We start from the raw sequence: 56,397 nt of genomic DNA on the forward strand, positions 1-56,397 counted from the left end.
CCGGGGCGTTGCGGGCCGGTGGTGTGGAGGGTGGGGTTTCTGGGTCGCGCCCCGGTTTCGGCGATTCGGCGGAGGCGGGGGCGTTGCGAGCGGGTGGTGTGGAGGGTGGGGTTCCTGGGCCGCGTCCGGGTCTTGTTGGTCCGGTGGAGGACGGGGCGTTGCGGGCCGGTGGTGTGGAGGGTGGGGTTTCTGGGTCGCGCCCCGGTTTCGGCGATTCGGCGGAGGCGGGGGCGTTGCGAGCGGGTGCCGTGGAGGGTGAGGTTCCTGGGCCGCGCCCCGGTCTCGGCGACATCGCGGAGGCCGGAGCGTCGCGAGGCGGTGGCGTCGAGGCGGTGGGCGCCTCGCGTCGGCCGGAGCCAGGACGGCAGCGTGCCCCCTGGGAGCCGCCGCCCGACCTGCCCCCGCCCCCGGCGACCTTCCCGCCCGGGCCGAAGCCGCCGGGATTCGCCGAGCGGACGCCCTTGGACCGTACGGTCCCAACGACTGGCGGTCGCACCTCCACGGAGACACCAGCCACGACGACCTTCCCCGCCTCGCGCAAGCCACCAGACGCAGACGCGCTTCCGCCCCCTCCGCCCCCGTTCGCACCGCTGCCGCCACCTCGGGAAGACACCGAGGCGGCCCTCGACTCAGCCTCGGCAGACGCACGGGGCGCCGACGTCGAGCCCGAGCGCGACGGACTCGCACTGCGAGGCCCCGCCGCGGGAGGCATCACCGATGCCCCGCCCCCGAACGATGCCGGCCCCGCCCCCCGACCGGACCGCGCCGGAGACACCGCCGACGCGGCGAAGCCCACGCGCCCCGCTGGCCTTGCGCCGCAACGCGCCCCCTGGGAACCACCCCCAGCCAACCCCCGGCCCACCACGGACCCCCGGCCCACCACGGACCCCCGGCCCACCACGGACCCCTGGCCCACCACGGACCCCTGGCCCACCACGGACCCCCTCCCTGCTCAGGACACCCCCCGGCCCCCCTCCACCCCCAACGTCACCGATCCCCCGCCCCTCCCGACGCGCACCGTAACCGGCCCCGCCTGCGTCGCCCCGCCCGATGCACCTCCCCGCCCCGCCATGGGCCCCGTTCTCCCGCCCGAGCCCGTCGACCACGTCGGATCCGGGCCGCCCACCTATGAAGCCGAACCCACCGCGCTGCCCCCGGCCGACCCGGACGAGCTCGACGATCTGGTCGCGGACACCGTGCTCGACGGGGCCCGGTACGGGTGCTGCACGCTGCGGGCGGCTTCCATGCGCGGGGACTCCGCGCGGTTCCGGGGGGAGCCGCGGCGGGACTCGCTGCTCACCGCCCGCTTCGGGGTCGGCGAGCACGCGCTGGTGCTTGTGGCGATGGCGACCGGTGCCCGCGCCACGCCAGGGGCGCACCGTGCGGCCGCCGAGGCCTGTCACTGGATCGGCCGGGCCGTGGGCCGCAGCCACGCACGGCTCGCCGAGGACATCAGGGCCGGCCGCCGCGGGGACCTCAAGTCCGGCCTGCACCGCCTCACCGACCGCAGCCTCGGCAAACTCCGCGCCAGCGCAACCGAACAGGGCGTCGACCCGGAGGAGTACGCCGCCACCCTGCGCTGCCTCCTCCTCCCCGCCGACCCCGAGTGCCGTACGCGCGTCTTCTTCGGCGTCGGCGCGGGTGGACTGTTCCGGCTGCGCGACGGCGAGTGGCAGGACATCGAGCCGCGCGCCGTCGACTCCCCCGGCGAGCCGGTCGTCGGCTTCGGCGCACTGCCGTCCGAGACGCCCGAGGGCGACCGGCTCACCATGGACCTGGGCATCCCGACCCCACCCAGCCCGTACGAGCCCGCCCTCGAGCCGCCCCGCGAACCCTTCCGTTTCCGCGCCTCCGTCGCCCGGCCGGGCGACACGCTCCTGATGTGCACCGGAGGCCTGGCCGAACCGCTGCGCGGCGAACCCGAACTCTGTCAGTACCTGACCGGCCGTTGGTCCGGCCCCACCGCGCCCGGCCTCGCCGCGTTCCTCGCCGACACGCAGGTCCGGGTCAAGGGATACGCGGACGACCGTACGGCTGCCGCCATTTGGGAGGCGTGACGGCCGCCGCCGCGGGCCTCAGACGTACGGCGCCCACTGGCGCGCGGAGGTGTCGTACCCGTACCGGGGCAGTCCCTTGATGCTGCTGGTGCGGAACGGGCTGCCCTGGTCGTCGATGCGGATCGTGCCGGTGCGGCCCTGGGAGGACCAGTCCAGTTCCAGGTACCAACCGCAGTCGCAGGTCTCGGTCCGGGCGGTGACCAGCAGCACCTCCGGGTCCTCGGCGGAGACGCGGTAGGGCATCTGCACGGCCGGGATGGGTCCCTCGCTGTCACCGCCGGGGAGCGAGCGGGCGATGGGCCGGTCGGCATCCAGATTGACGGAGAAGTAGCGGGGCGTGAGCGCTCCGCCACAGCCCTGGTCCATGGCGTAGGCACTGCCCTGGGCCGGGGCGGCGCGCGCGACGACGCGGACCCGCAGCGCCTCCAGGACGACGGCCGTGGAGTTCCGCCCCTGCACCGAGATCTGCACATTGGTCTCGCGGCCGTGCAGGGCGCTCTGCGTCGCCGCCCACGGTGCGGCGTCCTGCGCGGTCGGGGGCGGCGGGACCTGGGCCGGCGGCTTGTCGATGACGTAGTCGTGGCCACAGCCCTGCGCCCAGACCTGGGAGTTGACGGTCCAGGTGAGGGGAGTGGTGGCAGTGCCGGCCGGGTTCTGCTTGCCTGCTCCTGACGGGCTGCTGCCTTTTCCGGCGGGCGTCTTGGACGGCTCGGTCGTGGTACCTCGCGTCGGCGACGAGGCCGAGGGGGACGGGGAGGCGGAACGGGTGCCGGGGGAGGAGCTCGCGGGTGTGCCCGAAGGGCGGTGCGGTGTGCCCGGGGCCGTCGTACCGGACGGGCCGCCCGGGAATCGCGCGGTGTCGTCCCCCGAAGGGCGGTCGGACGGCAGGGCCGAAAGGCTCCCCAGGGTGGCGAGGAGCGCCGCCGCGACGGCCGCGGTCACCATGACACGTCGGCGGCGGAACCAGGGGCGGAGCGCGAGAGCGGGAGCGGGAGTGGGAGTGGGAGGAGGAGAAGGAGCGGGAGCGGGTGCCGAGTTCGCCTCGCCACCAGTCGGCTCGTCGTCCCCGGCCGGTTCGACTTCCGTATCCGTAGCCGAACTTGATTCGCTGTCCGTGCCCGCATCCTCGGGTACGCCCCCGGGACCCGCCGTACGCGGACGCTGCCGGGCCGCCACCGCCAGGAGCCATAACCGGTGCAGTTCCAGTCGCTCCCGCGCCGACGCCCCGCACAGCGCGGCGAACCGCTCCACGGGCGCGAAGTCCAGGGGGACCGCCTCACCCGCGCAGTAGCGGTGCAGCGTGGAGGTGTTCATGTTCAGGCGGCGGGCCAGCGAACCGTAGCTGCGGTCCGTCCGCTCCTTGAGCCGTCGCAGCTGGGCCGCGAACTCCTCGACGTCGTCGTCCTGTGCCGTCACCGTTTCCCCCGCATCTCCCGGATCCGTATCCCAGGCACCCCATATACCTGCACGTCAGACGGGCTGGGATGGTTCCACCGTGGTGGATCCCGCGTCCCGTGTTGCGCCCGCCCGCTGTGACCGCTGATGCTCTTGGTGTCGCACCGAGCAGGACCGGACCGACCATCCGGCGCCGTGGCGGCAATCCGTGCACAAGCACTCAACTTCCGCACACATGCGATCGATCCACGGGGGACAGCCATGCCCAAGCGCATCCGAGCAGGAACGCTCACCGTACTCGCCGTCACGGGCCTCACGCTCGGCGCCGTACTCGCCGCCCCGGCGAACGCCGCCACGAAGGCGCCCGGCTTCCTCTCGGCCGGGGACCTTCCGCCGCACCCCACCTCGGCCTGGACGGCCGGCTCCGTCACCGAGGGCGTACCGCAGGAGGTGGAACAGGACCGCTGCCTGGGCATGGCGCTCGGCGGCGGCCAGGACTCCTGGTACCGCGACTTCCGGACCGACCTCGACACCAGCGCCCGCCAGGTCACCGTCGTCCTGCCGGACATCCGCTCGGCCCAGGGCCGGTTCTCGCGGCTCAACCAGGACATCCAGTCCTGCCCGGCGTGGATCGAGCAGGCCGACCCGGATATCGAGGCCACGCTCAAGGATTACGGCAAGCTGCCCGTAGAGGAGGGCGCCCACCTCTACGGTCTGCACACCGAGACCTCCTGGGGCGCGACCGACATCCGCCTCCTCTCGGTCGGCCGGGACGGCCGGACCGTGACGGTCGTGGACTGGGGCCAGTTGGGCGACTTCGACGACGCGCCGGTGAGGGCCTTCAAGAAGACGACCACCCAGGCCGTGAACAACCTCCACTGACCGCACGACCACCCGAAACTGGGGCCGCCCTCCCGCACGGGGGTCGGGCGGGCGGCCCCGCTCCACAACCACCGGATTCCGGCCAGTTTCGCGAGCTGCCGGAAGTCCCGCGCGGTGGCCACGGCCCTGCCGGGTCGATGTGGGTATGGCCGAACATCTGGTCGTTGACGATTCGACATGACTGTCGCGTGTGCCACGGGGCATTGATTCCCGTGAACGTGTTCGAGCTGGAGGGGAACCGACATCGGCACGCGGGCGGGGGACATGAAGAGGCAGGCACGAGGAGGCGGTCCCATGGCAAGAGGGGCCCTCTCGGTCAAGACAGTGGTGGACGAGGACGAGGCCGACAGCGCCATGGAAGAGGCGCCGATGCCGCAGCTCAGGCGCAGACTCGGACGCGCGGACCTGGGCGCGGTGCCCGACACGCGCAGGGCGCTGCGCGAGTTGTTACGGCACTGGGGCAGGCCCGGGCGATCGGAGGTGGCGGAACTGCTGACCAGCGAACTCGTCACGAACGCGCTCGTCCACACGGACCACGACGCGGTCGTGACGGCCACCGTCGGACCCCGTGGCCTGAGGGTGGAGGTGCGGGACTTCGTGGCCCGCAGGCCCCGACTGCGCGTACCGAACGCCGACGACGGTACGCACGGGCGGGGCCTGTTCCTGGTGCAGTCCCTCGCGGACGCGTGGGGCGTGCGGGCGCACGGGGTGGGGAAGGCGGTGTGGTTCGAGCTGGACGCCGGAGTGGCGTGAACGGCGAGGAGCGCACGGGAAGGGGGCGTGACCTTGTCGGTCACGCCCCCTTCCCGTGGTGCTCGTCCTAGCCGAACTGCTGCTCGAGGTCCTTGAGCTTGCGCTCCAGGGAGTCGAGGCGCGGGAGGGCCATGGTGTCGTCCTCCGCGGTGAGATCGACGGTGAAGGGGTCAGAACCGCTGCGGACGGGCTCGAGGGAGGGCCGCTGGCGTACGGGCAGTTGCTCCGGCGTCGACGCCGATATGGCAGGCTCCGCGGAGACCCGGTCCGAGGCACGCTCCAGGCTCGCCTGCGCCGCCGGGGCCTCCAACTGCCGTCCGCGGCCGGCGAAACCGCGGTGGCCCCGGCTGATCGCCTTGAGCTGCGCGCGCTCGACCCGCTCCTTGTCGCGCCGACGCAGTCGGGCCGTCTCCTTCTGGCGCTTGTCCTCGCGGACCTCGTCGACCGCCTCGTCCAGGCTGCGCACGCCCTCCAGGAGCATCAGCGACCACGCCTTGTACGTTTCGCGGGGGGCCCGCAGCCAGCGGACCATGCGGATCTGCGGCAGCGGACGCGGCACCAGACCCTGCTCGCGCAGGGCGGCCCGGCGGGTCTGCTTCAGCGCGCGGTCGAACAGTACGGCCGCGGACATGGACATGCCCGCGAAGAACTGGGGGGCACCCGCGTGGTCGATGCCCCTGGGCGCGTGCACCCAGTTGAACCAGGCCGCCGCGCCGGCGAACGTCCATACGAGTATCCGGGAGCCGAGCGCCGCGTCACCGTGGCTGGCCTCGCGCACCGCGAGCACGGAGCAGAACATCGCGGCGCCGTCCAGGCCGAACGGCACCAGGTACTCCCAGCCGTCGGTGAGGCCGAGGTTCTGTTGACCGAAGCCGACCAGACCGTGGAAGGAGAGTGCGGCGGCGACCGCCGCACAGCAGAACAGAAGGACGTAGGAGGCGGTGCCGTATACGGCCTCCTTGCGCCTGCGGCGCTCTTCGCTGCGCTCCCACGAGTCGTCCGCGCTCGCGTCCTTCCCCGAGGAGCGCTTGCCGCGCGCGAGCACCGCCACCGCCGCCAGCATGCCCAGGAGCAGTACGGCGCCCGGAAGCAACCAGTTCAGCGATATGTCGGTCAGTCTCATCTGGGGTCCCTTGCATTGGGATAGGGCGTAACGCCCGCCATAGTGGCCCAATCCCATCGCCCCTCAGGGGGTTTCGGGGCAAGAGGCCGCCAAGGAAGTGCAAGGGGTTGCCCAGGGCGGCGTTCTGCTCGAACTGCCGCTTGAGGGGCGGGAGTTGAGTTCGAATAAGACTACCCGTACGGGTGGTTCGACGGAAAGTTCCTGCGGCCGGTGAGGAAATTGTGAATTGCCTGTAACCCGGCGGATGTCTTGAACGCGATGCTCGTGATGCTCGCGGTGATCCTACGGGACGCCGTGCCGTGGTCGTGACTGAGGGTGGCTCAACTGGCTGCGGCCGCCGTCAGCTTGGCGATCCGGTCCGCGTCGCAGGTGCGCGGGCAGGTGGCGCAGGTGTCCTCCGGGGCCAGCGTGTAGAACATGCAGCAGCTCACGCGGTCCCGGGTGGTCAGTGGCGTGCCGTTCGGTCCGGTCAGTTCGCGGAAGGCCGCGGAGCCCACGTACGGCTTGGTCGCGCCCGGCAGGAGCAGTTCCAGTTCGCGTTCGGCTCGTTTCTTCTCGCCGAGCAGGTCGGCGACGTACCAGAGCCCCTCGACGACCTCGTCGGTCACCATGCCCCACAGGGCGCGGCCGCGGCGGCGCATGCGCGGGCCGAAGCCGGCGAGGACGGGCTCCATGTGCTCGGCGACCGCGGTGCGGACCTCGGCCCGCAGGGCCTCCTCGTCGGGGACGACGCGGGCGCCGGGCAGGGTCGCCGCCGGGTCGTCCGGGAGGCAGGTGAAGGGGCCGGGGTGTACGGCGAAGGTCATGGGGCCGTGGGTGCGGTCGTAGGAGACGTGCGTCATGGGGTAGCGGGGGACGCGGCGGTGCAGGAACCAGGGGACGGTGATCAGGAGGCAGGCGGGCCAGGCGTAGCGGTGCAGGCCGAAGCTCGCGATCACGTCGGGGCGGGCGGGGCGGCCGTGGTCGCGGAGGACTTGGGCGTGGTCCCAGGCGAGGAATGTGTCCAGGGCGGGGCCGGCGGTGGCGAGTTCGGTGGCGGTTACCCAGCCGGGGGTTTGTGGGGGTTGTCGGTCGGGGGGTAGCTCGGTGACGGTCAGGCCTGGGAAGGCCTTGGTCATGTGGGCGTAGGCGGCTGCGACGGGGGAGTGGTGTGCGGGTTCCTGTGCGGGCATGGGGCCACCGATTCGCAGGCGTTTTAAGGTAAGGCTTACCTTATCGAATATCGTCGGGATTTGAACTGGTGGCTTCTGCGCTTAAGGTGCTTGACGGGCGAGTAACAACCCGCCGTAATGACCTCAAGTACCGACACGTCCGGAGGGGGACCCCTTGAAGCAGGGTGCGCGGGGCTCCGCCGAGGCAGGGGACCGCTCTCCGGTGGCTGCGGTGCGGGTGCCGGCACAGCCCAGGGCCGTGGACGTGGACCGGGAGCGGGGGATCGTGTCCGGGGCCGTTCGGGGTGAGCACACCCACAGTGAGCAGCCGCTTCCCCGGCCTCGGTCTGCCGTGCAGCGGTCCTCTGTGCGGGGGCAGATCCTCGACGCGTTGCGTACCGCGCTGGTGACGGGGGAGCTGAGGCCCGGTGAGGTGTACTCGGGGCCCGGGCTCGGCGAGCGGTTCGGGGTCTCCGCGACGCCCGTCCGGGAGGCGATGCAGCAGCTTGCGCTGGAGGGCGCGGTCGAGGTCGTTCCCAATCGTGGCTTCCGGGTGGTGGAGCGGGGGACGCGGGAGTTGGCGGAGCTGGCCGAGGTGCGTGCGCTGATCGAGGTGCCGGTGATGCTGCGGCTCGCCCGTTCGGTGCCCGCCGAGCGCTGGGCCGAGCTGTGGCCGCTCGCCGAGGCGACTGTCCGGGCCGCGGCTTCCGGTTGCCGGGCCACGTATGCGGAGTCGGACCGGGCCTTTCATCGTGCGTTGCTGGCGTTGGCGGGAAACGAGCAGTTGGTGCAGATCGCGGAGGACCTTCACCGCCGCGCGCAGTGGCCGCTCGTGGGGCGGGCCGCGGGGCGGGGGCGGGGACGGGGTGAGCTGGTCGCGGATGCGGCGGAGCATATGGCGCTGTTGGAGGCGTTGATCGCGCGGGATGTGGATGTGGTGCGGGTGTTGGTGGGGGAGCACTTCGCCGGGGCGGTCTGAGGGGGTGCCTGCGGCGGCCTGTGCGGGGTCGGTGGGGGTGCGCGTTTGCGCCTGCGGGTGCGTTGTGGGTCGGGGCCGCGTCGGGGGGTGTCCGTCCTCGGAACGTCGCGGAATCGGTCGGCTGTCAACGTGCCCGGGTTGACGCGACAACCGCTGCGGGCGGACACCCCCCGACACGTCCCCTTCGCGCCGTGGGCGGGTGCGGGCCTCGCCTCTTGGCGCCGGTCCGGGTGAGTGTCTTCAGCCCGGTCCGGCGTTTGAGGACGAGGCCCGTTCAGGGCCGATGGCGGGGGTCTGGGGGCGGAGCCCCCAGCAACCCCCGCAGCAGCACCGGGTGCCTACGCTGTCGCCGCCGGTGGAGCCAGTTGGCGGGACAGCCAGGTTGGTACGCCGCCCAGTAGGCGGAACAGTCGCCGGGCTTCCTCGCGGAGTTGGGTCGCCTCCGGTTCTGATTCCGCGTCGGCCAGGGATGCCAGCGCGGGGGCCGTGCCGACCAGGTAGCCCAACTCCTCGCGGATTCGGAGGGATTCGGTGAATCCGTGCCGGGCCTCCGCCAACTCGCCCTCGCGCAGGGCGAGTCCGGCGAGGTGGCGCCAGGTGAAGGACAGCAGGAGCAGGTCGGAGTGGGCCGTGGCGCCCGCGTGGGCGCGGCGGTAGGCCGCTCGGGCCGACTGGGGGGAGTGCGCCAGGTTCTCCGCGAGGAGACCTCGTCGGAAGTCCAGGAGGGCCCGCTGGGGAGATCCGGGAGGGATCAGGGCCGCCGCCCGGCCCAGCGCGGCCCGTGCCTCGTCGGCTCGGTCCCGTACGGCGTGCAGCGTGGCCGCGTAGGCAAGCTGCCCGCGTTCACAAGCCGCCGCGCCCCGTTCGTCGTCGCTGTGGGCCAGCGCCTCGGCCGTACGCAGCGCGTCCTCGGCCTCCTCCCAGCCCTGCTCCGTGTACAGACACCGCTCCACCAGCAGCGCCGCCCGCTGGAGCGAGGCCGCCGCGGTGACCGGTTGGAGCAGTGCGGCCGCGTCCGCCCAGCAAGCGCGTGAGCGCAGCCGCCATACCGCGGTCTGGAGTGGATCGTCACCGGCGGTCGTTCCGTTACCAGACATGGCGGTTTGCGCCACGTTGCCCTCCCCGAGCACGCCATCGAGCTTTGAGTGGTGGGCGCATCTCAGCACGAATCGACGCCCCTGGCCAAGGGGGTGGGTGAAGGATTTCACAAAGTCGTGGGATCCGGGGGTGCCGAGGTTTCAGCTCATGCGCAGTGCCAGGAAGAAGTCCAGCTTGTCTTCGAGGCGTGACAGGTCGCGGCTCGTCAACTGCTCGATCCGGCCGACGCGGTAGCGCAGCGTGTTGACGTGCAGGTGGAGACGGGTCGCGCAGCGGGTCCAGGAGCCGTCGCAGTCGAGGAACGCCTCGAGGGTGGGGATGAGTTCGGCCCGGTGGCGGCGGTCGTAGTCGCGCAGCGGGTCCAGGAGGCGGGCGGTGAACGCTCGGCGGACGTCGTCCGGGACGAAGGGGAGCAGCAGGACGTGGGAGGCCAGTTCCTGGTGACCGGCCGCGCAGACCCGGCCGGGGCGGGCCGCGGCGACCCGTCGGGCATGGCGGGCTTCTTCCAGCGCGCCGCGCAGGCCCTCCGCCGAGTGGACCGACGCGCTGACGCCGAGGGTCACGCGGCCGTCGTCGTCGAGGCCGGCCGACAGGGGGCCCCGTACGGATTCCAGGAGCAGGTCGGCGAGGATGCCTGTCTCGGGTTCTGAGGAGACCGCGGGGAGCGGGACCAGTGCGATCGCCTCGTCGCCCGTGTGCGCCACCGCGATGCGGTCGGAGGGCTCCGGGCCGGTGGCGAGCGGGTCCACCAGGATCTCCTCCAGGAGCGACTGGGCGATCGGGCCGCCATCGAGGCCGCCGTCCGCCCATTCGACGCGGGCCACGACCACCTGCCAGAGCGGGGCCGCGCCGAGGCCGGGCAGGAGCACGGGGGCCGCCACCCGGAGACGGGCCGCGATCTCCGCGGGGGCCGCGCCCGTCTGCACCAGTTCCAGGACCTCCTGGGCCAGGCGCCTGCGGACCGTGCGGGCCGCGTCCCGGCGGTCCCGTTCGACCGCGATCAGCTGGGTGACGCCCTGGAGGAGGTCCAGGCGCTCCGCGGGCCAGTCCCCGGCGTCCGCCTCCACGGCCAGCAGCCAGTCCGACAGGACCGTCTCGCGCACGTCCCGGGAGCCCTGCGGGGAGGGGCCGCCGCTGTGGATCGGGAAGAGGGAGTAGGTCGGGGAGCCGAGGGTCACGCGGTGCGGGCCGCGTCTGCCCGTGCGGACGGCCGCCAGGTGTTCGGCCGCGAGCTTCGCGCAGACGTCGGCGGGCAGGCCGGGGGCGGTGTCCTTCGGGCCCGCGATCAGGCGGCCCGCGGGGGAGAGCACCCAGGCGCGCAGGTCCAGGTCCGAGCCGAGCAGATCCAGGACCACGTCCGGGCCGCCGCCCGCGGGGCCCGAGGTCATCATCCGGCGGTGGCGGTCGACCACGGCCGCGAGGTCGCCGGCCCGCTCGCCGGAGACCTGCCGTACGACGTGCTCGGTGATCGTCGCGAAGGCCACCGACTCGTGCACCGCGAACAGGGGGAGACGGTGGCGGGCGCAGGCGATGACCAGGTCGTCGGGGACGGCTCCCAGCTCCGCCTCGCCGGCCGCCAGCGCGGCCACCTGGGCCTGCACCAGGATCCGTACGAACGGCTCGGAGTCCGCGGCGTTCCGGCGCCAGGCCAGACCCGTGAGCACCAGTTCCCCGCCCGAGAGGTAGCGGCTGGGGTCCCGGAGATCGGTGGTCATCACACCCCGTACGCCGCGATCCAGCTCGTCCTCGCCGCCGAGCAGCCGCAGGCCCAGCGCGTCGGTGTCCAGCAGTGCGCGCAGCCGCATTCTCGTCGCCGCCGTTTCTTTTCTTTGTCTTGGAATCCGAAGCTGTTGGTGGTGTCGGCTGTGATCCTGGTCACGCGGGGTGTGTCTCGCGTTTCCGGACGAAAACGAGGACGTAACGGATGGCCTCCGTTTCATACGAATCTACAAGATGATGGTCCTGGCCAGCCAACTCCTTCATGGTTTCCGTGACTGACCCGGTCGGCGCACGGCGCGGTGTACTGATTCCAACCGCATGGACATACGAAGAAGAGAGCCGGTCATGGACTTCCTTCGCCCCGCCAGCTGGGAGGAGGCGCTCGCCGCGAAGGCGGAGCACCCCACCGCTGTGCCGATTGCGGGTGGCACCGATGTGATGGTCGAGATCAACTTCGACCATCGCCGGCCCGAGTACCTCCTCGACCTCAACCGCGTCGGCGACCTCGAGGAGTGGGAGGTCGGCGAGGGCAGTGTGCGGCTCGGGGCCTCGGTCCCCTACACGAAGATCATGGAGAACCTGCGCGGCGAACTGCCGGGTCTCGCTCTCGCCTCGCACACCGTCGCCTCACCGCAGATCCGCAACCGCGGCGGCGTCGGCGGCAACCTCGGCACCGCCTCCCCGGCCGGCGACGCCCACCCCGCCCTGCTGGCGGCGGGTGCGGAGGTCGAAGTCGAGTCGGTGCGGGGGTCCAGGCTGATTCCGATCGACGACTTCTACACCGGCGTGAAGCGCAACGCGCTGGCGTCCGATGAGCTGATTCGGGCCGTGCACATCAAGAAGGCCGACGGGCCGCAGCAGTTCTCGAAGGTCGGTACGCGGAACGCGATGGTGATCGCCGTGTGCGCCTTCGGGCTCGCGCTCCATCCCGGGACGCGGACCGTGCGTACGGGCATCGGTTCCGCGGCGCCCACGCCTGTGCGTGCCAAGGCCGCTGAGGAGTTCCTGAACGCCGCGCTCGACGAGGGCGGCTTCTGGGACAACGGGAAGATCATCACCCCGTCGGTCGCCAAGCAGTTCGCGGACCTGTGCGCCGCCGCCTGCAACCCGATCGACGACGTACGGGGCACGGCGAGCTACCGCCGCCACGCGGTCGGCGTCATGGCCCGCCGGACCCTTACCTGGACCTGGGAGTCGTATCGCGGCACCGCCGCCACGGAGGGAGTCGCGTAATGCGCGTCAATTTCACGGTCAACGGACGTCCGCAGGAAGCCGACGACGTGTGGGAGGGCGAGTCCCTGCTGTACGTGCTGCGGGAGCGGATGGGGCTGCCGGGGTCGAAGAACGCCTGTGAGCAGGGGGAGTGCGGGTCCTGCACGGTTCGGCTGGACGGAGTGCCCGTGTGTTCCTGTCTGGTGGCGGCGGGGCAGGTCGAGGGCCGTGAGGTCGTCACCGTGGAGGGGCTCGCGGACTACGCCGAGCAGCGGTCGTGCGGGACGGGCGCCCGCGGTACGTCTCTCGACGAGGCTCGGCGGTGGCAGGCGAAAGGCACCGACTCGCACACCGGCGAGGGCACCGAACTCGCCCCGATCCAGCAGGCCTTCATCGACGCCGGCGCCGTCCAGTGCGGCTTCTGCACCCCGGGTCTGCTCGTCGCCGCCGACGAGATGCTGGAGCGCAACCCGACCCCGACCGACGCGGACATCCGCGAGGCGCTGTCGGGCAACCTGTGCCGCTGCACCGGCTACGAGAAGATCATGGACGCGGTCCGCCTGGCGGCCGCCCGGCAGGGAGAGGCGGTCTGAGGATGCCCACCGACAGCGCTCCCCTCGGCACTCCCACGAAGATCACCCAGGGTTCCCGGACCAGGGGTGGCGTCGGCGAGTCCACGCTGCGTCCGGACGGCACCCTCAAGGTCACCGGCGAGTTCGCGTACGCGTCCGACATGTGGCACGAGGACATGCTCTGGGGGCAGATCCTGCGTTCGACGGTCGCTCACGCCGAGATCGTGTCCATCGACACGAGCGAGGCGCTCGCCCTGCCCGGCGTCCACGCCGTCATGACGTACGACGATCTGCCGACCGACGTGCGGAACTACGGCCTGGAGATACAGGACACCCCGGTCCTCGCCCACGGCAAGGTCCGCCACCACGGCGAGCCCGTCGCCATCGTCGCCGCCGACCATCCGGAGACCGCGCGGCGCGCCGCCGCCAAGATCAAGGTCGAGTACCGGGAACTTCCGGTCATCACCGATGAGGCCGCCGCCACCGCGCCGGACGCGATCCTGATCCACGAAGTCCGCGACGACCACTACATCGGTCATGTGCCGCATCCGAACATCCTGCACCGGCAGCCGGTCATCCGCGGCGATGTCGCGGCTGCCCGGGAGCGCGCCGACGTCGTCGTCCAGGGCGAGTACACCTTCGGCATGCAGGACCAGGCGTTCCTGGGCCCTGAGTCCGGTCTCGCGGTCCCGGCCGAGGACGGCGGCGTCGACCTCTACATCGCCACCCAGTGGCTGCACGCCGATCTCCGCCAGATCGCGCCCGTCCTGGGCCTGCGGGAGGACAAGGTCCGCATGACGCTGTCCGGCGTCGGCGGCGCCTTCGGCGGCCGTGAGGATCTGTCGATGCAGATCTACGCGTGCCTGCTGGCGCTGCGCACCAGGAAGCCGGTGAAGATCGTCTACAACCGCTTCGAGTCCTTCTTCGGCCATGTCCATCGCCACCCGGCGAAGCTGTACTACGAGCACGGGGCCACCCGCGAGGGCAGGCTGACCCACGTCAAGTGCCGCATCGTGCTCGACGGCGGTGCGTACGCGTCCTCGTCCCCGGCGGTCGTGGGCAACGCCGCGTCCCTGAGCGTCGGCCCGTACGTCGTCGACGACGTCGAGATCGAGGCCCTCGCCCTCTACACCAACAACCCGCCCTGCGGCGCCATGCGCGGCTTCGGCGCGGTCCAGGCGTGCTTCGCCTACGAGGCCCAGATGGACAAGCTGGCCGAACGCCTCGGCATGGACCCGGTGGAGTTCCGGCGGCTGAACGCCATGGAGCAGGGGACCGTCATGCCGACCGGGCAGCCGGTCGACTCACCGGCCCCGGTCGCCGAACTCCTGCGCCGCGTCAAGGCGATGCCGATGCCGCCGGAGCGCCAGTGGGAGAGCAGCGAGGGCGCGGACGTACGGCAGCTGCCGGGCGGGCTGTCCAACACCACGCACGGCGAAGGCGTCGTACGGGGTGTGGGCTACGCGGTCGGCATCAAGAACGTCGGCTTCTCCGAGGGGTTCGACGACTACTCGACCGCTCGCGTGCGCATGGAGGTGGTCGGCGGCGAGCCCGTCGCGACCGTGCACACCGCGATGGCGGAGGTCGGGCAGGGCGGGGTCACCGTCCACGCGCAGATCGCCCGCACCGAGCTGGGCGTCACCCAGGTGACCATCCGCCCGGCGGACACACAGGTGGGCAGCGCCGGTTCGACATCGGCCTCGCGGCAGACGTACGTCACCGGGGGCGCCGTCAAGAACTCCTGCGAGCTCGTCCGGGAGAAGGTCCTGGAGCTCGGGCGCCGCAAGTTCGGCTCCTACCACCCCGCCTGGGCCACCGCCGAACTGCTCCTGGAGGGCGGCAAGGTCGTCACCGACGGGGGTGAGGTGCTGGCCGATCTGGTGGACGTACTCGAGGACGAGGCCGTCGAGGTCGAGGCCGAGTGGCGGCACCGGCCGACCGAGCCCTTCGACCTGCGCACCGGCCAGGGCAATGGGCATGTGCAGTACAGCTTCGCGGCCCACCGTGCCGTCGTCGAGGTCGACACCGAGCTCGGCCTGGTGAAGGTGATCGAGCTGGCCTGCGCGCAGGACGTCGGCAAGGCCCTCAATCCGCTGTCCGTCCTCGGCCAGATCCAGGGCGGTACGACCCAGGGTCTGGGCGTGGCGGTCATGGAGGAGATCATCGTCGACCCGAAGACGGCGAAAGTGAGGAACCCCTCCTTCACGGACTACCTGATCCCCACCATCCTCGACACGCCGACCATCCCGGTCGACATGCTCGAACTCGCCGACGACCACGCCCCGTACGGGCTGCGCGGCGTCGGCGAGGCACCCACCCTGTCGTCGACTCCGGCCGTGCTCGCGGCGATCCGCGCCGCGACGGGGCTGGAGCTCAACAGGACACCGGTACGTCCCGAACACCTGACGGGAACCTGAGTTCTCCGGGGGTACCCATCCCCCGGATCCCCGTTGTTCGTCTCGGGCCGTCCCCCGGGTCGTGCACATCCCCCAACACCCTGTGAAACTTGGGAGACGGCACCATGACCCAGCAGTCCGTGGAGCCCAGGACCACGGCCGAAGACGCGGGCGAAGGAACCCGCGTCCCGGCCGGACGGTCCTGGCTCGATGGGTACTTCCACATATCCCGGCGAGGCAGCTCCCTCGCGCGCGAAGTGCGCGGCGGCGTCACCACCTTCATGGCGATGGCGTACATCCTCCTGCTCAACCCGCTGATCCTGTCCGGCAAGGACGCGGCGGGCAACACGCTCGGCCAACAGGCGCTGATCACCGCGACCGCGAGCGCGGCGGCCCTCACCACGCTGCTGATGGGCTTCGTCGGCAAGGTGCCCCTCGCCCTCGCCGCCGGCCTCTCCGTCTCCGGGGTGCTGTCCTCGCAGGTGGCCCCGCAGCTGACCTGGCCGCAGGCGATGGGCATGTGCGTGCTGTACGGCGTGGTCATCATGCTGCTGGTCGTCACCGGCCTGCGCGAGATGATCATGAACGCGATCCCGCTCGCGCTCAAGCACGCGATCACGATGGGCATCGGCCTGTTCATCGCCCTGATCGGCTTCTTCAAGGCCGGTTTCGTGCACCAGGGCGAGGCGACCCCGGTCAGTCTCGGCCCGGCCGGTGAACTCGCCGGCTGGCCGGTGCTGCTCTTCGCCCTGACCCTCCTCGCGATCTTCATGCTCCAGGCCCGAGGCGTCCCCGGCGCGATCCTGATCGGGATCCTGGGCGGGACCGTACTCGCCGTGCTCCTCAACGCGACTGACGTCATCGACCCGAAGCAATGGGCCAGTGGCGCTCCCGAACTGCACGGCAGCGCGGTCTCGATGCCGGACTTCTCGCTCTTCGGGGACGTCGAGTTCGGCGGCTGGGGCGAGGTCGGCGCGATGACGGTCGGCATGATCGTGTTCACGCTCGTCCTGGCCGGCTTCTTCGACGCGATGGCCACCATCATCGGCGTCGGCACCGAGGCCGGGCTCGCGGACGGCAAGGGCCGGATGCCGGGCTTGTCCAAGGCGCTGTTCATCGACGGCGCGGGCGGCGCGATCGGCGGCGTCTCGGGCGCCTCGGGCCAGACGGTGTTCGTCGAGTCGGCGACCGGTGTCGGCGAGGGCGCCCGTACCGGCCTGTCGTCCGTGGTCACCGGGCTCTTCTTCGCGGCCTGTCTGTTCTTCACCCCGCTGACGGCGATCGTGCCGGGCGAGGTCGCCGCCGCGGCGCTGGTGGTCATCGGTGCCATGATGATGATGAACGCACGGCACGTGGACTGGGCCGACCGGGCCACTGCGATCCCGGTGTTCCTGACCGTCGTGATCATGCCGTTCACGTACTCCATCACCGCGGGCGTCGCGGCCGGAGTCATCTCCTACGTCGCCATCAAGACCGCCCAGGGCAGGACCCGGGAGATCGGCGCCTTCATGTGGGGCCTGACGGTGATCTTCCTGGTCTACTTCGCCCTGAACCCGATCGAGAGTTGGCTGGGCGTCCACTGACACCCACGTCCACCGACACCCGCTCACGCACCCGTTAGGAGACCGAGATGCTGGACATCGCCGAGGAGCTGAACCGGTGGGTCGAGCAGGGACGCGACTTCGCCGTGGCCACCGTGGTGGCCGTCGGCGGCAGCGCGCCCCGAGAGCCCGGCGCGGCCCTCGCGGTCGACGCCGACGGCACGGTGATCGGCTCGGTCTCCGGCGGCTGTGTGGAGGGCGCCGTCTACGAGTTGTGCGGGCAGGTGCTGGAGGACGGGGAGCCGGTCCTGGAGCGCTTCGGCTACAGCGATGACGACGCCTTCGCCGTCGGCCTGTCCTGCGGCGGCGTCATCGACATCCTCGTGGCGCCGGTGCGGGCCGGTGACCCGGTCCGGCCGGTGGTCACGGCCGCGCTCGCCGCCGCCGCGGGCGGGCAGACGGCGGCGCTGGCCCGGATCGTGTCCGGCCCGGCGGAGCTCGTGGGCCGGGCGCTCGTGGTCCGGCCCGAGGGGGCGTACGACGGCGGGAGCGAGGGGGCGCACGACGGCGGGTACGAGGGCGGGTACGACGGAGGCTTCGGCGCCCACCCCGAACTGGACCGCACGGTCGCCGCGGAGGCCGGCGCCTTCCTGGACGCGGGCCGCACCGGCACGCTGGAGATCTCAGAGCAGGGCTCTCGTTGCGGAGCACCGCTCACCGTGCTGGTGGAGTCGTCCGTTCCGCCGCCCCGGATGATCGTCTTCGGGGCGATCGACTTCTCGTCGGCGCTGGTGCGGGTCGGCAAGTTCCTGAACTACCACGTGACGCTGTGCGACGCGCGGCCCGTCTTCGCGACGAAGGCCCGCTTCCCGGAGGCCGACGAGATCGTCGTCGAGTGGCCGCACCGGTACCTGGAGCGCACCGAGGTCGACGCCCGCACCGTGCTGTGCGTGCTCACCCACGACGCCAAGTTCGACGTACCCCTGCTGGAGCTCGCCCTGCGGCTCCCGGTGGCGTACGTCGGCGCGATGGGCTCCCGGCGCACCCACCTCGAACGCATGGAGCGGCTGCGTGAAGTGGGCGTCGCCGAGCTGGAGTTGGCGCGGCTCAGGTCCCCGATCGGGCTGGACCTCGGCGCCCGGACACCGGAGGAGACGGCCCTGTCGATCGCCGCCGAGATCGTTGCCGACCGGCGGGGCGGCAGCGGGGTCTCACTGACCGGCGCGCACACGCCGATCCATCACGACGGGACGTCGGTGCCGACGGGGCGGATCGGGTCGGTGGCCTGAACGTCGGTGGCCTGAACGGGGCTTCGGCGTACCGCCGGCTGGTCCGGCCAGGCGAAGGCGTAGTCCGGGGCGCCGCCCCGGCTCAGCCGTACGAAGCGCAGCAGTTCGCGTGCGATGCCCGCGTTGCCCATCGCCCACCCGGTGCAGGGTTCGAGGTCGCTCGGGGTGACCTTGTGCTCGACGTTCGACCAACGCGCCCCGTCGCCGTCCCGGACCGCCCGGGCGGCGATGTCCGCGACGAGGACGCAGGCGAAGTCGTGGGCGCCCCCCTTCTCGGGCATACCGTCCTTCTCGGGCATACCGTCCTGTTCGGCCATCCGGCCCTGCTCGGCCATCCGGTCGCAGGCCAGGGCCAGCACGCCCGCCGTGCCGCAGCAGCGGCCGTTGTTGTCCCAGAAGCCGGGGCGCGGCCGGCTCGGCAGGCCGGAGTGGGTCACGGTGTGCCAGCAGCGGTCGGCCAGGGCCGACCAGGCGGCCGGGGCGGCGAGCACGTCCCGGAGTTGACGGAAGACTTGGGCGTCGCCGGCCGGGCCGTGGCACCAGCCGTAGCTGTAGCGTTCGATCCGGTCGGGAAGGTGCTGCGGATCGGAGTGCGGGACCAGGAAACCGGCCGGGCCCGCCTCGTCGCGGGCCACGACGTCCGCGGCGCCGGCCAGCGCCAGGTCGACCAGGTCCGCGCGGCCCGTCGCCGCTGCGACGGAGGCCAGCGCGTACACGATGCCGAGCGTGCCGTGCGAGATGTGGTGCATGCGACCGTACCTGCCGATGCGGCCCTCCCAGCGGACGCCCGTCGGCGTCGGCTCGGTCGTGCGCAGGTAGGGCTCCACCGCGCGTACGGCCAGGTCGGCGTCGCCGGCCAGCAGCGCGCCGAGGCCGATGCCGGCGTTGCCGCCCATCAGGTCGAACTGTTCGCCCCAGCGCGTCCCGTCGAAGCGTGCCCGCACGTGCCCCAGGGCGCGGTCCGCGGCGGCGTCGGCGGCGGGGTCGCCCAGTTCGGCGTGGACGGTGCGCAGGGCGAGGGCCATGCCGGTCAGGCCGAAGTACAGGGAGCTGTCCTCCTCTTCGTCGACGGCGGCCACGAGACCGCGGGCGGCGCGCAGGGCGGTGTCGGCGTAGGTGTCGTCGCCGAAGTGCCGCCATGCCTCCAGGAGTACGGGGACGATTCCGGCCGTACCGCTGTAGAGCATGGGGTTGAGCTTGTCGTCGGACGGCCGCGTGGTCCAGGCGAGGCCGCCGTCCCCCGTGTCCCGCGCCTGCCCGAGCAGCCACCCCAAGGCGTCCACCGCCAGGGCCTCAACCTCGTCCACCGCCACGGTCGTTGCTTCCGTCTCCGTCATGGCGCTCACTCTGGCATCCGGGCGGGGGCGCGCTCGGACGGCCCCCACTCGCGGGTGCCGCGTGCGGAGGACCGCGGGTGTCAGGGTCGTCTGAGCAGGTCGTTGACCGCCCGTCCGAACACCGACCGCGCACCGGCCCGCAGTACGGGGTCGAAGAAGCCGGGCAGCAGGCGCACCCGCAGCTCCTCGCGCCAGAGCACGCGCGTACGGCCGCCCGGGCCCGACCGCACCTCGATCTCGGCCCACCCCGTGACGACCCGGCCCCGCTTTTCCAGACGGCACAGACCGGGCAGGCCGTCCGTGGGCGGGCGCCACACCGTGACCTCCATCCGGTCGTCGAAGGCGAGCGGGCCGATGCCCGAACGGGCCACGAAGACCGTGCCCGCTCCCGTCGGCGGGGACGTGACCACGGTGACGCGGGTCAGCGGGACGGTATCGCCATGGCGGGGCCACTGAGTGAGGCGGCGCCACGCCTCGTCGAGGGAGAGCGGTGCCGTACGTTCGAGGATGAAGTCGACCACGGGACGATCGTAGGGTGCGGGGCGGTGAGCAGCGCGTTCGTACAGTGGTCGACTCGCGTCCCTGTCCGAAACCGGGCGTGACCGGTGACAGAGCGGTACCCGAGTAGGACGTAGAGCGAAAATTCAGGGTATTTCGTGCCGAGTTGTCGCCAAGTGTTTGAGGCAGCCCTTACTACGGCACCCGCGAAGCTCGGAGTCCTCGTCTGCAGGAGGGCGTACGGATGAACCGGCCCGCCTACGCCGTCGTCGTGCCCACCCTCGTGCGCGACACCCTCGCCGACTGCCTCGCCGCGCTCGTCGCCGCGACCGGGCCCAAGCCGCAGGAGATCGTCCTCGTCGACGACCGGCCCGACCCCGACCCCGGCCCGCTGGAACACCCGCTCAGCGTCCTGGGCGACCTGCGCGACCGTACGACGGTGATACCGGGCTGCGGGCGCGGACCCGCCGCCGCCCGCAACACCGGTCTGCGCGTGGTCACCTCGGCCTGGGTCGCCTTCCTCGACGACGACGTCCAGGTGGGCCCGCACTGGTGCGAACAGCTGGTGCAGGACCTGGCCGACACGACCCCCGACACCGCGGGCATCCAGGGCGTGATCGCCGTACCGCTGCCCGGCGAGCGCCGTCCCACCGACTGGGAACGCGACACGGCCGCACTCGCGCAGGCCCGCTGGATCACCGCCGACATGGCCTACCGCACCGACGCCCTCAAACAGGTCGGCGGCTTCGACGAACGCTTCCGGCGTGCCTTCCGCGAGGACGCCGACCTCGCCCTGCGCGTCCTCGACGCCGGCTGGCGTATCCGGCAGGGCCGCCGCACCACCCGCCACCCCGTGCGCCCCGCCTCCCGCTGGGTGTCCCTGCGCGCCCAGCGCGGCAACGCCGACGACGCCCTCATGCGGTATCTGCACGGCCCCGACTGGTGGCACAAGGCGGTGGCACCGCGCGGCCGGCTGCGCCGCCACCTCGCGATCACCGCGGCCGGCACCGCCGCCTGCGCCCTCGCGGTCGCCGGACGCCGCCGGGCCGCCGCGGCCTGCGCGCTCGGCTGGGCCGTCGGCACCGGCGAGTTCGCCTGGACGCGGATCGCCCCCGGGCCGCGCACCCGGTACGAGGTGACCACCATGCTCGTGACCAGCGCGCTCATCCCGCCCACGGCTACCTGGCACTGGCTCAGCGGCCTGTGGCGGTACCGTGACGCCCCCGCTTGGCGGGAGGTCGCGCTGTGAGCTGTGTGTCAGGGCCGTGCCGGCCGGGGTTCTGCCGGGCTGCCCGTTCCCAGCCGATGAGGCTGGACAGCAGCAGGGCGAGCCCGAGTTCGGCCAGCTGATGCAGCTCCTGCCCGTTGCTCATGTCCCACAGGGGAACCGCGTACGTCAGCATGGCCGGCCTTCCGTGCCGTCACTTCTCCCGCTGCCCCTGCCCGTACCCGTTCCGGGCCGGCTCAGAGGCTGGGGTGTCGCGCGTCACTGGCCGTAGAACGTGGCGTCCGCCCGGTCGGTGGCCGTGCTCAGGGCTTGGACGTACAGCAGATTGCCGTAGTGGCGGATGTAGCGGCCGGGATAGTTGTACGACTCGTAGGAGACGCCTGCCGAGTCCGACAGCCCGGCGCGCTGGGAGAAGCTCGCGTCGGAGGCGAACTGGGCCGTGCCGTCGTTCTTCTCCACCCAGACCTCGAAGTTGTCGTGCCGCAGGTAGTAGCCGGGGAAGTTCGCCGACTCCAGGGACACGGCTCCGCTGCCGGTCAGGCCGGGGACCACCCGGAACTGCGAGTCCGCGAGCGGGGAGACGTTCGTGTCGGTCCGGGCGCGGAAGTCGTAGTGGCGGACGAAGCGGTCCGGGAAGTTGTACGACGACAGGCGCTGCGGGGTGACCCCGTCGGCCACCGGGATGCCGAAGTCGGGCGTGCCGTCGGCCTTCCAGTACAGCTTCTGGACGCGCGTGCGGCGGTTGGGGTCGTTGAGCGGATCGCCGCTGATGTCCTTGTAGTCGCGGTCGTGGTAGACGAGGACGTCGCTCTTGCCGTCCTCGGAGACGGTGAAGGAGTTGTGGCCCGGACCGTACTGGCCGGTGGCCGCGTTGCTGGTGAAGACCGGCGTCGGAGTCTTCGTCCAGGAAGCCGGGTTGAGCAGGTCGGCGCCCGCGGAGGCGGACAGCAGCCCCAGGCAGTAGTTGCTGTCGGTGGCGCTGGCGGAGTACGACATGAAGACCTTGCCGCCGTGCTGGATGACCGCCGGGCCCTCGTTCACCTTGTAACCGACCGTCTCCCAGGCGTAGGTGGGTCGGGACAGCCGGACCGGAGTGCCGGTGATGGCCCAGGGGCTGGACATCTTCGCAAGGTAGATGTCGGTGTTGTTGTCGACCGACGGGTCGCGCTGCGCCCAGGACAGATAGCGCACGCCGTTCACGACGAAGGTGGTGGCGTCCAGGGAGAAGCTCTCCCACCGGGTCTTGATCTGCCCCTTCTCGCTCCAGGCGGCGGTGAGCGGGTTGGCGCCGGTGCCCTCCAGGACGTACATCCGGATCGCCCACACGTCACTGGTGGAGCCGGCGGCGAAGTACACGTACCACTTGCCGTCGATGTAGTGGATCTCCGGCGCCCAGATGTGGGCGCCCATCACGCCACTGGCGTGCTTGGTCCAGATCGTCGTCTCGGGCGCCGTCCTGAGGCCCTGGATGGTGGTCGCCCGGCGCAGCACTATGCGGTCGTACTCGGGCACGGTCGCGGTGAAGTAGTAGTAGCCGTCGGTGTGTTTGAAGATGTGCGGGTCCGCCCGCTTCTCCGCGATCGGGTTGGTGTAGGTCACGGCGGGGGAGGCGGGCACCGCGGCCTGGGCGGTGGTGCCGGGGCCGGTCAGGCAGGCCGCCAGGGCGACCAGGACGGCCAGGAGGAGCCGTCCGGCGTTGCGTCTCACACCGACGAGCAGTCCACGCATAGGAGACCATCCTGTTCGTAATGTCGAACGCAGTTCGTGAATTCGATCAGAAGATAGGTGGGAGCCATGTTCGGGTCAACAGTTTCGTCACCTGTGCTTTACACGGGCGACGCTCAGCGTGTTCGCGGCGACGAACAACCCGAAGGCCTGCGCAACGTGAAGAGGTCCGCGAGGTACGGCACCGCCGAGGAGGGCACGCCCGCCGCGACCGCGTATCCGACGGCCTCCGCGCCCGGCGGCTGCCGCAGCACGAGGACGACACCCACCGGCAGGAGCATCAGGGCGGACAGCCCGGCCGCCGCCGCGATCAGCGCACAGCGCAGGCCCACGCGGCGGCGCGTGGCGGCCAGAGCGACGGTGTCGACGACTGGCTCACCGAGACCTCCACGGGCCGCGGCGTCGGCGTGACCGCCGAGTCCACCGCCCACCAGTACCCGCGTCCCGGCCTCGTCTACCGGCAGGTGCTGGAGCCCCACCACGGCGGCCTCCAGGACGGCGGGGTGCTCGTACAGGACCCGTTCCCCCTCGGGGGTGGCGATGTTCTCTCCGCCCGAGGCGATCATGTCCTTCTTGCGGTCGTCGATGTAGAGGAAGCCGTCCTCGTCGACGTGCCCGATGTCCCCGGTGTGGAGCCAGCCGCCTCGCAGGGCGGCGGGCTGCGCCAGTTCCTGTCCGTCCTCGAAAAGGGCCGGATCAGCGTCGCCGCCCTTGGCCTGTCGCTGGCCAAGGCGGCACTCGCGCTGGCGTCAAACACGCCACGGGGCGGCACCAGTTCGGCCGCCCGCTGTCCGACTTCCAGGCGATCGCGCACAAGATCGCCGACATGGGTCCTCCGTCAGCCGTGTCAGCTCGCCAGCGAGGCAGGCTCCCAGACCGCCTCGGGGTCGAGCGGCAGGTCGGTCCGGTCGTGCTTGAACCGCGCGGCCTGCGCCTCGACGTCCGGCAGGGCCGTGACGCGGGCCGCGAGCCCGCGGAACAGGGTCGAGCAGTACTCCCGCGACAGGTCCGCGGCGTCCCAGCGGCCGTCCGGCTTGACCCACTGGTAGGTGTGGTTGTGCAGATTGAGGAACTGCAGGGTGGCCAGGCGCGGTTCGACCGCGCGGAAGGTCCCGTCCTCGATGGCCTCCGTGAGCAGACCCATGACCAGGTGCTCGAAGTCGGAGCGCTGGCGCAGCAGGGTCTGGAGATAGTCGCCGGTGAGGCTGCGGTAGTCGTGCTCGTAGACCCAGATGTGGTCGAGCCTGCGGTAGATGATCGTCAGCAGCGACTCCGACAGCAGGCGCAGCCTGACCAGCGGCTCCTCGTCGAGGGCCGCGATCTGCCGGGCGCGGGCGAGCAGGGGCCCCATCACCCGCGACTGGATCTCGATGAGCAGGTTTTCCTTGGAGCCGATGTAGTAGTACAGCGCGCCCTTGGCGAGCCCGACCGCGCGGCCCAGATCGTTGATGGACGTCGCCGCGTAGCCCTGGCGGGCGAACAGCGAGGCCGCCGTATCGATGATCTTCTGGCGCCTGACCTCGAAATCCGGCCCGTGGCCCGGTGGTCGTGGCATGGCTTCTCTCCCCGCTGACGGTCAACCCAGTTTGCTAGACCAAACGGTGCATTAAAAGACGGGCGCGGACGGCGTGCCGCTCGCGCGAGCGTAGCGGGGACTGCTCATGACTCAGGCGCCGTCCTGGCCAAGGGCCGGGCGCCAACGGCATCGCCGGGCTGCCGATCGCCGCCGGGGGCGTGGTGGTGGCGTTCTTCGGTAGCTTCCAGAGCGGGAGTCGAGGGACGTACTGGAAGCGGCCGAGGGCGGCGGGAACCATCGGTTCCTCCCGCAGTCCTCAGCTCGCACGCCCCGCCGATGGTTGGCCAAAACTCCACGGTGCGTGATGGTCATCTCCCCGGAACCCCCCTGTCTCCACGGCGAGTTCACCTACGTTGGTGCTCTGATCATCAACGCCAAGCCGCAGGAGGCTCCGCCGTGCCGGATCCCAATCCCCAGGTCACCGATGACGCGAAGGCACGCGTCCGGATCGACACCTCCAAGCCGCACTCGGCCCGCTTCTGGAACTACTTCGTCGGCGGCAAGGACCACTACGAGGTCGACCAGGAGATCGGGGACCAGATCAAGGAGATCTTTCCCGGCCTCGTCGACGTGGCGCTCACGAGCCGGCACTTCCTGGGCCGCGCCGTCCGCCATCTCGCCGGTGAACAGGGCATCCGGCAGTTCCTGGACATCGGCACCGGCCTGCCGACCGCCGACAACACGCACGAGGTGGCCCAGCGCGTGGCCCCGGACGCCCGGATCGTGTACGTCGACAACGACCCCATCGTGCTGGCCCACGCACACGCCCTGCTCACCAGCACCCGCGAAGGCAAGACCGCCTATCTGAACGCCGACCTGTACGAACCCGAGGCCGTCCTGGAGGCCGCCGCGGGCACCCTCGACTTATCGCAGCCGGTCGCCCTGATGATCCTCAACACGCTCGGCCATGTCGCCGACTACGACCAGGCCCGCGGACTGGTGCGCCGGCTCATGGACGGCCTTCCCTCGGGCAGTTATCTGGTGATCAGCGACAGCACCGCCACCAGCCCGGGGATGATCGCCGCGTCGGAGGCGTACAACGCGAGCGGGGCGGTGCCGTACTACGTGCGCGAGGTCGAGGAGATCGCCGGGTTCTTCGACGGTCTCGAACTGGTCGAGCCCGGCATCGTCCAGGTGCCCGCATGGCGTCCCGACTCGCCTGTTCCGGCCACCGCTGCCACGGTCGACGCCTACTGCGGGGTGGGGCGCAAGTCCTGAGGCGGGGCGGTCGGCCCCGGTTCGTGATCCGTCGAGGCGGAAGCGTCGAGCACGTCGGTGAGGGTGCGGACCATCTACGGACTGCCGCACCAGGACATGGGGCCGGCCTTCGGCCTCGTCAGCACCTCGCACGAACTCGGCGCCGCGCTCGGCGTCGCCGTCAATTCGACCATCGCCGAGGGCGAGCCTGGAGGGCGGCGGCGCGGGCGCGACGGCCGCACCGGCGGCTCCGACGACGCCTTCACCGAGTGCGCGATCATCGCCGCGCTGGTCGCCGCCGGTGCGCTGCTGCCGGCGGAGCGGCCGGATCCGGCGTAGGGGCCGGTCATGGCGCACTGACGGCGGGGCTGCGGTGCACCCCGTCAAGCCGCCAGGCACCTCGTCAAGCCGCCAGGCACCTTCGTCAAGCCGCCAGGGCCGCCAGCACGGGCCCGCCCGCCAGGCCGAGTCCGGGTGAGAGCGCCGTAGTCACGTGCGCGACCGCGGTGCCCCTGGTCACCCCGCCAGGGCCGCCAGCACAGGCCCGCCCGCCAGGCCGAGTCCGAGGGAGGCCGCCGTAGCCACGTACGCGACGACGCGTGCCGCGCGGTCACCTTCCACATGCCCCGGCGCCCCGGTCCGGGAGGCCGCGGGCACGATCCAGCGCAGGTAGTAGAAGAGGGACGCCACCGTGTTGACGGCGGCCACGACGGCGAGCCACGCGTAGCCGCCGTCGAACGCGGCGCTGAACACCTCGAGTTTGCCGAGGAAGACCGCGGTCGGCGGTGTACCGACCAGTCCCAGCAGGCAGATGACGAGGCTCGCGGCGAGCAGCGGGCGCTCCTTCGCGAGCCCTCGGTAGTCGTCGAGGGTGTGGGCACGCGGGAGTGCGCAGACCACGGCGAAGGCGCCGAGGTTGGTGACCGTGTACGCCGCGAGGTAGTACAGCAGCGACTGCTGGGCGAGGTCCGCGCGTGAGGCCACGGCCACCGGCATGAGCAGGTAACCGACCTGACTGATCGTCGAGTAGGCGAGCAGCCGCTTCACGTCCTGCTGGAAGAACGCCCCCAGGTTGCCGAGCGTCATCGACGCGGCGGCCAGTACGGCGACGAGCGCGGGCCACGGCAGCGTGCTGTCCGCGAAGACGACGTCCCCGAGGCGGAAGAGCGCGGCCAGTGCCCCGATCTTCGGGAGGGTGGTGAGGAGTGCCGCCACCGGAGGGCTGCTGCCCTGCACGGCGTCGGGCACCCAGAAGTGCGCGGGCACGCCGCCGGCCTTGAACAGGACGCCCGCCAGCAGCCCGATCGCCCCCGTGGCCAGCAGCGCCTCGGGCGCGTCGCGGAAGGCCTCCCCGAGCATCGGGTAGCCGGTGCCGCCCCCGGCGGCGTACAGGACGGTGATCCCGGTCAGCAGGAAGACGCCCAGCAGCGCCCCGATCACGTAGTACTTCAGGGCGGCTTCGGTGCCCGGCCCGTCCTTGCGGAACCCCGCGAGGGTGTACGCGGGGATGCTGGCCAGCAGGTACGCGGCGGCGAGCAGCAACAGGTCCTGCGCCCCGGCCATCATCAGCGCGCCCAGCGAGGCCAGTTGGAGCAGGACGTAGAACTCGCTCTCCCGGGGGTCCCCGCGCAGGGGGCCGAAGGAGAGGGCGAGGACGAGGAGCGTGCCGCCGAGGATCACGATCCGGGAGGTGCTCGTCACCGGGTCGACGGTGAAGGCCTCGCCGAAGGCGGTCGTGGCGGGCTCGGCGGCGGCCACCGAGGCGGCGGCGATGCCGGCCACGCACGCGAGGGCCGCCAGCAGACCGACGGCCCACTGCCGGGCGCGCGGCAGCCACGAGCCGAGCAGCAGGCCGAGCACGGCGGACGCGGCGAGCAGGACCTCGGGCAGGAGGTCGAGCGGGTTCTCGTTCATCTCGTTCATCGGGCGAGCAACTCCAGGACGGACCGGGAGGCCGGCTCGATGACGTCGAGCAGGAAGCGTGGTGCCACGCCGAGGACGACGGCCAGGACGAGCAGGGGTACGACGGCGAGGGCCTCGTGCGCGCGGATGTCGGGGAACACGCGTGGCGTGCCCGGCGCGTCGGGCAGCCGCAGCGGCCCGGTGAAGATCTGCCGCAGCGCGCGCAGGAACAGCCCGGCCGTGAGCAGGATGCCGAGTACCGAGAGCGCCGTGGCCACCGGCCGTGGTCCGAGGCTGCCCGTGAAGATCTGGAACTCGGCGATGAAGCCGGAGAACCCGGGCAGGCCGAGCGAGGCGAAGGCCGCGACGCCGGTCAGGGCCGCGAAGGCCGGGGCCGCGGCGGCGAGCCCGGAGTAGGCGGGCATGTCGTACGTCCGTCCGCGCTCGTACAGCACCCCGGCGAGGAGGAACAGCGCGGCGGTGAGCAGTCCGTGGCTGACCATCTGCGTGACCGCTCCGGTGACGGCGAGGGAGCGGGCCTGCGCGGAGCTGTCCGCGGTCGCCGCGGCGGCGCCGATCGCGAGCACGATGTACCCCATGTGGTTCACGGAGGTGTAGGCGACCATCCGCTTGAAGTCGGTCTGGGCGAGGGCGACCAGCGCGCCGTGCAGGACCGAGATGACACCGATGACGACCAGGACGAGGGCGTAGCGGCGCCAGGCCTCGGGGAGCATGGGCATGGCGATGCGGACGAAGCCGTACGTGCCCATCTTCAGCAGCACCCCGGCCAGGATGGCCGAACCGGCCGCGGGCGCCTCCACGTGGGCCGGCGGCAGCCAGGTGTGGAAGGGCACCGTCGGGGTCTTCACGGCCAGGCCGACGACGATGGCGAGGAGCACGAGGGCGCCGTAGACGGAGCGTCCGGCCAGCGGGTTCTGCTTGGTCAGCTCGACCATGTCGAAGGTGTGCGGCGACGCGGCCAGGTACAGCCCGATGAAGCCGAGCAGCAGGGCGAGCGAACCGACGAAGGTGTAGAGGAAGAACTTCAGCGCGGCCCGGGCCGCCTGCCGGTGGCCCCAGCCCGCGATGACGAAGTACATCGCCACGATGGACAGGTCGAAGTAGACGAAGAACAGGATCAGGTCCAGGGCCGCGAACAGCCCCAGGCAGGTGGTCTCCAGGAAGAGGAACAGCGCGGCGAACTCGCGGATCCGGCGCTTCTCGCGCAGTGAGTACAGCGCGCACGCGAGGAACAGCAGACAGGTGAGGGCGAGCAGCGGCAGGGAGAGCCCGTCCACGCCGACGTGGTAGCCGACGCCCGCGCTCGGGATCCAGCGGGCGCGCTCCTCGTACTGCATGCCGCCGCCGGCGTCGTACCCGATCCACAGGGCGACGACCAGGGCGAGCTCGACGGCCGACGCCGCCACCCAGACGGCGCGGAACACCGCCGGCGTCGTACGGCGGGGGAGTGCGAACAGCAGCAGAGCGACAGCCGTGGGCGCGAAGACGAGGGCGGACAACAAGGGGGTCACCTCACGAGGACGAGCACGACGGCGAGGACGGTGAAGGCGGCGACTGCCTGGGCCAGGTACTGGTGCACCTGGCCGGTCTGCGGGAGGCGGGACCAGCGGCCCAGCGCGCGGGTTCCGGCGGCGAGGGCGGTGACCGTCCCGTCGAGGGCACGCTCCACGACGCCGTCCGTCCAGCGGGCGAACCGCATGGCGAGGGCGGCCGAACCGTCGACGGCACGGTCCACAACCCGGTCGTCGAAGGCGGCGGCCAGGTGCGCGAGCTGCACGACGGGGGCGACCAGGAGGAGGTGGGCGGCGCGTTCCAGGTGCAGCCAGTCGACGAAGAGCGGCTTCGCCGACGGGCGCGTTCGCCAGGTCCAGGTGACCGCGACCGCGAGCAGGGCGAGACCCCCGGAGACCGCCAACTCCCAGGCGTGCGGCGCCGGTTGAACGGGGCCGGCGAGAACCCGCCCGACACTGTCACGCAGCGGGGGGAAGGCCAGCGGCGTCAGCGCGACGCATGCCACGGCCAGCAGCACCAGGGGCGTCACCGCGCCACCCGGGATGCGACGGCGGGCAGCGGCGGGCCGTGGCACCGCACGCTGCCACACGTACCACAGGGCCTTCGCGCTGTAGACCGCCGAGAGGACAGCGCCGGCCAGTCCGGCGGCGTAGAGCCAGGGGCTGCGGTCGAGGGCTCCCGCCAGCAGCACGTCCTTGGCGGCCCACAGTGAGAGCGGCGGGAGCCCGGCGAGGGAGAGCGCGGCCACGGTGAAGGCCACGCCGACCGTCCGGCTGTGGCGGGCGGCACCGAGCAGCTCCGGGAGCCGCTGCGTGCCCAGGGCCGTCAGCCAGGCGCCCGCGGCGAGGAAGAGGAGGCTCTTCGCCGCCGCGTGGGCGATGAGTTGCAGCGTGCCGCCGGAGGTCGCGCCGGCACCGGCGGCCAGCACCATGAAGCCGATCTGCGCACAACTCGACGCGGCGAGCAGCTGCTTGAGGTCCGTCTGTGCCACGGCGACGAGCCCGAGACAGAGCGCGGTGGCGGCGCCGGTCCAGGCGACCACGTCGTCGCCCCAGCCGGAGGCGTCCAGCAGCGGCCCGGTGCGCAGCAGCAGATACGCCCCCGCGACGACCATCGTCGCCGAGTGCAGCAGCGCGGAGACCGGGCTCGGGCCCTGCATGGCCTTCGACAGCCAGAAGCTGAACGGCAGTTGGGCCGACTTCCCGAGGGCCGCGACGATGATGCCCGCCGTGAGGAAGGACAGCCACGGGTCGTCGGCGCGTGCGAGGCCGTCGAGCGAGAGCGTCGGGTCCTGGCCGCTCGCGAGCGCGGCACCTGCCGCCAGGTAGAGGCCGAGGTCGGCGGTGCGGGTGGTGAGGAACGCGGTGTCGGCGGCGCTCGTGCGCTCCGGGTCCCGCCACCAGTAGCCGATCAGCGCCCACGAGGTGGCGCCCATGACTTCCCAGCCCATGAGCAGGACCGGGAGGGTCGCGGCGGTCACCGTGGCGAGCATGCTCCCGGCGAACAGCAGCATCAGCCCGAAGAAGCGCGCCCGCGCCTCGTCGGCGCCGAACTCGGCCGCGCTGAAGAGGAGTACGGCGAGGGTGACGGCGGTGACCGTGATCACCAGCACCCCCGACAGGCCGTCCACCGCGAACCGCATCGGCAGCCCGTCGAGGAACGGCGCCCGCACGCTCGGGTGCCGGAAGGCCGCGGTGATCGCGAGCCCCAGGGCGGCGGCCGTCACGGTGAGCGCCACGGCCGGCGCCACGCGATCGGCCCGGCGCCCCACGCCGAGCAGCAGCGCACCGGCAGCGAGCGGCAGGGCGACCAGCGCCCACAGCAGGGCGCTCACTCCTTCAACTCCGCCGCCATGTCGGTCATGTCGACCTCCCGCGAGCGGAACAGGGCGGTGACGACGGCGAACCCGATCGCCATCTCCAGAGCCATCGCCGTCACCGCCAGCACGATCAGCACCTGGCCGTCGGCCGCCGCCGGAGCGATGTAGTGCCAGACGGCCCCGGCGCCCAGGATGACCCCGCCCAGCATCAGTTCCAGGCCCATCATCAGCATCACGATCGACTGCTGGGTGAGGGCTCCGAACAGCCCGACGCAGAACAACGCGGCGGCAAGCAGCAGAAACAGTTCCAGACTCACCGGCCGACACCGCCTCGTACGGGATCGTCCGGGCGCCCGGCCCGCAGGTCGTCGCCGAGCCGGTCGTACCGTCCCCGCCTGGTGGCCAGCACCACGGTCGCGACGATCGTCGCGAACAGAGCCATGCCCAGCGTCATCATGGTCAGCATCTGCGGGCCCATGAGGGACATGCCGAGGTCCATGGTGGGATCGGCCGGCGCCTTCCCGCGCCGGGCCGGCCAGGGCGCGAGCAGGATCCCGGCGGCGAGGAGCACGAAGACGAGGCCGCTGACGACGGCCGCGCCCTTCTTGTTGTGCATCATCGTCATCGGCATCAGCCCGGCCGGGTTCATCATGTACATCACCATGAAGACCGCCATGATGGCCATCTCGATCGTCATCATCAGCACGATGACGATGCCCAGGTAGTCCAGCCCCAGCAGCACCACCAGGCCGCCCACGCACAGCAGCGAGGTCAGCAGGGAGAACGTCGCCCGGGCCATGGAGTCGAAGCGGAACACCATCACGCCGCTCGCGACCGCGAGGAGGGCCAGCACCCAGAAGACCGCGACATCCATTGCGACATCCATTTACGTACGACACCTCGCTCTCGTCATCGATTCAGGACTACGACGGCCACGACCAGGGCCTGCACGATGGCCAGCGGGGTCAACACGACCCAGGCCAGCTCCAGATAGCGCTCCATGCGCAGGGTCGGCACCCTGCGCCGGACCCAGACCAGAAAGGCCAGGACAGCCGCCGTCTTGAGTAAGGTCCACGCCCAGCCGGGCAGCAGCGGCCCGTGCCCGCCGCCGAGGAAGAGCGGCACACTGAACGCCGCCGCCACGACCAGCAGCAGCCACCGGCCACCGAGGAAGAGCACCCGGTCCGGCCCCGACAGCTCCGAGGCCGCGCCACCGGCGAGGTCCTGTCCGGCGGGCTGGTCGAACGGCCCCCAGAACGCCATCGCCATGGCACTGAGCAGATAGATCCCGAACGCCGCCGGCATCCATACCGCGAACCACAACCCGTCCTGGGCATCGACGACTTCGCCCACCCGCAACGACTCGGCGCCCAGCGCGGCCGTGGTGACCGCGAGCATGTGCGGCAACTCGTACGCCAGCCCCTGCGCCAGGAACCGGTACCCGCCGATCAGCGAGAGCGTCGAGTTCGGCCCCCACCCCGCCAGCCACACCGCCGCCCAGGCCAACGCCTCCATCGCGTTGAACCAGACGATCCCGTCCGGCAGATCACTCACCGACCGGAAGCCGAGCGGCAGTACGACGGCGGCCAGGACGGCGGCGACGGGAAGCAGACCCGCTCCGATCCGGGCCAGCGGCCCGTCCGAGGCCCGCGTCCGCCGCGACTGCTGCACAAGCTGCCGCACCACCTCACGCCCGGGCTCCAACGCGCGGGCCCCCGCTGCCCGCAGGGATCCCGGCCGCCCGTTGCGTGCGCCGGCGGCGAGGACGGCGTCGAGTCCGGCTGTCATCAAGGCCGCCGCGACCAGGAGGGCGGGCAGGACGAAGACCGCCCACAGGGGGGTGCGTTCAGTCATGGGGTGCCCCCTGTCGCGGGGGCATGGGCGAGCGCGTCGTGCGCGGGCCCCGCCGCGCGCACGCATCGCGGCTGTCCGTTGCGGGCGCCGGTCGTGAGGGCGGCGTCGAGTCCGGCTGACGTGTGTTCAGCCACGGGCCACCTCTGTCATCGGAGCGTGCGCGAGCTCGTCGAGGTCCGGGTCCAGGCTTGCGACGATGATCCGCGCGCAGGCGAACTCGGCGCCCTCCAGCAATCCGGGCAGTGCGTCGAGGAGCGGTTGGGAGGGCGGCGCTGCCCCGCCGATCCGCCCGCGAGGGCCGATGGCTTCTGCTCCGTCCAGCACGCCGGTGTCCTCGCAGCCTGCCGCGCTCCGCCCGACCGCGTCGAGCCATACGAGCATCCGGCCGTGCGCGTCCCCATCGGCGACCAGGGCGGGGCCGGTGATCCCGAGATGGTGTGCGTGCTCAGCGGTCAGCGGCCCCAACCCGGCGGTCAGCCACCGCAGGGCCCGCGACCGCTCGGCCCGTCGGATCAAGGGCCGTACGAGAGGGGAGAGTTCGGCGGCGCCTGCCCCAGCCAGCGCGTTGTCCCGTGCCCGTCGGGCGCGGGCGGCGAGGTCGGCCCACCCCGCCACGGCGAAGAACCTTCCCAGGCTGTCCAGATGCGCCGCGCACAACCGCCGCGCCGCGTCGCCCCGGGTCACGCGCTCGCCCGCGGCGGCACGGAGCCATGGGTCGTCCCAGAAGGGCGGATGCGGGGAGGTGTGGGATGTGTGGAAGGCGGGGAGTGCGGGAGCCATCGTCTCGACGCCGGCCTGCTGGACGACATCGCCCTGGAGGGTCAGGCGCAGCACCAGCCCGGCGGGCCAGTCCACGAGAGCCGGGCCCAGCGGCACATGCAGCCGGTCGAGCCTCAGCCCGTCCCGGTCATCGGCGCGATCCGCCATGGGCAATCCGTCCACTACGCCGCCCATGTCGTGCCCGGCGTGACCGTGATGCGCGCCGTGCATGTCGTGGCCAGCGTGGCCGCCATGGCCTTCGTGTGCTTCGTGTTCGTCATGCCCGTTGTGGTCAGCGTGCCCGTTGTGGGCTTCGTGGGCGGCGTGTTGCTCGTGTGTGTCGGCTGCGGGGGGCTCGGTCTGGCCGTGTCCGCTGTGGTCGGCGTGGGACATGCCCCCGTCGTGGGCGTGGTGCTCGTCGTGCCCCTCGCTGGAGCCATGGGACTCATGCCCGGCGTGGTTTTCATGTCCCGCCGAGGCGGCGTGGCCTTCGTGTCCTTCGTGTTCGTCATGCCCGTTGTGGTCAGCGTGCCCGTTGTGGCCTTCGTGGGCGCTGTGTTGCTCGTGTGTGTCGGCTTCGGGGGGCTCGGTCTGGCCGTGCTCGCTGTGGTCGGCGTGGGACATGCCCCCGTCGTGGGCGTGGTGCTCGCTGTGCCCCTCGCTGGAGCCATGGGACTCATGCCCGGCGTGGTTTTCATGCCCGGCCGAGTCGTCGTGGCCGTCGTGGCCGTCATAGCCGCCGCGGAGCGCTGCCAGCCCCTGATCGAGGACCGTGGTGACCTGTTCGGCGTCCGTCAGTAGCACCCGTGCCTTGGGCGCCGGTATGGCGTCCCACAGGTTCGAGACCCAGTCCTGCTCCTCTGTGAGGCCGGTGCCCAGGACCACGAGGAGATCCGCCCCGGCGGGCGTGCTCGCGGTCGGCCATTCCCGCCGGACGAGCTCCGCCTCGACGGCCAGCCGCTCCCGGGTGGCTCCGGGAGACACCGCGAGCAGAACTCCCGGGCGGGACAGGGCCGTTCGCGTGAGTCGGCGTCTCAACTCCATCGGAACGCCCCCTCCCGCCAGGCGTATCCGACGCCCGCCAGCAGGATGCCCAGGAAGAGGAACATCTCGACGACCGCGCTCGTACCGACCGCCGAGACGACCTTCGTCCACGGGTACATGAACAGCATCTCCATGTCGAAGGCGAGGAAGACCATCGTGACCGGATACCAGCGGACGTGGAACCGGGACAACGCGTGCTCCTGTGGTTCCAGCCCTCCGCTGAACGGCCCGGTGCGCAGCGGCTCCCGGACCGCCCTTACGGCGATGGAGAGACCGTGGAGAAGCACAACTGCCCCAGTAACCAGGACCAAAAGGACCAGGACCGGTTGCCAGTCCGATGTCTGCACGGTCCCCCTTCCTCTGAGGATCTGCTTAGTAGATTAGCTCATACGGCGACCCCGAAAGGCCGTCAGGCGCGGCCGACGAGCTCGTAGCCGGCCTCGTCGACGGCGGCGCGAACGGCCTCCTCGTCGAGCGGGGCGGCGGAGGTGACGGTGACCTCGCCGGTGCCGGCGACGGCCTTGACCGCGGTGACGCCGTCCAGCGCGGAGATCTCCTGGGAGATCGCGCCCTCGCAGTGCCCGCAGGTCATCCCGGAGACCTTGTAGACGGTGGTGACGCCGACGCCCTGGACGTCGACCGTGGCGTCGGAACCGCAGGAGTGGGAGCCGCAGCAGGAGCCGGAGTTCGTCTCGGTGGTCATGGCTACTTCACTTCCTCAGGGTATGGATGTGCAGGTCGTTGCCCAGGAGGGGCGCGGTTCCCCGGCCCTCTCGCAGACGTCAGAACCATACCCCCTACCCCTAGGGGGTATCAACGCCAATCAACTCAGTGACTTGAAAAACGGGCGCACCTGTACGCCGCCTTGCCGGTTCAGCGGACGATCAGCGTGCCCGTCATGTTCGGGTGGAAGGTGCAGACGAAGGCGTAGCGGCCGGCCTCGGAGGGAGCGGTGAACGTCCCGGACTCGCCGCCGTCGATGCTCCCGGTGTCGAAGCCTTCGCCGTCCGTGGCCGTGACGGTGTGTGCGGCGGAGTCCTTGTTGACCACGGTGACCTTCTCGCCCGGACGCACTTCTGGGTCATCCGGGCTGAACGCGAAGTCCTCCATCGTGATGCGAGGTGCGCCCGCGGTTTCGGAGGTGGGCGACGCCGGCGATGTGGGCGAGGAAGTGGGGCTGGGGGAGGCCGGGGAGGGTTCGTCGTCCCCGTTGCCGCAGGCGGGCGCGAGCAGCAGGGCGGCGGCCACTGCGAACGCCGCCGGTACGGTACGTAGGCTGCGATGCGAAGGCGACATCGGATCGGGCCCTTCGTGAGGGCGCCCGCCGGCGGCCTGGGCCGGGGATCAAGGAGTCCGAGTCCGCCCGAGCGCATGAATGGCTTGGGTCCATTCTCCGCCTCGGGCCTTCAGGTGCCAGGCGGCCGGCCTCGCAGCTGCTCTTACGCGCGAAGCCGCCGGTCAGTGGCGTCCTGTCCTCACACGGCCATCATCAGCAGCATCGCGGACATGGTCCCGCCCATGCCGATATGGGCGGCCAGCGCCGCGTCCGGGGCGGCTCCGAGTTTGCGGCGCCGCCCGTGACCGCCGCGCTGTGCGGTCCGGGCCCTGTCCCACACCGAGATCGTCAGCGACGCCAGAAAGACGAACACCGTGTCCGGCATGGCGAGCAGCCAGCGCCCCCAGCCGACCCCGGAGCCCGCACTCCGGCCGCCCCGGCCGGTGCCCCGGATCCTGGCCCATACGGACGCGCCGATCGACAGCGCGAAGTACACGGCGAGCGCCACGATCAGGTACCGCCACACCGAGGTGGATCCCGCGGCGGCGTCGGTGTCGGCCGCGGCATGCGTCATGCCGGGCATGTCGGTCCCGTGCATGGACCCCATCCCGTCCATGGAGTCCATGCCCTTCATGCCGTCCATGGACTCCATGCCGCCCATCTGGTGCGTATCCGTCGTGCTCGCCGTGTCCTCCATGCCCGGCATGTGTGCCATGGACGAATGCCCCAGGGCGAGCACCGGCCCGGACGACGTACTCGTCATCGCGAGCGTCATGATCACCATGCCCGCGCTGCCGACGACGAGGTGCACCCAGTGACGGCCGTGCTTCCACCCGTGCGTGCGCGTGTGCTTGACGGCCATGGCCACGCCCCCGAGCCCGACGAGGGCGAACAACCCCGACCACCACATGCCGTAGTCGGCGTACCAGGCGACAGTCGCCGGCAGGGCCATGGCGGCCATGCACAGGCCCATCAGGAGATCGCCTCCGGCCACGAAGCGGGTCTCACCGCTGGTGGTCACCACCCGGACCGCGCTGACGGCGGCCACCAGTGCCGCGACCATCGCGATGGCCCAACTGAGCGCCATGGTTCCCATCTTCACCGTCCATTCGGGCCGCCATCTGCTAGTGCCCTTAGTACGTCCGGGGCTGGGTGAGTGTTCAGCAGGCGATGAGATCCCCTCCGGCCGTACTTACCCCCGGGGGGTAGTATGCGGATTCGGCGGCACAACACGGCACAGGTGGAGCGCATGACGATTCGGACAGTGCACAGCGGGGGCCCAGCCGTCCGCTGGGCCTACGGGGTGTTCCTCACCCTGTGCGTCGCGCTGGCCGTGCTCGTTCACCACGAGACGTCCGCGACGGGCCTCTCCTCGATGCCGAGCATGGCCCATGCCACTCACGTGATGCCTGACGAGACGGCGCCGGCGGTCTCGGACGACTCCTCGCGCAGCGCCGACGCCAACGGCGGGTGCTCCATGCCCGGAACACAGCACTGCACCACGGCGAGTGTCGGCTCCGTGCAGCTCGCGCTACCCGCCCAGGTCACGTTCGACCAGTCGGCGCACCTGCGGCAGGCCGCGGCCGGTCGCGCACCCGGCGCCACGGTCGGCCGAGCCCCGCCCGATCTGTCCGTCCTCTCGCAACTGCGCATATAGGCCGCGCCGGACGGCGCGCGATCCGCCGTCCCGCCCGCGACCACATCGGCAGTTTCGATATCGCAGTTTCGATATCGCAGTTTCGATACAGAGGACACCACTCAATGAACAGCATCAACCGTCGCTCCGTCCTGTTCGCCGGGCTGGGCGTCGCAGGCGCGGGCGCGCTCGCGGCGTGCAGCAGCGGCTCCGGCTCCGGCAGCGGCTCCGGCCCTGGCAGCAACGCCCTGGTCGGTCCCTCGGGCTCGGCGGTCGCCGCCGCCGAGAAGAAGCGGACCAGCACCGGACGGCAGCAGAAGCTCACCCTGACCGCGGCGCCCGCCATGATCGACCTGGGCGGCGGCGTCATGCCCAGGACCTGGGCCTTCGACGGACGCACCCCGGGCAAGGAGATCCGCCTCTCCGTCGGCGACACGCTGGTCGCCGAACTGTCCAACCAGCTGCCGGACAAGACCCCGACCTCGATCCACTGGCACGGCATCGCCCTGCGCAACGACATGGACGGCGTGCCGCCCGTCACCCAGACCGCCGTTCGGGCCGGCTCCACCTTCACCTACCGGTTCCTCGCCGATGCCCCGGGCACGTACTTCTTCCACCCGCACGTCGGCGTCCAGCTCGACCGCGGCCTGTACGCCCCGCTGATCGTCGAGGACCCCAAGGAGACCCTCGACTACGACGACGAGTGGGTCGTCCTGCTGGACGACTGGGTCGACGGCGTCACCGGCACCCCCGACGAGGTCTTCGCCGAACTGAAGCAGGGCATGGGCGGCATGGACGGGATGGGTGGCATGGACATGGGGGACAGCGCCGGCCCCAGCCCCAGCCCCAGCGGCATGGAGGGCCACGACATGGGGGACATGTCGACGAAGTTCATGCTCATGGGCGCCGAGAGCGAGCTGCTCGGCGGCGACGCGGGCGATGTGAGGTACCCGCACCACCTGATCAACGGCCGGGTGGCGACCGACCCGGACGTCTACACCGGCAAGCCCGGCAAGAAGGTACGGCTGCGGATCATCAACGCCGGCTCAGACACGGCCTACCGGCTGGCCCTCGGCGGCCACAAGCTGACCATCACGCACACCGACGGCTTCCCGGTCCGGCACCAGGAGGTGGACGCGCTGCTGGTCGGCATGGGCGAGCGGTACGACGTCCTCGTCACCCTCGGCGACGGGATCTTCCCGCTCGTCGCCCTGGCCGAGGGCAAGAAGGCGAACGGTCTCGCCCTGGTGCGCACGGGCTCAGGAAGCAAGCCGTCCGCCACCGTCCGCCCGAAGGAACTCGACGGCATGATCATGACGGCGTCCCAGCTGCGAGCGGCCGACGACGTACGCCTGAAGTCCGCCAAGACCGACATCACGCACCAGATCAAGCTGACCGGAGGCATGGACAAGTACAACTGGGCCATCAACGGCAGGCCGTTCGACATGAACGACCCCGACGCCCACCCGATCCTCGTCGAGGAGGGGCAGCGCGTACGGCTGGACTTCGTCAACACCACCGACATGTGGCACCCGATGCACCTGCACGGCCACACGTACCAGCTCGGCGCCTCGGGACCGCGCAAGGACACCTCGATCGTGCTGCCCAAGAAGACGCTGTCCGTCTTCTTCGACGCGGACAACCCGGGCCAGTGGATGCTGCACTGCCACAACGCGTACCACGGCGAGGCCGGGATGATGGCGAACGTGGCCTACCAGGCCTGACGTTCTCCGCACGCCGTCCGGGCGGGCCCGTCGATCGACGGTGGGCGCGTCCGGACGCGGCCGTTCTCGGGCTCGGGGGAAAGTCAGTGGGCTGAGCGCCCCGGGTGGTGGCCGTGCTGCTCATGCGGACGCGTCGTGGGCTCCCGGTCGTCCGGTACGGCACTCCCCGCACGCAGTCCGGACAGGGTGACCGTGACGAGCCGGTCGGCCGCCGCGTCGGAGGGCAGGGCGGCAGCCGCGGTGAGGGCGTGCAGGCAGTACGTCGCGAGTTCGTCGGGCGCGACATCGCCGCGGAAGTCACCTGTCCGCACCCCTGCGGCCAGCAGGTCCCGGATCATGTCGTGGAGTTGCCCCTGGGCGTGGGCCACTCGCTCGTCCCGGTGCAGGAATGCCGCGAGTTCGCTGCCGTGGTGGCCACGGGAATGGCGCGAGATGTGGGCGAACGCCCTGAGGACCGCCTCCAGCCGGTCGCCGGCCCCGTCGGTCCGGTCCCGGATCTCCGTCAGCTGTCCCAGGTGCCCGGTGATCTGACGGTTGTGCCAGGCGAGCAGGATCGCCTCGACGTCCGGGAAGTACTTGTAGAGCGTCGCCCGTCCGATGCCGGCCCGCTCGGCGATCTGCGACATCGTCACCGCCCGTACGCCGTGCTCGGCGGCCAGCTCGACGGCGGAGTTCAGGATCGCGTCGTGGACGGCGCGGCGGTGCGCCTCGATCGTCTCGTTCCACAGCTTCGGCACCGGGCCAGTGTACGCGGCGACGACGTCGATACACCTGGTTGACATGGTAGACACTGTGTCTCGTAAAGTGGGAAGCGCGCGGCGAACCGCGTATCAAATCGGCGCCACGTACCGTGCGCCACCCACGCACCGTGAGGGACACGCACATGGCCGACTCGCCCACTCGCCCCGACGACGCCGGGCACGCATCGGCTTCCGCGGCGCATCCCGGCATGCCGCGCTGGGCCAAGACCCTCGCGATCGCCGCCGGCGCGGCCCTGCTCGTGGCGTTGGTGCTCATGCACACGCTCGGCGGCGGCATGGGCGGGCACTGATCGCGATGACCATGAACCGTCGCCTCCGCAAGATCGCGCTCACCGCGCACGTCACCTCGTCGGTCGGCTGGCTCGGTGCCGTCGCCGTCTTTCTCGCCCTCGCCGTCGCCGGTCTGGCCAGTGGGAGTGCTCAGACGGTGCGCGGCGCCTACCTGGCGATGGAGGTGACGGGCTGGTTCGTCCTGGTCCCGCTCAGCTTCGCCTCCCTGCTCACCGGGCTCGTCCAGTCGCTGGGAAGCACGTGGGGGCTGTTCCGCCACTACTGGGTGCTCTTCAAACTGCTCATCAACGTCGTCGCCACCGTCCTGCTGCTCGTGCACATGCAGGTGATCGGCCGTGTCGCCGACGCCGCGGCCGTGGCGAGCCTGGCCGACGGCGAGCTCTTCGGGATGCGGGTTCAACTGCTGGCCGATGCCGCCGCGGCTGTGCTGATCCTGTTGGTCGCGGTCACGCTGTCGGTGTACAAGCCGAAGGGGATGACTCGCTACGGGTGGCGCAGGCAGCAGGAGTCGCGAGCGGGGCATACCGCTCTTACGCGGCGAGAGGCGCGAGCTTCGTGAAGGTCTCGCCGCCGTCGCGGGACTCGTACACGCCGTCCTGTGTCGCGGCGAGAACGTGCTCGGCGTTCACCGCGGTCAGCGCCTGGGGCTGTCCGCCGGGCACGGTGGTGAGCTGTTTCCATGTCCTGCCGTCGTCCGCGCTGCTGCTCAGCTTCCCGGCGGGGTCGATGCCGAACAGCGACTTCTCCACGGGCCAGGACAGGAAGGCATGGACCTGCGCGGAGCCCTTGCCGAAGGTGCGGCCGCCGTCGGTGCTGGCCAGCACGCCGTCGGCGGTGGTGGCCAGCAGTTTGTCCCCGGCCGGGCTCACCGCGAGGTCGAGGGCGTCGAGCGAGGCCCGGTCGTCCCAGTTCTCGAGGTCGCCGCTGACCCGGACCCGGCCGGACTCGTAGCCGTAGACGGTGCCCTCGGCCGAGTCGAGGGAATGGAAATCGGCTTCCCCGGACAGCGACCGGGACGTCCAGGTGACGCCCGCGTCCTCGGACTCGATCAGGCCCACGTTGCCCGGACGGTCGCTGCCCTCGGCTCCGTGTCCGCTGGCGACGAAGGTGTTGGCGCCGGTCACGGTGAAGCCCATGAAGTCGTCCTCGCTGACGCCGACGAGTTCCGGCTTGCCGCCCTTGGCCACGGTGTAGAGCCCGTTGTGGGTGGCGACGTACACGCGTCCGTCGGCGGGATCGACGCCCAGGCCGTGCACATGGGAGAGCGTCCCCGACGAGTCCGCGGCGTCCGCCGCCACCTCCGTGTCGGCCGAGTCGTCCCCGCCGCCCCCGCAGGCGGCCAGGGCCAGGGAGGCGAGCGAGACGCCCGCGGCGGCGAGCAGGGTACGGACGGCCGGACGTGCGATCACTGAAGTTCCTTGCGGGGTACGGGCGTTGGTGACTCAGACACTCAGACGCTCAGGGCCGCGACGCGGCGAAGAACGGCATGGAGTCCAGGGGGACGATCTCGATGTTCTTGCCGGTGCGCGGCGCGTGGATGGCCTTGCCGTTGCCGACGTACATGCCGTTGTGCTGGGTGTCGTTGTACCAGTAGATGATGTCGCCCGGCTGAAGGTCCGACTTGGACACCTTGCGGCCCGCGTCGTACATCTGCTGGACCGTGCGGGGCAGGGAGACCCCCGCTGTGCGCCAGGACGCGCCCACCAGGCCTGAGCAGTCGTAGGAGTTGGGACCCGTCGAACCCCACTCGTACGGCTTGCCGAGCTGCGCGTACGCGAAGTCGAGCGCGCTTTTCGCACGACCGCTGGCGGGGCCGTTGTAGGTGGCGCGGGAGTCGCTGGCGCCCGCGGAGGCGTCGTCCCGCTCCTGGGCGGCCTCCATCCTGGCGCGCTGCTGGGCGGTCAGGCTGTTGAGGAGCTTGCGGGCCTCGGTGAGCTTGCCCTGGACCTCGTCCTTCTTCGCCGCGGCCTTGGCGCGGGTCTCCTCCAGGGACTTCAGGCGCTGCTGGGCGCTCACGCGTTCCTGCGCGAGTTCGCGCTGCTTGGCCTGCATCGCCCGCAGGGCGTCGGCCTGCCGGCTGTTCGTACGGTCGAGCATCTCGGCCTGCTCGAGATAGTTCTCCGGGTCGCCGGACAGGAACAGCTGCACACTCGGGTCGATGCCGCCACTGCGGTACTGGGCGGCCGCCAACGGGCCGACCTTCTCCCGCAGTTCGTTGACCTCCTGCTGCTTGCGCGCCAGCCGGTCCCGCGCACCGTCCACCTCGCGGCGCAGCTTCTCCTGCTTTGCGCTGATGGCGTTGTACTCCTCCGTGGGGGCCTCGGCCTCCTCGTAGAGCTTCTCGACCTTCTTGCGCACCTCGTCCACCGTGGGCTCGGGGGCCGCCTGGCTCTGCGTCGGCAGGAGGCTGACGGCGCCGGCGGCCATGCCGAGAGTGGCTATCCGGGCACGGCTGGCCGGCTTCGGCCGACGGTGGGTTCCCATCGTGGGGTGACTCCTATGCGGTCTGAGTACGCCAGAAACTTAGTAGGTTAGTAGTTTGTATCGCAAGTGAGTACGAGTCGCAGGCATCTCAGAGAAATCGCGGGCGTCCCGCGGGAAGCTGCGGGCGCCCTGCGGGAAGCCGCGGGCGTCTCACCGGAATCGGTCAGCCGAGCCCGGGCGGGCAGGCGACCAGGAGCGGCAGCAGCACAACCGCCACGGCCGCGGCGGCGACGGAACCCCACAGGGCCGGGTGGGGCGCCTTGCGTGGACCGAGGATGCGCGTCAGGCGGATGACGACGGTGTGGCCGCCCGCGGCGAGCGCGCCCTTGGGGGCACGGGCCGCGGCCATTTCGTACATGACGGTGGCCAGCACCTCGTGGGAGTGGCTGCGCAGGGCACGGTCGTCCGCGATCATCTCCAGGAGCAGCGCCGTCTGCTCCCGGGCGTGGCGGGCCAGCGGCAGCCGGCGGAACACCGAGTGGAAGGCCTCCACGGCGGCCAGGGCCAGGTGGTGGCGGCCCGTGATATGCGCCTGCTCGTGCTCCAGTACGGCGCCCAGCTGATCCGACGTCAGCTCGCGCACGGCCGCGTCACTGATCACGATCCGGGGGTGGCGGCCGGGCAGACAGTACGCGGCGGGAATGTCGTAGGGCAGGACGGTGGCGCTCAGCCGTGACGAGCGGCGGCCCACCAGGTCGAGGGCCTCCCGGTGCTCTGTCCGCGCCCGACGGGCCCGCATCGAGTGGAAGGCGAAGGCGCCCGCCAGGGCGATCGCGATGGCGGCGGGTACACCGACGGCCAGCCGGTCGGCCGTATGAGGGTCGGGCCTGTCCGCCCCCATATCGAGCCCGCAGGAGTGCAGCAGGCCCACCAGGCCCGCGTGCAGGTGTTCGGTCGGCATGGCGAGGTTGTACGCGGAGAGCGCGAGCCCGATCGAGAAGGAGACCGCGAGGGCGTGCCACACGGCGGTGGCCAGGGCGGGCGCCCGGTGCGGCCAGCCTGCCCGCAGCATCAGGGGCGGGGCCACGAAACCCACCGCGGCCGTGTAGCCGATGAGGACGGGGGCCGCGTTCACGGTTTCGCCTGCCGGCCGACGTTCCGCAGGGCCTTCCGCAGGGCGGCCACCTCTTCCTCGGACATGTTCTCGACGAAGTGGACCAGCGCGGTCGGCCGGTCCTTGCTCTCGCCCAGGCCGTCCTCCATGAGCGCGGCGGCGTACGCCTCGCGGCTGCGCACCGGCGTGTACAGCCAGGCGCGGCCCTGCTTGTCGCGCAGCAGCCAGCCCTTGGTGTACAGGATGTTGGTGACGGTCATCACCGTGGTGTACGCCACCGGCCGGGTCCTGTTGATGTCGTCGACGACCTCACGCACCGTGGCCGGCCGGTTCCACGTCCAGAGGCGATCCATGATCTCCGCCTCGAGCTCCCCCAGCCGCCGCATGGCCCTGAGTCCTTTCGCCACCGAATACGTAAGGTCATAGTAGACGGATGGTCTCCGGGCCCTCCTCGCGTACGCCCGGGATGACGTACGCCCGGGATGAAAGGGAGCAAAGGCCTGTGCCTACGATGGCGCCGTGACGCGCCTCTTACAGCTCGCCCCTCGGCCGCAATCGCTGTTGCGGTCCTGTGGCCTGCTCGTGGGCGCTCTGCTGCTCGGCCTCCTCGGTATGCACGGTCTCGGCCCGGTGCCCGCGGCCGCCCACGGACCCGACCGGACGGTGGCGGTGGGCATGGACATGGGCCCCAAGGCCTCCATGCCCACGACGTGTGAACACGGCGGCGACTGCCACGGTCATGCGCAGCACGCGGATCCGACCTGTGCCTCCGCGTCGGTGAGTGGCGCTCCCGGCGTGGTGCCCGTGCTGCTGCCCGATGTGGTGGTCGGTGCCGGAGTACCGCTCGCGCGTACCTCTCCGGGCGGCAGTGGACGCGACGGCGGCCGGGCGCCGCCTTCCCTCTCCGAACTTCAACTCCTGCGGATCTAGAGCGGCCCGCGTGACGCCGCACGCCCATGAGGGCGCGGCGCCGCGTATCGGCATGCCCTTCGTAGATCCGATCCCAGGAGTTCCACCATGACCGCACGCATGACCGCACGCATGACCGCACGCATGACCGCACGCATGACGGCACGCATGACCGCGCGCCGCACGTTCGTCCGCCGTACCGCCCTCGCCGCGACCACCGCGGTGGCCGCTCTCGCGCTCGCCGCCTGTGGTGGCGACGGCGGTCACGACATGGGCTCCATGGAGTCCGACTCCAGCCCGTCCACGTCCACGTCCGCGTCCGCCTCGGCCGAGGCCGGCGAACACAACAAGGCCGACGTCGACTTCGCCACGGAGATGATCCAGCACCACCGCCAGGCCGTCGAGATGGCCGACATGGCCGCCAAGGGTGCCTCGTCGCAGGAGGTCAAGGACCTCGCCACGAAGATCAAGGGGGCGCAGGACCCGGAGATCAAGACGATGTCCGGCTGGCTCACCTCCTGGGGCGAGGAGGTCCCCGAGGACATGTCGTCCGGCATGCCCGGGATGGACCACGACATGTCGTCCGGCATGCCCGGAATGATGAGCGGCGAGGACATGGACAAGCTGGAGAAGGCCTCCGGCACCGAGTTCGACAAGATGTTTCTCGACATGATGGTCCAGCACCACGAGGGCGCCATCGAGATGGCCAAGGGGGAGAAGGCCGACGGCGAGTACGGCCCCGCGACGAAGCTCGCGGACGACGTCATCACGGCCCAGACCGCAGAGATCGAGCAGATGAACAAGATGCTCGGCAAGAGCTGACGCGGTGTCATGAAGCGGTGGGCCGTCGGGGGTTTCCCGGCGGCCCACCGCTGTCGTGTCGCCCGCGGGATGACCTGGCTTGTTCACGCTGTGTCCTCGCCAATGGGAGGGCGAGTGCTTTCGGGGCGGGTTAGGATCACGGCGTGATTACGGCCTGGTCGCCTTCCGGTGTGCAACGGAGCCGCTCGACAGCGGTTCTGTGGCGTGTGCTGGGCCTGGGCCTGTTTCTCTTCGGTCTGCTGTATACGCACGCCGTCAGCCCCGATGCCACGGAGCGTCACTTCTCCTCCGGCGAAGGCATCGTCGTATCCGACGTATCCGACGGGTCCGCGAGCGAGACGCCCCACGATGCGTCGGACGACCACCACGGCGGTCACGGTCAGCACCATGCCGGTGGGGAGTGCGCGCTGGGGCAGCCCCCGCAGGGGCCCGGTGTCGAGGTGCCCTGCCTGTCTCCGCTGAGCCCGGTGGGCGATGACGACGGCCTGCGCCGGCTGGTGCACGCACGCCACGCCGCGGCCCGCGACCTCGTGGCACCGATAACGCATGCGGCGGACTCCGCGGTTCTTCGTATCTAGGTCAGCGCCCTTCCTTGGCGTCTGACCTCCTCCGCATGGCGTTCTTCGGTGCGGTGCGGGGATGGTCCACGACCGTTTCCACCATCCCCGCCGCGCGGAGGACCTGTGCCGCCCACCCCTGCCATGAACCGACTCGTTCGGACCACGCTGTACGCCCTGCTGTTCGCGATGCTGGCCTGCCTCGGCGATCAGCTTCATGGGGCGGAGCCGTCGTACGGCCGCTCAGCCCCCGTGTCGAGTGAAGTCGAGCTCCTCGACACATCGGACTCTCACGACCGTTGTCTCGGCGCCCGTACCGGGGCTGCCTCGTCCTCGATGCACCCGGCTCGTGTCGCACCGCCTGTCGCCACCGCCGCGGCACCGACGGACGCGGCAGCAGACGTCCTTACGCCCGATCCCCGTAGCGCCGCGCCAGGACTCCGGCCCAGCGGTGGCCGGTCCGCTCTCGTCTCCCTGTGCCGGTGGCGCATATAGCAGCCGCTCCGGCAGGCCGGCCCCGGCCGGACCCGCCGCGCGCCGCGCATCCGGCGGCGCGCGAGACGAGCACCCGCACGCGTCCGCATCGAACGAGAGCGAAAGAGATGCACTCTGTGAGCACGAGTGACTTCACCCCCGCCGGCTCCACCCTCTCCGGGCTGGTCGGCAACACCCCTGTACTGCGCGTATCCCAGCCCTTCTCCCCGCCCGAGCGTGGCTTCTGGGCCAAGCTGGAGGGCTTCAATCCGGGCGGTATCAAGGACCGCCCCGCGCTGCACATGGTCGAACGGGCCCGCACCCGCGGCGACCTGTGCCCGGGAGCTCCGATCATCGAGTCGACCAGTGGCACGCTCGGCCTCGGCCTCGCCCTGGCCGGAATGGTCTACGGGCATCCCGTCACCCTGGTCACCGACCCGGGCCTGGAACCGTCCATGACCCGGCTGCTCACGGCCTACGGCGCCACCGTCGACATGGTGCCCGTGCCGCACCCCACCGGGGGCTGGCAGCAGGCCCGCCGCGACCGGGTGGCCGAACTGCTGGCGCACAGCCCCGGCGCCTGGTGTCCCGACCAGTACAACAACCCCGACAACGTCTCCGCGTACACCCCGCTCGCCCTCGAACTCGCCTCGCAGCTGGGCCACATCGACTTACTGGTATGCAGTGTCGGGACGGGCGGTCACTCCGCGGGCATCTCGCGTGTCCTGCGCCAGCTGTATCCCGAGATGCGGCTCGTCGGGGTGGACACCGTGGGTTCGACCATCTTCGGCCAGCCCGCGAAGACCCGCCTGATGCGCGGACTCGGCTCCAGCATCTACCCGCGCAACGTGGCGTACGAGAACTTCAGCGAGGTGCACTGGGTGGCACCGGGCGAATCGGTGTGGGCCTGTCGGCAGTTGGCCGCCTCGCACTACGCCACGGGCGGCTGGAGCGTCGGCGCGGTCGCGCTGGTGGCCGGCTGGCTCGCCCGTACGGCCCCCGCGAGCACCCGCATCGTGGCGATCTTCCCCGACGGGCCCCAGCGGTATCTGGAGACCGTCTACGACGACCAGTACTGCGCCGAGCACGGGCTGTCGGGCGTGACCCCCGCACCCGAACCGGAGGTGGTGGGCCGCCCGGACGAGAAGGAAGTCACCCGCTGGACCCGCTGCACGAGCGTCAGCGATCCCCTGTCCCTGCCGGCCGGTACGGCCGGTACGGAAGGCGGGGTGGCGCGGTGAAGGCGATGCTCACGCAGGTCCGTTCCTACGAGCGGAGCGTCCAACTGCTCATGGTGAACCAGTTCACCATCAACCTCGGCTTCTACATGCTGATGCCGTACCTGGCCGCCCACCTGTCCGGATCCCTCGGCCTGGCCGGCTGGATGGTCGGACTCATCCTGGGCGTACGGAACTTCAGCCAGCAGGGCATGTTCCTCATCGGCGGCACCCTCGCCGACCGGCTGGGCTACAAGCCGCTGATCGTCGCGGGGTGCGTGCTGCGCACGGTGGGCTTCGCCACGCTCGGTCTGGTCGACTCGGTTCCCGCGCTGCTCGCCGCCTCGGCGGCGACCGGCTTCGCGGGGGCGTTGTTCAATCCGGCGGTGCGCGCCTATCTCGCGGCCGACGCGGGGGAGCGGCGCGTGGAGGCGTTCGCCCTCTTCAACGTCTTCTACCAGGCGGGCATCCTGCTCGGCCCGCTGGTGGGGATGCTGCTGACCGGCTTCGACTTCCGCGTCACCTGTCTCGTCTCGGCGGCGGTCTTCGCGCTGCTGAGCGTCGTACAGATCCGTTCGCTGCCCACCCGTCGCGCGGACGACGCGGCGAAGGCGAAGGCCGAGGGGCGCGAGCGCGTGCTCTCCCAGTGGGGCGGGATCCTGCGCAACCGCGCCTTCCTGCTCTTCTCGACGGCCATGATCGGCTCGTACGTCCTGTCCTTCCAGGTCTATCTGGCGCTGCCGCTGGAGGTACGACGCCTGGGCGGGGACGGCGAGTTCGGGACCGCGGCCGTCGCCGTGCTGTTCGCGGCGTCGGGGCTGGCCACGATCTTCGGCCAGACCCGGGTGACCGCCTGGTGCAAACAGCGACTGGAGCCCGGACACGCCCTCGCCTGGGGGCTGTTGAGCATGGGCCTGGCCTTCGTACCGCTGCTCGTGGTGACGGCCGTGCCCGTGCCGGACGGGGGGATGGGGCGCCGGCTGCTCGCGGTCGTCCCGCCGACGCTGGCCGCGCTGCTGCTGGCACTGGGCACGATGATCGCGTACCCCTTCGAGATGGACACCATCGTCCGGCTCTCGGGCGACCGCCTCGTCGCCACCCACTACGGCCTCTACAACACCATCTGCGGTGTCGGCATCACCTTGGGCAACCTGCTCACCGGGGCGGCCCTCGACGCCGCGCGGTCGGTGGGCATGTCCGCGTTGCCCTGGCTGGCGCTGCTCGTCCTGGGACTGGCCTGCGCTGGGTCTCTCTACGGGCTGCACCGGGCCGGTCGTCTGACGCAGGCGGTTCCTGAGCCGCGGTCGGCGATGGTCTGACCAGGATCTCGTCCAGGGGGTGGGGCAAGGGGCTCGGCGCCGCTTGTCCCACCCCGTTCGGCTCTGTTCGACCATGCGCGGAAAGCTCGGGAGGGGTCCCGGAGGAACGCCCCAACAATGCGTGCACCCAGACCCGTTCTGCGACCGGGGGAGACCAGGATGAGCGATCCGACGCATGCCGTGCCCGCCCTGCCGGAGCACCTGCCTCCCGACGCCCGGGCGCACGACCCGCTGGCCGTCGCCCTCGGCAACGCCTCCCTGCTCGCCGTCGGCTACCTGATGCTGCGGCGGTGGGGGCTCGCCGTCGTCGCCGTGGTCGTCACCGTGGTGCTCGTCTCGATGGTCGTCTCGACCGCCCGGTCGTCGTACGAGGTCCTCGTGCTCGTGTGGTGGGCGGCCGTCGTCGCCCACGGGTGGTTCCTGGCGCGCGGAGGCGCTCGGGGCGCCGGCCGGGGCGCGGTGCGCGGCCGGCGGCTGGTCGCGCTTTGCATCACGCTGCCGGTGCTGCTGGCCGTGGGGCTCCTGCGGTTCGACGCCTCCAGGATCGAGGGCGACGTCAACGAGGCCCGTGCGGACGGCGACTGCGCTGAGGCGGTGAGCGCCCAGGACCGGGTGTGGTTCGGGCACCGTGTCGCCGACGCCCCGCTGACCGCCCGCGGCGACGAGGTCGTCGAGGCGTGCGACCGGCTGCGGACGGCCCGTACCGAGCTGGCCACCGCACTGACCGGGGACAACGGCGCCCTGAGGGACGGCTTCGGCACCCTTGGCTCGGTCCTCGCCGAATCCGGCAACGAGAAGACGGTCGAAACGACCCTGAACGGATTCCTCCGCGGCCTGCCCGCCAAGGACCCCTGCGACACCGTCACGATCACCGACTGGCTCCAGGACCGGACGCGCAGCCACGACGTACTGGACCGCTCCGCCGACACGGCGAAGCGGACCGAACCCGCCGCGCTCGTCGCCTGCGGTGACGACCTCATGGCACACAGCAGCTGGGAGTCGGCACGGACGCACTACGAGCGGCTCCTCGACCGGTATCCCGACGACAGCCTCGCGGCCAAGGCCCGGACGGGAGTCAGGAAGGCCACGCAGAGCATCGAGCTGGCCAACGTCCGCAGCCTGCTGGCGGGAGACACCGGCTCACAGCCCGAGTACTGCTCCAAGCCGGCGAAGTACAGCGGCGCCAAGCCCATGGGCAAGGGCACCAACCGCGCGTTGTTCTACGGCGACGACGACACGTACGGCGGCGGCTACACCGGTAAGCTCCCCGGCTCCTGGAAGTCCGACGACCCCGCCGACGCCGTCCTGGTGGTCTGCATGGGAACGGAGGGCTTCGGCACCTCCGTCGAGACCTGCCCGTACCGGGACCGGGACTCCGGTTCCCTCACCTACGTGAGCTTCCACAAGATCGCGATCCCGGTGAAGGTCTACGAGCTGCGCACCGGCAAGCTCGTCGCCAAGCGCAAGATCCAGATCAGCGGCTCGAGTTGCCCCTCGGTCATCTCGTACTTCACCTACGGCGACTCCGGCACCCCGCCGTCGACCAGGTACGTCACGGAGTCCAAGTCCGATGTGCGGAACGCGTTCCGGCCGCTGGTCACCCGGTGAGAGGGAGCCTTCGGGAGGGCTCCCGAGCGGGTCGCGTGAGCATGGGGTCGCCGGCCGCCGGAACGTCCACGTCCGGTGGCCGGCCGGGAAGTCATGCCAGGTCGGGTGGTCCCAACGCGCGGCGCGCTCGATGCACGGCCGAAGGAGAGAACGCTGGTGGCAGGGAAGCGGGAACGGGTCATCGCCGGACGGTACCGGCTGCGGCAGCGGCTGGGTTCCGGCGGCGGGGGAGACGTCTGGCTGGCCGAGGACGAGGAACTCCGGGCGCAGGTCGCGGTCAAGGAGATCGACGTACCGCACGGCCCGCAGGGAGTCGTCGGCGACGCCGTGGGCCGGGGGCGCAAGGAGGCGCTGAAGGCGGCGCAGCTGCGCGAGCACCCGAACGTGATCACGGTGTACGACGTGGTGGAGGACGACGACCGCCCGTGGATCGTGATGGAGTACCTGCCCGGTACGCGCGACCTGCGCGCCGTGGTGGAGGAGCGCGGCTCGCTGGCGAGCGACGAGGTGGCCAGGATCGGGGCGGCAGCCCTCGACGCGCTCCGCGCCGGGCACCGGCGCGGAATCATCCACCGCGACGTGAAGCCCTCCAACATCCTGCTGGCACCGGACCATTCCGGACTCGCCGACCGCCGGGTCCTGCTCACGGACTACGGCATCTCGCTACGGCTGCACGAGACCCGGATCACCGAGAGCGGCATGGTGGTCGGCACCCCGGGCTATGTGGCGCCGGAGCGGCTGTCCGGCGGCGAGGCGACTGACGCGTCCGACCTGTTCTCGCTCGGCGTCACCCTCTACTGCGCCGTCGAGGGCACCGCCCCCTTCGAACGGGACACGCTCGACGCCACCCTCATGGCGGCACTGACCATGGAGCCCTCCCTGCCGCGCCGCGCGAGCGACCCGCTCAGCCGCGCGATCATGGGCCTGCTGGCGAAGGACCCCGCGGACCGTACGCAGGCGGCCCAGGCGGGCGAACTGCTCGCCGAGGCAGCCGCGTTGCCCGGCAGCCACAGCGCGCTGCCGAGCACGCTGCGGGGCGCCACCCGGGCGGTGGTTCCGCCGGCGGGTGTCGTTGCGGTTTCGCCGTCGGGTTCGGGTGGGGCTGGGGTTGATGTCACGTCGGGTGGATCGGCGGGTGACTCGGGGAGCGGCGGGTCACGGGCGGGGCGAGCCGAAGGTGCGGGGGAGCCTGGGGGCGGCGGGCGTTTCGACGGTCCGGCCGAGTCGGCGGCGGCGGCGCCGGCGTCGTCCGGGGGTGTCGCTGCGGCTTCGTCCTCGGATTCCGGTGTGGCCGGGGCCGATATCGCCTCCGGCGGTTCGGCGAGCGGCGGGTCCGGGGCGGGGGGATCCGAAGGTGTCGGCGAGCCCGGGATTCGGAGTGCTCAGACGGTCCCTCCGAGTCCGCGGCCGGGGCGAACTCCGGCTCCGGCTCCGGCTCTTGCTCCCCCTCCTGCGGCGCCCGGGGGCTCCGGGCGTTCCGACGGCCTCGGCGCCGCGACGGGCCCCGGTCCCTCCGTGGTCTCCGTGGTCTCCGGGGAGGACCCCCTCACCTCCACTCGGCGCACCTCGGACGGCGTACGTCGGGTGCCGCGGTGGCGTGCGCCCCTGCTGCTGACGCTTGCCGCCGTGCTGGTCGGGGGCGGTGGGTTCGCGCTGGGTGCCGCCGCGTTCCGCGATGCGGGGGGCGAGGCGCACAGCCCGGCGGAGGTCAGGGCGAAGGGCGTCGCGACTCCCTCTCCGACCGTGACCCGCGGCGCGTATCCGTACGGCGGGCAGGCGGGGCTGCGAGAGGGGCTCACGCCGGGGCAGTGCGTCGACGCCGACTGGAAGGGCGGGGAGTACGAGGGGCGGCCCCGCCTGAAGCTCGTCGACTGCTACGACGACGACCCCGAGGGCCAGGTCATCGCGACCGTGCCGGCCGACGGCGCCGTACAGGCGTCCGACGTGCAGGCCGTGCGGGGCGAGTGTGCCCGGCGCACCGCGGAGTTGCGCGAGACGATGGCCGACCCGGTGCTGTACGTCCTCACACCGCAGACCGGTCAGAGCGAGCCGCCGGCCTCGGCCTGCCTGCTCTTCCTGAAGCACGCCACCCTCGGCGGTCCGCTCGGCGACTTCCGCAAGTTCGGCGACGAGGTGTACATCACGCAACTGGGCCCGGGTGACTGCATCAACGCCAAGGAGGACGAGGACGGCACGTACACCAAGACCCTGGTGAGCTGCGCCAAGCCGCACGACGAGCAGATGGTCGGCTGGACCTGGGCCTCGGGCGACGGCTCGGCGGACAGCGTCGACACGGGAGGGCTCTGCGAGGAGAAGTACGGCGTCAACTGGGCTCGCGGCGCGGGACACGAGATGTGGGGCTGGAACTCCTCGGACGAGGAGTGGGATGCCGGATTCCGCCACGTGCTGTGCAGTGTGGGCCGGGAGGACGGCGGGAAACTTCCCGGGGGAGCGTTGAAGCCGGCGTACTGAGGGAGTCAGGAAGCCGAGTCCGGTCACGGGCATCCCCGTTGTGCCGGCCCGCTTTGGGGAGGGGTCCCGGAGCGGGCGCGGGATCCTGGTGAGTGCGCCCGTACGTGTGCCGAGAAGCTCTCGAACCCACAAGCCCCCGACACGAGGAGACCAGCGATGTCCCTCTCCGCCAGTCTCGCGCGTGGTGTCGCGCCCGCCACGCCCGGGACTCTGCATGCCCGCACGGTCACCGGTGACCTCAGTGTGCCGCCCCGGCCGGGTCTGACGGTCCGTTTCGGGCGCGGTGAGAAGCCGGATGTGGACCTGGGGGTCGGCGTGGACGACCTGCGGGTGAGCCGGCGGCACGGTGAGCTGACGTACCGCCAGGGGCTGTGGTGGCTGCGCAACACCGGGCAGCAGCTGGTCCGCCTGCCGCGCGGCCGGATGGTGCACCTCAGCACCGAGCCGATCCCGCTCGACGCCGGTTACACCCCGCTGTTCGTGAAGGGCTCCGGCTACCGCGAGCACTTGGTCGAGCTGTATGTGGCGGGCCACGACGACCAGGGCCCGGTGTCGCGGCGGCGCGCTGAGACCGTACGGCCGGACACCTGGGCGCTCGACGACGACGAACGGCTGCTGCTGGTCGTCCTCGGCCAGCGGTACCTGCTCTACGAGGAGGATCCGCGGCCCCTGACGTACGCCATGGCCGCCAAGCAGCTCACCTACCTCCGCCCGGACGCGGGCTGGACCGAGCGCAAGGTCGAGTACCGGATCGAGGCCGTACGCCGCCGCCTGGACCGCACCGGTTTCCGCTACCCGCTGATGCACGACAAGTCGCAGGGCCGTCCCACCGACAACGGGCTGCTGCACAACCTGCTCAAGGGACTGGTGGAGTCCACGACGCTGGTGCCCCCGGACCTGGACCTGATGGAGGACGACACCGGCTGGCCGGACCCCCGGTTCTGACCGGCAGAGGCATCACACGTCATCGCCGCGAACGACTCGGGACACGCCGCCGGATGGACCATCCGGCCCTTCCGCGGCCTCTTGGGCCTATTGTCCGGAATATGAAGAAATGCCAAATTGCGTACCTCGCCTGCTCCACAGCGGTCGTCGGGGCGGTGCTCGGGGCCGCTCCGCCGGTTGCCGGTCATACGACCCACCTGGTCCGCCCGGGGGAATCGATCCAGAAGGCGGTGGACGCCGCCGGACCGGGCGACACCGTCCTCGTCACCCTCGGCACCTACCGCGAAAGCGTCACCGTGCGCACGCCCGGGCTGACCCTGCGCGGCATGGGCCGCGGCACGGTCATCGAACCGGGCCCGAAGAAGGCCGCCGACAGCTGCGCCGCGGGCGGCAACGGCATCTGTGTGGTGGGGACGAAGGACCGCGCCGTCGAGGGCGTCACCATCGCCTCCCTCACCGTGACCGGCTTCGCCAAGGCCGGGGTGTCCGCCATGGAGACGGACGGCCTGACCGTGCGGAAGGTGACGGCGGCGAAGAACGGGGTGTGGGGCATCGCCCAGGAGCGGTCGGTCCGCAGCGTGTTCCGGAAGAACACCGCCCTGGACAACGGCGACGCGGGCCTGTTTCTCGCCAACACGATCAGCGCCGAGGAAGGCGCCGCGGACACCCGGGGAACGGTCGTCGAGGACAACCGGCTGGAGGGCAACCGGATCGGCGTCACCGTCCGGCGCCTGCGCAACCTCAGCGTCGAGGACAACCACCTCACCGGCAACTGCGCGGCGGTGTTCGTCGTCGGTGACGAGAACAAGCCGAAGACCGGCGACCTGACCGTGCGCGACAACCACATCGCGCGGAACAACAAGTCCTGCCCGAAGACCGAACGGCTGCCCTTCCTCCAGGGCTCCGGCATCGTCCTGACCGGCGCCGAGGACACCCTGGTGACCGGGAACACGATCACGGAAAACATCGGCACCTCCCCGCTGTCGGGCGGCATCGTCCTGTTCAAGAGCTTCGTGGGCGTCACCAGCGAGCGGAACCGGATCACCGACAACGTGCTGGAGGGCAACGCCCCGGCCGACCTCGTCAACACGGACACCGGCGCGGGCAACACCTTCGAAGCCAACTCCTGCCGGGCGTCCCAGCCCGCGGGACTGTGCTGACCGGCCGGCTGTCGTAGTCACCCCTGGATCCAAGTAGGCCGACAAGGCCGAGAAGGCCAAGAAGGAAGGAAGGCGGCACATGACGACCGCGCAGACTGCCCCACCCCCGTCCATGCGGCTGAGGGAGCTCGTGTTCGGGGCGGCGTGTGCCGCCGCCCTTCGCGCGGCCGCCCGGCTGGGGATCGCCGACGCTCTCGGCGACAGCCCCATGACCGTGGACGACCTCGCGGCGGCGGTGAAGACCGAACCCCGGCCACTGCGACGGCTGCTGAGGACCCTGTCCTGCTACGGCGTCTTCGCCGAGCGGCAGGACGGCATGTTCGCGCACACCGACATGTCCCGGCTGCTGCGCGAGGACGACCCGCACAGCCTGCGCGACATCTCGCTGTGGTGCACCGAGCCGTGGACCTGGGACGTGTGGCCGCGGCTGGACGAGGCGGTGCGTACCGGGCGGAACGTCGTCGAGGACCTGTACGGCAAGGAGTTCTTCGCCTACCTCAACGAGGACGCTCCCGCCTCGGCCGAGGTCTTCAACCGCGCCATGACGACCTCCAGCGAGCAGTCGGCGCGAGACGTCGCGGCGTTCCTGGACCTGTCGGGCAGCGCCTCGGTCGCCGACATCGGCGGCGGCCAGGGGCATGTGGTCGCGAGCCTGCTGGACAAGTACCCCTCGATGCACGGCGCCCTGCTCGACCTGCCCCGCGTCGTCGAGAACGCCGTACCACGGCTGCGCGGGGGAGGCGACCTGGCGGACCGCACCCGCATCGTGCCCGGCGACGTCCGCGTGGCCGTCCCGGTCAAGGCCGACGTCTACGTCATCAAGAACATCCTGGAGTGGGACGACGAGAGCACTGCACGGACCCTGCGCAACGTCATCGAGGCGGGCGGTCCCAGGGCGCGGGTCGTGGTCATCGAGAACCTCGTCGACGACACACCGTCGATGCGGTTCAGCACCGCCATGGACCTGCTGCTGCTCCTCAACGTGGGCGGCGCGAAGCACACCACCGAGAGCATGTCCGGCCGGCTGACCGATGCCGGCCTGGTCATCG

General features: G+C 71.4%; 51 protein-coding genes and 2 pseudogenes (1 of these 53 cut by a window edge). 27 read left to right on the forward strand and 26 right to left on the reverse strand.

All coding sequences use genetic code 11. The features are described from left to right. Positions 1-710 precede the first annotated feature (710 nt). Complete coding sequence (locus AB0I77_RS05695) at positions 711-2,057, forward strand: protein phosphatase 2C domain-containing protein (RefSeq protein ID WP_363281151.1); 1,347 nt, start codon at positions 711-713, stop codon at positions 2,055-2,057. An 18-nt stretch (positions 2,058-2,075) separates the two neighbouring features. Here the strand turns inward: AB0I77_RS05695 and AB0I77_RS05700 are convergent, their stop codons facing one another. Beyond that, positions 2,076-3,473: a helix-turn-helix transcriptional regulator gene (locus AB0I77_RS05700; protein WP_363281060.1), complete on the reverse strand. Its 1,398-nt coding sequence runs from the start codon at positions 3,471-3,473 to the stop codon at positions 2,076-2,078. A gap of 240 nt (positions 3,474-3,713) precedes the next feature. Between AB0I77_RS05700 and AB0I77_RS05705 the strand changes: the two genes are divergently transcribed. Both AB0I77_RS05705 and AB0I77_RS05710 read left to right on the forward strand, forming a co-directional pair. After that, a complete protein-coding gene (locus AB0I77_RS05705) occupies positions 3,714-4,334 on the forward strand; it encodes a hypothetical protein (protein WP_363281061.1) in 621 nt (206 codons plus the stop codon). Between the two features lie 294 nt (positions 4,335-4,628). After that, positions 4,629-5,087 carry an ATP-binding protein gene (locus AB0I77_RS05710; RefSeq protein WP_363281062.1) on the forward strand — a complete coding sequence of 153 codons (459 nt, stop codon included), beginning with the start codon at positions 4,629-4,631 and terminating at the stop codon, positions 5,085-5,087. A gap of 67 nt (positions 5,088-5,154) precedes the next feature. Here AB0I77_RS05710 and AB0I77_RS05715 read toward each other — a convergent pair whose 3' ends face one another. Together AB0I77_RS05715 and AB0I77_RS05720 are read right to left on the reverse strand one after the other, a co-directional pair. Beyond that, complete coding sequence (locus AB0I77_RS05715) at positions 5,155-6,210, reverse strand: DUF2637 domain-containing protein (RefSeq protein ID WP_363281063.1); 1,056 nt, start codon at positions 6,208-6,210, stop codon at positions 5,155-5,157. Positions 6,211-6,530: 320 nt separating this feature from the next. Beyond that, the gene (locus tag AB0I77_RS05720; protein WP_363281064.1) at positions 6,531-7,382 is read right to left on the reverse strand and encodes a (2Fe-2S)-binding protein; all 852 of its coding nucleotides are present in this window, start codon (positions 7,380-7,382) and stop codon (positions 6,531-6,533) included. A gap of 154 nt (positions 7,383-7,536) precedes the next feature. Between AB0I77_RS05720 and AB0I77_RS05725 the strand changes: the two genes are divergently transcribed. Then, positions 7,537-8,340 (forward strand): GntR family transcriptional regulator, encoded by an 804-nt coding sequence (locus tag AB0I77_RS05725; protein ID WP_363281066.1) that lies wholly within the window; start codon positions 7,537-7,539, stop codon positions 8,338-8,340. A 338-nt stretch (positions 8,341-8,678) separates the two neighbouring features. Here the strand turns inward: AB0I77_RS05725 and AB0I77_RS05730 are convergent, their stop codons facing one another. Continuing rightward, positions 8,679-9,452 (reverse strand): hypothetical protein, encoded by a 774-nt coding sequence (locus AB0I77_RS05730; RefSeq protein WP_363281067.1) that lies wholly within the window; start codon positions 9,450-9,452, stop codon positions 8,679-8,681. Positions 9,453-9,578: 126 nt separating this feature from the next. Next, complete coding sequence (locus tag AB0I77_RS05735) at positions 9,579-11,243, reverse strand: PucR family transcriptional regulator ligand-binding domain-containing protein (protein ID WP_363281069.1); 1,665 nt, start codon at positions 11,241-11,243, stop codon at positions 9,579-9,581. A gap of 259 nt (positions 11,244-11,502) precedes the next feature. Between AB0I77_RS05735 and AB0I77_RS05740 the strand changes: the two genes are divergently transcribed. The 5 genes from AB0I77_RS05740 (at position 11,503) to AB0I77_RS05760 (ending at position 18,167) form a co-directional block, all read left to right on the forward strand. Further along, positions 11,503-12,390: a xanthine dehydrogenase family protein subunit M gene (locus tag AB0I77_RS05740; RefSeq protein WP_363281070.1), complete on the forward strand. Its 888-nt coding sequence runs from the start codon at positions 11,503-11,505 to the stop codon at positions 12,388-12,390. Next, positions 12,390-12,962 carry a (2Fe-2S)-binding protein gene (locus tag AB0I77_RS05745; protein WP_363281071.1) on the forward strand — a complete coding sequence of 191 codons (573 nt, stop codon included), beginning with the start codon at positions 12,390-12,392 and terminating at the stop codon, positions 12,960-12,962. The genes AB0I77_RS05740 and AB0I77_RS05745 overlap by 1 nt, the downstream gene beginning before the upstream one ends. Positions 12,963-12,964: 2 nt before the next feature. Further along, positions 12,965-15,358 carry a molybdopterin cofactor-binding domain-containing protein gene (locus tag AB0I77_RS05750; protein ID WP_363281072.1) on the forward strand — a complete coding sequence of 798 codons (2,394 nt, stop codon included), beginning with the start codon at positions 12,965-12,967 and terminating at the stop codon, positions 15,356-15,358. 104 nt (positions 15,359-15,462) lie between these two features. Then, the gene (locus AB0I77_RS05755; protein WP_363281073.1) at positions 15,463-16,920 is read left to right on the forward strand and encodes an NCS2 family permease; all 1,458 of its coding nucleotides are present in this window, start codon (positions 15,463-15,465) and stop codon (positions 16,918-16,920) included. A gap of 47 nt (positions 16,921-16,967) precedes the next feature. After that, positions 16,968-18,167: an XdhC/CoxI family protein gene (locus AB0I77_RS05760; protein WP_363281074.1), complete on the forward strand. Its 1,200-nt coding sequence runs from the start codon at positions 16,968-16,970 to the stop codon at positions 18,165-18,167. Here AB0I77_RS05760 and AB0I77_RS05765 read toward each other — a convergent pair. Together AB0I77_RS05765 and AB0I77_RS05770 are read right to left on the reverse strand one after the other, a co-directional pair. Next, positions 18,119-19,504, reverse strand: a complete 1,386-nt coding sequence (locus AB0I77_RS05765; protein WP_363281075.1) for a lanthionine synthetase LanC family protein — start codon at positions 19,502-19,504, stop codon at positions 18,119-18,121. The two genes, AB0I77_RS05760 and AB0I77_RS05765, sit on opposite strands and share 49 nt — an antisense overlap. A gap of 80 nt (positions 19,505-19,584) precedes the next feature. Continuing rightward, on the reverse strand, positions 19,585-20,025 hold the full coding sequence (locus tag AB0I77_RS05770; protein WP_363281076.1) for an SRPBCC family protein: 441 nt from the start codon (positions 20,023-20,025) through the stop codon (positions 19,585-19,587). A 221-nt stretch (positions 20,026-20,246) separates the two neighbouring features. On the opposite strand from AB0I77_RS05770, the gene AB0I77_RS05775 reads away from it, so the two are divergent. Next, a complete protein-coding gene (locus AB0I77_RS05775) occupies positions 20,247-21,251 on the forward strand; it encodes a glycosyltransferase (protein WP_363281077.1) in 1,005 nt (334 codons plus the stop codon). A 237-nt stretch (positions 21,252-21,488) separates the two neighbouring features. Here the strand turns inward: AB0I77_RS05775 and AB0I77_RS05780 are convergent, their stop codons facing one another. Further along, positions 21,489-22,958 (reverse strand): family 43 glycosylhydrolase, encoded by a 1,470-nt coding sequence (locus AB0I77_RS05780; RefSeq protein ID WP_363281078.1) that lies wholly within the window; start codon positions 22,956-22,958, stop codon positions 21,489-21,491. Between the two features lie 359 nt (positions 22,959-23,317). Here AB0I77_RS05780 and AB0I77_RS05785 point away from each other — a divergent pair. Next, positions 23,318-23,422, forward strand: a pseudogene (locus AB0I77_RS05785) (LysR family transcriptional regulator); the annotation flags it as partial. A 3-nt stretch (positions 23,423-23,425) separates the two neighbouring features. On the opposite strand, the pseudogene AB0I77_RS05790 reads toward AB0I77_RS05785, so the two are convergent. Continuing rightward, positions 23,426-23,611, reverse strand: a pseudogene (locus AB0I77_RS05790) (fatty-acyl-CoA synthase); the annotation flags it as partial. A gap of 191 nt (positions 23,612-23,802) precedes the next feature. Next, positions 23,803-24,510: a TetR/AcrR family transcriptional regulator gene (locus AB0I77_RS05795; protein WP_363281079.1), complete on the reverse strand. Its 708-nt coding sequence runs from the start codon at positions 24,508-24,510 to the stop codon at positions 23,803-23,805. A 417-nt stretch (positions 24,511-24,927) separates the two neighbouring features. Here AB0I77_RS05795 and AB0I77_RS05800 point away from each other — a divergent pair, with 417 nt between their 5' ends. Continuing rightward, positions 24,928-25,749, forward strand: a complete 822-nt coding sequence (locus AB0I77_RS05800; RefSeq protein ID WP_363281080.1) for an SAM-dependent methyltransferase — start codon at positions 24,928-24,930, stop codon at positions 25,747-25,749. Positions 25,750-25,812: 63 nt separating this feature from the next. Next, a complete protein-coding gene (locus AB0I77_RS05805; protein WP_363281081.1) occupies positions 25,813-26,067 on the forward strand; it encodes a hypothetical protein in 255 nt (84 codons plus the stop codon). A gap of 177 nt (positions 26,068-26,244) precedes the next feature. Here the strand turns inward: AB0I77_RS05805 and AB0I77_RS05810 are convergent, their stop codons facing one another. The 11 genes from AB0I77_RS05810 to AB0I77_RS05860 all read right to left on the reverse strand — a co-directional run bounded on the left by AB0I77_RS05810 (position 26,245) and on the right by AB0I77_RS05860 (position 37,002). Further along, positions 26,245-27,651: an NADH-quinone oxidoreductase subunit N gene (locus AB0I77_RS05810; protein WP_363281082.1), complete on the reverse strand. Its 1,407-nt coding sequence runs from the start codon at positions 27,649-27,651 to the stop codon at positions 26,245-26,247. Continuing rightward, complete coding sequence (locus AB0I77_RS05815) at positions 27,648-29,153, reverse strand: NADH-quinone oxidoreductase subunit M (RefSeq protein ID WP_363281084.1); 1,506 nt, start codon at positions 29,151-29,153, stop codon at positions 27,648-27,650. Before AB0I77_RS05815 ends, AB0I77_RS05810 begins: the two co-directional genes overlap by 4 nt. Before the next feature lie 5 nt (positions 29,154-29,158). Further along, the gene (locus tag AB0I77_RS05820; RefSeq protein ID WP_363281085.1) at positions 29,159-30,997 is read right to left on the reverse strand and encodes a proton-conducting transporter membrane subunit; all 1,839 of its coding nucleotides are present in this window, start codon (positions 30,995-30,997) and stop codon (positions 29,159-29,161) included. Next, positions 30,994-31,299 carry an NADH-quinone oxidoreductase subunit K gene (locus AB0I77_RS05825; protein WP_363281086.1) on the reverse strand — a complete coding sequence of 102 codons (306 nt, stop codon included), beginning with the start codon at positions 31,297-31,299 and terminating at the stop codon, positions 30,994-30,996. Before AB0I77_RS05825 ends, AB0I77_RS05820 begins: the two co-directional genes overlap by 4 nt. Next, a complete protein-coding gene (locus AB0I77_RS05830) occupies positions 31,296-31,868 on the reverse strand; it encodes an NADH-quinone oxidoreductase subunit J (protein WP_363281087.1) in 573 nt (190 codons plus the stop codon). Before AB0I77_RS05830 ends, AB0I77_RS05825 begins: the two co-directional genes overlap by 4 nt. Positions 31,869-31,891: 23 nt before the next feature. Further along, positions 31,892-32,836: an NADH-quinone oxidoreductase subunit H gene (locus AB0I77_RS05835; protein WP_363281089.1), complete on the reverse strand. Its 945-nt coding sequence runs from the start codon at positions 32,834-32,836 to the stop codon at positions 31,892-31,894. A 126-nt stretch (positions 32,837-32,962) separates the two neighbouring features. Continuing rightward, a complete protein-coding gene (locus tag AB0I77_RS05840; protein WP_363281090.1) occupies positions 32,963-34,579 on the reverse strand; it encodes a hypothetical protein in 1,617 nt (538 codons plus the stop codon). Positions 34,580-34,629: 50 nt separating this feature from the next. Then, entirely contained in the window at positions 34,630-34,986 is a 357-nt protein-coding gene (locus AB0I77_RS05845; RefSeq protein WP_363281091.1) for an NADH-quinone oxidoreductase subunit A, read from the reverse strand. Positions 34,987-35,048: 62 nt separating this feature from the next. After that, positions 35,049-35,342 (reverse strand): heavy-metal-associated domain-containing protein, encoded by a 294-nt coding sequence (locus tag AB0I77_RS05850; RefSeq protein ID WP_363281092.1) that lies wholly within the window; start codon positions 35,340-35,342, stop codon positions 35,049-35,051. Between the two features lie 170 nt (positions 35,343-35,512). Continuing rightward, a complete protein-coding gene (locus AB0I77_RS05855) occupies positions 35,513-35,887 on the reverse strand; it encodes a cupredoxin domain-containing protein (RefSeq protein WP_363281093.1) in 375 nt (124 codons plus the stop codon). 227 nt (positions 35,888-36,114) lie between these two features. After that, positions 36,115-37,002 carry a DUF5134 domain-containing protein gene (locus AB0I77_RS05860; protein ID WP_363281094.1) on the reverse strand — a complete coding sequence of 296 codons (888 nt, stop codon included), beginning with the start codon at positions 37,000-37,002 and terminating at the stop codon, positions 36,115-36,117. A 162-nt stretch (positions 37,003-37,164) separates the two neighbouring features. Between AB0I77_RS05860 and AB0I77_RS05865 the strand changes: the two genes are divergently transcribed. Further along, positions 37,165-37,572, forward strand: coding sequence for a DUF6153 family protein (locus AB0I77_RS05865; protein WP_363281095.1), 408 nt, complete (start codon positions 37,165-37,167; stop codon positions 37,570-37,572). Positions 37,573-37,676: 104 nt separating this feature from the next. Further along, positions 37,677-39,275: a multicopper oxidase family protein gene (locus AB0I77_RS05870; protein ID WP_363281096.1), complete on the forward strand. Its 1,599-nt coding sequence runs from the start codon at positions 37,677-37,679 to the stop codon at positions 39,273-39,275. An 83-nt stretch (positions 39,276-39,358) separates the two neighbouring features. On the opposite strand, the gene AB0I77_RS05875 is transcribed toward AB0I77_RS05870, so the two are convergent. Next, positions 39,359-40,057, reverse strand: coding sequence for a TetR/AcrR family transcriptional regulator (locus AB0I77_RS05875; RefSeq protein ID WP_363281097.1), 699 nt, complete (start codon positions 40,055-40,057; stop codon positions 39,359-39,361). Between the two features lie 86 nt (positions 40,058-40,143). Between AB0I77_RS05875 and AB0I77_RS05880 the strand changes: the two genes are divergently transcribed. Beyond that, positions 40,144-40,326 (forward strand): hypothetical protein, encoded by a 183-nt coding sequence (locus AB0I77_RS05880; protein WP_363281098.1) that lies wholly within the window; start codon positions 40,144-40,146, stop codon positions 40,324-40,326. A gap of 11 nt (positions 40,327-40,337) precedes the next feature. Continuing rightward, positions 40,338-40,886: a hypothetical protein gene (locus AB0I77_RS05885; protein WP_363281099.1), complete on the forward strand. Its 549-nt coding sequence runs from the start codon at positions 40,338-40,340 to the stop codon at positions 40,884-40,886. Here AB0I77_RS05885 and AB0I77_RS05890 read toward each other — a convergent pair. The 4 genes from AB0I77_RS05890 to AB0I77_RS05905 form a co-directional block, all read right to left on the reverse strand. Then, on the reverse strand, positions 40,858-41,736 hold the full coding sequence (locus tag AB0I77_RS05890; protein WP_363281100.1) for a F510_1955 family glycosylhydrolase: 879 nt from the start codon (positions 41,734-41,736) through the stop codon (positions 40,858-40,860). The two genes, AB0I77_RS05885 and AB0I77_RS05890, sit on opposite strands and share 29 nt — an antisense overlap. A gap of 49 nt (positions 41,737-41,785) precedes the next feature. Beyond that, a complete protein-coding gene (locus AB0I77_RS05895; protein ID WP_363281101.1) occupies positions 41,786-42,811 on the reverse strand; it encodes an NlpC/P60 family protein in 1,026 nt (341 codons plus the stop codon). 163 nt (positions 42,812-42,974) lie between these two features. Next, positions 42,975-43,886: a M56 family metallopeptidase gene (locus AB0I77_RS05900; RefSeq protein WP_363281102.1), complete on the reverse strand. Its 912-nt coding sequence runs from the start codon at positions 43,884-43,886 to the stop codon at positions 42,975-42,977. Continuing rightward, a complete protein-coding gene (locus AB0I77_RS05905; protein ID WP_363281103.1) occupies positions 43,883-44,251 on the reverse strand; it encodes a BlaI/MecI/CopY family transcriptional regulator in 369 nt (122 codons plus the stop codon). The genes AB0I77_RS05900 and AB0I77_RS05905 overlap by 4 nt, the downstream gene beginning before the upstream one ends. 133 nt (positions 44,252-44,384) lie before the next feature. Between AB0I77_RS05905 and AB0I77_RS05910 the strand changes: the two genes are divergently transcribed. The 10 genes from AB0I77_RS05910 to AB0I77_RS05955 form a co-directional block, all read left to right on the forward strand. Then, positions 44,385-44,795, forward strand: a complete 411-nt coding sequence (locus tag AB0I77_RS05910) for a DUF6153 family protein (RefSeq protein WP_363281104.1) — start codon at positions 44,385-44,387, stop codon at positions 44,793-44,795. Between the two features lie 147 nt (positions 44,796-44,942). Next, positions 44,943-45,596 carry a DUF305 domain-containing protein gene (locus tag AB0I77_RS05915; RefSeq protein ID WP_363281152.1) on the forward strand — a complete coding sequence of 218 codons (654 nt, stop codon included), beginning with the start codon at positions 44,943-44,945 and terminating at the stop codon, positions 45,594-45,596. Positions 45,597-45,739: 143 nt separating this feature from the next. Continuing rightward, entirely contained in the window at positions 45,740-46,174 is a 435-nt protein-coding gene (locus AB0I77_RS05920) for a DUF6153 family protein (RefSeq protein WP_363281105.1), read from the forward strand. A gap of 581 nt (positions 46,175-46,755) precedes the next feature. Further along, on the forward strand, positions 46,756-47,868 hold the full coding sequence (locus tag AB0I77_RS05925) for a PLP-dependent cysteine synthase family protein (RefSeq protein WP_363281106.1): 1,113 nt from the start codon (positions 46,756-46,758) through the stop codon (positions 47,866-47,868). After that, the gene (locus AB0I77_RS05930) at positions 47,865-49,163 is read left to right on the forward strand and encodes an MFS transporter (protein ID WP_363281107.1); all 1,299 of its coding nucleotides are present in this window, start codon (positions 47,865-47,867) and stop codon (positions 49,161-49,163) included. The genes AB0I77_RS05925 and AB0I77_RS05930 overlap by 4 nt, the downstream gene beginning before the upstream one ends. Before the next feature lie 159 nt (positions 49,164-49,322). Continuing rightward, entirely contained in the window at positions 49,323-50,771 is a 1,449-nt protein-coding gene (locus tag AB0I77_RS05935) for a hypothetical protein (protein WP_363281108.1), read from the forward strand. Between the two features lie 156 nt (positions 50,772-50,927). Then, a complete protein-coding gene (locus AB0I77_RS05940; RefSeq protein ID WP_363281110.1) occupies positions 50,928-53,243 on the forward strand; it encodes a serine/threonine-protein kinase in 2,316 nt (771 codons plus the stop codon). Between the two features lie 156 nt (positions 53,244-53,399). Continuing rightward, positions 53,400-54,188 carry an FHA domain-containing protein gene (locus AB0I77_RS05945; protein WP_363281111.1) on the forward strand — a complete coding sequence of 263 codons (789 nt, stop codon included), beginning with the start codon at positions 53,400-53,402 and terminating at the stop codon, positions 54,186-54,188. Between the two features lie 101 nt (positions 54,189-54,289). Further along, positions 54,290-55,348, forward strand: coding sequence for a right-handed parallel beta-helix repeat-containing protein (locus tag AB0I77_RS05950; protein WP_363281112.1), 1,059 nt, complete (start codon positions 54,290-54,292; stop codon positions 55,346-55,348). A gap of 79 nt (positions 55,349-55,427) precedes the next feature. After that, positions 55,428-56,397: the 5' portion of a methyltransferase gene (locus AB0I77_RS05955; protein ID WP_363281113.1), read on the forward strand. It continues 59 nt past the right edge of the window; 970 of the gene's 1,029 nt are visible here — the first part of the coding sequence; the start codon lies at positions 55,428-55,430; its stop codon lies beyond the right edge, outside the window.

It is taken from the genome of Streptomyces sp. NPDC050619 (assembly GCF_040654815.1).
Taxonomy (GTDB): domain Bacteria; phylum Actinomycetota; class Actinomycetes; order Streptomycetales; family Streptomycetaceae; genus Streptomyces.

Excerpts from the sequence above, each read along its gene's own strand:
- AB0I77_RS05705 (WP_363281061.1), top strand. The coding sequence starts at position 3,714 with ATGCCCAAGCGCATCCGAGCAGGAACGCTCACCGTACTCGCCGTCACG.
- AB0I77_RS05710 (WP_363281062.1), top strand. The coding sequence starts at position 4,629 with ATGGCAAGAGGGGCCCTCTCGGTCAAGACAGTGGTGGACGAGGACGAG.
- AB0I77_RS05715 (WP_363281063.1), bottom strand. The coding sequence starts at position 6,210 with ATGAGACTGACCGACATATCGCTGAACTGGTTGCTTCCGGGCGCCGTA.
- AB0I77_RS05720 (WP_363281064.1), bottom strand. The coding sequence starts at position 7,382 with ATGCCCGCACAGGAACCCGCACACCACTCCCCCGTCGCAGCCGCCTAC.
- AB0I77_RS05735 (WP_363281069.1), bottom strand. The coding sequence starts at position 11,243 with ATGCGGCTGCGCGCACTGCTGGACACCGACGCGCTGGGCCTGCGGCTG.
- AB0I77_RS05740 (WP_363281070.1), top strand. The coding sequence starts at position 11,503 with ATGGACTTCCTTCGCCCCGCCAGCTGGGAGGAGGCGCTCGCCGCGAAG.
- AB0I77_RS05745 (WP_363281071.1), top strand. The coding sequence starts at position 12,390 with ATGCGCGTCAATTTCACGGTCAACGGACGTCCGCAGGAAGCCGACGAC.
- AB0I77_RS05750 (WP_363281072.1), top strand. The coding sequence starts at position 12,965 with ATGCCCACCGACAGCGCTCCCCTCGGCACTCCCACGAAGATCACCCAG.
- AB0I77_RS05755 (WP_363281073.1), top strand. The coding sequence starts at position 15,463 with ATGACCCAGCAGTCCGTGGAGCCCAGGACCACGGCCGAAGACGCGGGC.
- AB0I77_RS05760 (WP_363281074.1), top strand. The coding sequence starts at position 16,968 with ATGCTGGACATCGCCGAGGAGCTGAACCGGTGGGTCGAGCAGGGACGC.
- AB0I77_RS05765 (WP_363281075.1), bottom strand. The coding sequence starts at position 19,504 with ATGACGGAGACGGAAGCAACGACCGTGGCGGTGGACGAGGTTGAGGCC.
- AB0I77_RS05775 (WP_363281077.1), top strand. The coding sequence starts at position 20,247 with ATGAACCGGCCCGCCTACGCCGTCGTCGTGCCCACCCTCGTGCGCGAC.
- AB0I77_RS05780 (WP_363281078.1), bottom strand. The coding sequence starts at position 22,958 with ATGCGTGGACTGCTCGTCGGTGTGAGACGCAACGCCGGACGGCTCCTC.
- AB0I77_RS05795 (WP_363281079.1), bottom strand. The coding sequence starts at position 24,510 with ATGCCACGACCACCGGGCCACGGGCCGGATTTCGAGGTCAGGCGCCAG.
- AB0I77_RS05810 (WP_363281082.1), bottom strand. The coding sequence starts at position 27,651 with ATGAACGAGATGAACGAGAACCCGCTCGACCTCCTGCCCGAGGTCCTG.
- AB0I77_RS05830 (WP_363281087.1), bottom strand. The coding sequence starts at position 31,868 with ATGGATGTCGCAATGGATGTCGCGGTCTTCTGGGTGCTGGCCCTCCTC.
- AB0I77_RS05835 (WP_363281089.1), bottom strand. The coding sequence starts at position 32,836 with ATGACTGAACGCACCCCCCTGTGGGCGGTCTTCGTCCTGCCCGCCCTC.
- AB0I77_RS05850 (WP_363281092.1), bottom strand. The coding sequence starts at position 35,342 with ATGACCACCGAGACGAACTCCGGCTCCTGCTGCGGCTCCCACTCCTGC.
- AB0I77_RS05860 (WP_363281094.1), bottom strand. The coding sequence starts at position 37,002 with ATGGCGCTCAGTTGGGCCATCGCGATGGTCGCGGCACTGGTGGCCGCC.
- AB0I77_RS05865 (WP_363281095.1), top strand. The coding sequence starts at position 37,165 with ATGACGATTCGGACAGTGCACAGCGGGGGCCCAGCCGTCCGCTGGGCC.
- AB0I77_RS05870 (WP_363281096.1), top strand. The coding sequence starts at position 37,677 with ATGAACAGCATCAACCGTCGCTCCGTCCTGTTCGCCGGGCTGGGCGTC.
- AB0I77_RS05875 (WP_363281097.1), bottom strand. The coding sequence starts at position 40,057 with ATGTCAACCAGGTGTATCGACGTCGTCGCCGCGTACACTGGCCCGGTG.
- AB0I77_RS05885 (WP_363281099.1), top strand. The coding sequence starts at position 40,338 with ATGAACCGTCGCCTCCGCAAGATCGCGCTCACCGCGCACGTCACCTCG.
- AB0I77_RS05895 (WP_363281101.1), bottom strand. The coding sequence starts at position 42,811 with ATGGGAACCCACCGTCGGCCGAAGCCGGCCAGCCGTGCCCGGATAGCC.
- AB0I77_RS05905 (WP_363281103.1), bottom strand. The coding sequence starts at position 44,251 with ATGCGGCGGCTGGGGGAGCTCGAGGCGGAGATCATGGATCGCCTCTGG.
- AB0I77_RS05915 (WP_363281152.1), top strand. The coding sequence starts at position 44,943 with ATGACCGCGCGCCGCACGTTCGTCCGCCGTACCGCCCTCGCCGCGACC.
- AB0I77_RS05925 (WP_363281106.1), top strand. The coding sequence starts at position 46,756 with ATGCACTCTGTGAGCACGAGTGACTTCACCCCCGCCGGCTCCACCCTC.
- AB0I77_RS05935 (WP_363281108.1), top strand. The coding sequence starts at position 49,323 with ATGAGCGATCCGACGCATGCCGTGCCCGCCCTGCCGGAGCACCTGCCT.
- AB0I77_RS05945 (WP_363281111.1), top strand. The coding sequence starts at position 53,400 with ATGTCCCTCTCCGCCAGTCTCGCGCGTGGTGTCGCGCCCGCCACGCCC.
- AB0I77_RS05950 (WP_363281112.1), top strand. The coding sequence starts at position 54,290 with ATGAAGAAATGCCAAATTGCGTACCTCGCCTGCTCCACAGCGGTCGTC.